The sequence below is a fragment of the Paenibacillus sp. 05T425 genome (assembly GCF_056396205.1).
Genome location: NZ_JBFTLA010000007.1, coordinates 57,672 through 115,043 on the forward strand (window position 1 = coordinate 57,672; position 57,372 = coordinate 115,043).

53 protein-coding genes and 4 riboswitches (1 of these 57 cut by a window edge) are annotated in these 57,372 nt (G+C 52.4%); of the genes, 12 read left to right on the top strand and 41 right to left on the bottom strand.

The window, feature by feature from the left end:
- From AC1DF0_RS17505 to AC1DF0_RS17590, 18 genes are all read right to left on the bottom strand, one after another.
- Positions 1 to 665: the 5' portion of a phage baseplate assembly protein V gene (locus tag AC1DF0_RS17505; RefSeq protein ID WP_442052146.1), read on the bottom strand. It extends 64 nt beyond the left edge of the window; 665 of the gene's 729 nt are visible here — the first part of the coding sequence; its start codon is at positions 663 to 665; its stop codon lies off the left edge, out of view.
- The gene (locus tag AC1DF0_RS17510; protein WP_442052147.1) at positions 662 to 1,747 is read right to left on the bottom strand and encodes a phage late control D family protein; all 1,086 of its coding nucleotides are present in this window, start codon (positions 1,745 to 1,747) and stop codon (positions 662 to 664) included. Before AC1DF0_RS17510 ends, AC1DF0_RS17505 begins: the two co-directional genes overlap by 4 nt.
- Positions 1,748 to 1,751: 4 nt before the next feature.
- Complete coding sequence (locus AC1DF0_RS17515; protein WP_477574797.1) at positions 1,752 to 2,378, bottom strand: CIS tube protein; 627 nt, start codon at positions 2,376 to 2,378, stop codon at positions 1,752 to 1,754.
- A gap of 33 nt (positions 2,379 to 2,411) precedes the next feature.
- Positions 2,412 to 5,660: a hypothetical protein gene (locus tag AC1DF0_RS17520; protein WP_477574798.1), complete on the bottom strand. Its 3,249-nt coding sequence runs from the start codon at positions 5,658 to 5,660 to the stop codon at positions 2,412 to 2,414.
- A 47-nt stretch (positions 5,661 to 5,707) separates the two neighbouring features.
- A complete protein-coding gene (locus AC1DF0_RS17525; RefSeq protein ID WP_442047909.1) occupies positions 5,708 to 6,166 on the bottom strand; it encodes a phage tail protein in 459 nt (152 codons plus the stop codon).
- Between the two features lie 10 nt (positions 6,167 to 6,176).
- Positions 6,177 to 6,437 (bottom strand): DUF6760 family protein, encoded by a 261-nt coding sequence (locus AC1DF0_RS17530; RefSeq protein ID WP_442047910.1) that lies wholly within the window; start codon positions 6,435 to 6,437, stop codon positions 6,177 to 6,179.
- A complete protein-coding gene (locus tag AC1DF0_RS17535) occupies positions 6,368 to 6,748 on the bottom strand; it encodes a phage tail assembly protein (protein ID WP_442047911.1) in 381 nt (126 codons plus the stop codon). Before AC1DF0_RS17535 ends, AC1DF0_RS17530 begins: the two co-directional genes overlap by 70 nt.
- 696 nt (positions 6,749 to 7,444) lie before the next feature.
- Positions 7,445 to 7,879 (bottom strand): phage tail protein, encoded by a 435-nt coding sequence (locus tag AC1DF0_RS17540; protein ID WP_337099680.1) that lies wholly within the window; start codon positions 7,877 to 7,879, stop codon positions 7,445 to 7,447.
- A 50-nt stretch (positions 7,880 to 7,929) separates the two neighbouring features.
- Positions 7,930 to 9,639 (bottom strand): phage tail sheath family protein, encoded by a 1,710-nt coding sequence (locus tag AC1DF0_RS17545; protein WP_477574799.1) that lies wholly within the window; start codon positions 9,637 to 9,639, stop codon positions 7,930 to 7,932.
- 98 nt (positions 9,640 to 9,737) lie between these two features.
- Positions 9,738 to 10,520, bottom strand: coding sequence for a hypothetical protein (locus tag AC1DF0_RS17550; RefSeq protein WP_442047913.1), 783 nt, complete (start codon positions 10,518 to 10,520; stop codon positions 9,738 to 9,740).
- Positions 10,521 to 10,524: 4 nt separating this feature from the next.
- Entirely contained in the window at positions 10,525 to 11,103 is a 579-nt protein-coding gene (locus AC1DF0_RS17555; RefSeq protein ID WP_442047914.1) for a Pvc16 family protein, read from the bottom strand.
- Positions 11,104 to 11,289: 186 nt separating this feature from the next.
- The gene (locus AC1DF0_RS17560; protein WP_477574800.1) at positions 11,290 to 13,437 is read right to left on the bottom strand and encodes an AAA family ATPase; all 2,148 of its coding nucleotides are present in this window, start codon (positions 13,435 to 13,437) and stop codon (positions 11,290 to 11,292) included.
- Between the two features lie 29 nt (positions 13,438 to 13,466).
- Positions 13,467 to 14,657: a PP2C family protein-serine/threonine phosphatase gene (locus AC1DF0_RS17565; RefSeq protein WP_442047916.1), complete on the bottom strand. Its 1,191-nt coding sequence runs from the start codon at positions 14,655 to 14,657 to the stop codon at positions 13,467 to 13,469.
- Between the two features lie 37 nt (positions 14,658 to 14,694).
- Positions 14,695 to 15,042, bottom strand: a complete 348-nt coding sequence (locus AC1DF0_RS17570; protein ID WP_442047917.1) for an STAS domain-containing protein — start codon at positions 15,040 to 15,042, stop codon at positions 14,695 to 14,697.
- A 19-nt stretch (positions 15,043 to 15,061) separates the two neighbouring features.
- The gene (locus AC1DF0_RS17575; RefSeq protein WP_442047918.1) at positions 15,062 to 15,523 is read right to left on the bottom strand and encodes an ATP-binding protein; all 462 of its coding nucleotides are present in this window, start codon (positions 15,521 to 15,523) and stop codon (positions 15,062 to 15,064) included.
- Between the two features lie 150 nt (positions 15,524 to 15,673).
- Complete coding sequence (locus tag AC1DF0_RS17580) at positions 15,674 to 16,393, bottom strand: response regulator (protein ID WP_442047919.1); 720 nt, start codon at positions 16,391 to 16,393, stop codon at positions 15,674 to 15,676.
- Positions 16,390 to 17,256, bottom strand: coding sequence for a sensor histidine kinase (locus tag AC1DF0_RS17585; RefSeq protein ID WP_477574801.1), 867 nt, complete (start codon positions 17,254 to 17,256; stop codon positions 16,390 to 16,392). The genes AC1DF0_RS17580 and AC1DF0_RS17585 overlap by 4 nt, the downstream gene beginning before the upstream one ends.
- Before the next feature lie 16 nt (positions 17,257 to 17,272).
- Entirely contained in the window at positions 17,273 to 18,640 is a 1,368-nt protein-coding gene (locus tag AC1DF0_RS17590; protein WP_477574802.1) for a copper resistance D family protein, read from the bottom strand.
- A gap of 251 nt (positions 18,641 to 18,891) precedes the next feature.
- Between AC1DF0_RS17590 and AC1DF0_RS17595 the strand changes: the two genes are divergently transcribed.
- Positions 18,892 to 19,059 (top strand): hypothetical protein, encoded by a 168-nt coding sequence (locus AC1DF0_RS17595; protein WP_442047922.1) that lies wholly within the window; start codon positions 18,892 to 18,894, stop codon positions 19,057 to 19,059.
- Between the two features lie 263 nt (positions 19,060 to 19,322).
- Here the strand turns inward: AC1DF0_RS17595 and AC1DF0_RS17600 are convergent, their stop codons facing one another.
- Positions 19,323 to 19,733 carry a gamma-glutamylcyclotransferase family protein gene (locus AC1DF0_RS17600; protein WP_442047923.1) on the bottom strand — a complete coding sequence of 137 codons (411 nt, stop codon included), beginning with the start codon at positions 19,731 to 19,733 and terminating at the stop codon, positions 19,323 to 19,325.
- 126 nt (positions 19,734 to 19,859) lie between these two features.
- On the opposite strand from AC1DF0_RS17600, the gene AC1DF0_RS17605 reads away from it, so the two are divergent.
- Both AC1DF0_RS17605 and AC1DF0_RS17610 read left to right on the top strand, forming a co-directional pair.
- Positions 19,860 to 20,744 (top strand): helix-turn-helix domain-containing protein, encoded by an 885-nt coding sequence (locus tag AC1DF0_RS17605; RefSeq protein WP_442047924.1) that lies wholly within the window; start codon positions 19,860 to 19,862, stop codon positions 20,742 to 20,744.
- 104 nt (positions 20,745 to 20,848) lie between these two features.
- A complete protein-coding gene (locus tag AC1DF0_RS17610; protein WP_442047925.1) occupies positions 20,849 to 22,141 on the top strand; it encodes a glycoside hydrolase family 27 protein in 1,293 nt (430 codons plus the stop codon).
- A gap of 321 nt (positions 22,142 to 22,462) precedes the next feature.
- Here AC1DF0_RS17610 and AC1DF0_RS17615 read toward each other — a convergent pair whose 3' ends face one another.
- Positions 22,463 to 23,260, bottom strand: coding sequence for a LamB/YcsF family protein (locus tag AC1DF0_RS17615; RefSeq protein WP_477574803.1), 798 nt, complete (start codon positions 23,258 to 23,260; stop codon positions 22,463 to 22,465).
- Positions 23,261 to 23,281: 21 nt separating this feature from the next.
- On the bottom strand, positions 23,282 to 25,156 hold the full coding sequence (pxpB, locus tag AC1DF0_RS17620; protein ID WP_477574804.1) for a 5-oxoprolinase subunit PxpB: 1,875 nt from the start codon (positions 25,154 to 25,156) through the stop codon (positions 23,282 to 23,284).
- A 217-nt stretch (positions 25,157 to 25,373) separates the two neighbouring features.
- On the opposite strand from pxpB, the gene AC1DF0_RS17625 reads away from it, so the two are divergent.
- Positions 25,374 to 26,753: a Glu/Leu/Phe/Val family dehydrogenase gene (locus AC1DF0_RS17625; protein ID WP_477574805.1), complete on the top strand. Its 1,380-nt coding sequence runs from the start codon at positions 25,374 to 25,376 to the stop codon at positions 26,751 to 26,753.
- Positions 26,754 to 26,827: 74 nt separating this feature from the next.
- Here the strand turns inward: AC1DF0_RS17625 and AC1DF0_RS17630 are convergent, their stop codons facing one another.
- On the bottom strand, positions 26,828 to 28,159 hold the full coding sequence (locus AC1DF0_RS17630) for a VWA domain-containing protein (protein ID WP_477574806.1): 1,332 nt from the start codon (positions 28,157 to 28,159) through the stop codon (positions 26,828 to 26,830).
- A gap of 151 nt (positions 28,160 to 28,310) precedes the next feature.
- Here AC1DF0_RS17630 and AC1DF0_RS17635 point away from each other — a divergent pair, with 151 nt between their 5' ends.
- A complete protein-coding gene (locus AC1DF0_RS17635; protein WP_477574807.1) occupies positions 28,311 to 28,613 on the top strand; it encodes a hypothetical protein in 303 nt (100 codons plus the stop codon).
- 360 nt (positions 28,614 to 28,973) lie between these two features.
- On the opposite strand, the gene AC1DF0_RS17640 is transcribed toward AC1DF0_RS17635, so the two are convergent.
- Positions 28,974 to 29,936, bottom strand: a complete 963-nt coding sequence (locus AC1DF0_RS17640; RefSeq protein ID WP_477574808.1) for an aldolase catalytic domain-containing protein — start codon at positions 29,934 to 29,936, stop codon at positions 28,974 to 28,976.
- Positions 29,937 to 30,188: 252 nt separating this feature from the next.
- Between AC1DF0_RS17640 and AC1DF0_RS17645 the strand changes: the two genes are divergently transcribed.
- Positions 30,189 to 30,998 (top strand): DUF4358 domain-containing protein, encoded by an 810-nt coding sequence (locus tag AC1DF0_RS17645; RefSeq protein ID WP_477574809.1) that lies wholly within the window; start codon positions 30,189 to 30,191, stop codon positions 30,996 to 30,998.
- 17 nt (positions 30,999 to 31,015) lie between these two features.
- Positions 31,016 to 31,795, top strand: coding sequence for a DUF4358 domain-containing protein (locus AC1DF0_RS17650; protein WP_477574810.1), 780 nt, complete (start codon positions 31,016 to 31,018; stop codon positions 31,793 to 31,795).
- Positions 31,796 to 32,181: 386 nt separating this feature from the next.
- Here AC1DF0_RS17650 and AC1DF0_RS17655 read toward each other — a convergent pair whose 3' ends face one another.
- Together AC1DF0_RS17655 and AC1DF0_RS17660 are read right to left on the bottom strand one after the other, a co-directional pair.
- Positions 32,182 to 32,946 carry a GTP cyclohydrolase II gene (locus tag AC1DF0_RS17655; protein WP_442047934.1) on the bottom strand — a complete coding sequence of 255 codons (765 nt, stop codon included), beginning with the start codon at positions 32,944 to 32,946 and terminating at the stop codon, positions 32,182 to 32,184.
- 43 nt (positions 32,947 to 32,989) lie between these two features.
- The gene (locus tag AC1DF0_RS17660) at positions 32,990 to 33,754 is read right to left on the bottom strand and encodes a dioxygenase family protein (protein ID WP_442047935.1); all 765 of its coding nucleotides are present in this window, start codon (positions 33,752 to 33,754) and stop codon (positions 32,990 to 32,992) included.
- A 164-nt stretch (positions 33,755 to 33,918) separates the two neighbouring features.
- Between AC1DF0_RS17660 and AC1DF0_RS17665 the strand changes: the two genes are divergently transcribed.
- Positions 33,919 to 34,230: a winged helix-turn-helix transcriptional regulator gene (locus AC1DF0_RS17665; protein WP_337099703.1), complete on the top strand. Its 312-nt coding sequence runs from the start codon at positions 33,919 to 33,921 to the stop codon at positions 34,228 to 34,230.
- Positions 34,231 to 34,285: 55 nt separating this feature from the next.
- On the opposite strand, the gene AC1DF0_RS17670 is transcribed toward AC1DF0_RS17665, so the two are convergent.
- From AC1DF0_RS17670 to AC1DF0_RS17695, 6 genes are all read right to left on the bottom strand, one after another.
- Positions 34,286 to 36,574, bottom strand: a complete 2,289-nt coding sequence (locus AC1DF0_RS17670) for a universal stress protein (RefSeq protein ID WP_477574811.1) — start codon at positions 36,572 to 36,574, stop codon at positions 34,286 to 34,288.
- A 26-nt stretch (positions 36,575 to 36,600) separates the two neighbouring features.
- Positions 36,601 to 37,209, bottom strand: a complete 609-nt coding sequence (kdpC, locus tag AC1DF0_RS17675) for a potassium-transporting ATPase subunit KdpC (protein ID WP_337099705.1) — start codon at positions 37,207 to 37,209, stop codon at positions 36,601 to 36,603.
- A 35-nt stretch (positions 37,210 to 37,244) separates the two neighbouring features.
- The gene (gene kdpB / locus AC1DF0_RS17680) at positions 37,245 to 39,278 is read right to left on the bottom strand and encodes a potassium-transporting ATPase subunit KdpB (RefSeq protein WP_475819667.1); all 2,034 of its coding nucleotides are present in this window, start codon (positions 39,276 to 39,278) and stop codon (positions 37,245 to 37,247) included.
- An 18-nt stretch (positions 39,279 to 39,296) separates the two neighbouring features.
- Positions 39,297 to 40,976, bottom strand: coding sequence for a potassium-transporting ATPase subunit KdpA (kdpA, locus tag AC1DF0_RS17685; RefSeq protein ID WP_477574812.1), 1,680 nt, complete (start codon positions 40,974 to 40,976; stop codon positions 39,297 to 39,299).
- Positions 40,977 to 40,991: 15 nt separating this feature from the next.
- A complete protein-coding gene (kdpF, locus tag AC1DF0_RS17690) occupies positions 40,992 to 41,069 on the bottom strand; it encodes a K(+)-transporting ATPase subunit F (protein WP_442048104.1) in 78 nt (25 codons plus the stop codon).
- Between the two features lie 142 nt (positions 41,070 to 41,211).
- Positions 41,212 to 41,607 (bottom strand): hypothetical protein, encoded by a 396-nt coding sequence (locus tag AC1DF0_RS17695; RefSeq protein WP_442047939.1) that lies wholly within the window; start codon positions 41,605 to 41,607, stop codon positions 41,212 to 41,214.
- A 128-nt stretch (positions 41,608 to 41,735) separates the two neighbouring features.
- Positions 41,736 to 41,918, bottom strand: a riboswitch (cyclic di-AMP (ydaO/yuaA leader).
- A gap of 26 nt (positions 41,919 to 41,944) precedes the next feature.
- A riboswitch (cyclic di-AMP (ydaO/yuaA leader) is annotated at positions 41,945 to 42,151 on the bottom strand.
- A gap of 397 nt (positions 42,152 to 42,548) precedes the next feature.
- Positions 42,549 to 42,708: riboswitch (cyclic di-AMP (ydaO/yuaA leader) on the top strand.
- A gap of 5 nt (positions 42,709 to 42,713) precedes the next feature.
- On the opposite strand from AC1DF0_RS17695, the gene AC1DF0_RS17700 reads away from it, so the two are divergent.
- Together AC1DF0_RS17700 and AC1DF0_RS17705 are read left to right on the top strand one after the other, a co-directional pair.
- On the top strand, positions 42,714 to 43,109 hold the full coding sequence (locus AC1DF0_RS17700) for a hypothetical protein (RefSeq protein WP_477574813.1): 396 nt from the start codon (positions 42,714 to 42,716) through the stop codon (positions 43,107 to 43,109).
- A 65-nt stretch (positions 43,110 to 43,174) separates the two neighbouring features.
- Positions 43,175 to 43,345, top strand: a riboswitch (cyclic di-AMP (ydaO/yuaA leader).
- A gap of 5 nt (positions 43,346 to 43,350) precedes the next feature.
- Positions 43,351 to 43,782: a hypothetical protein gene (locus tag AC1DF0_RS17705; protein ID WP_475819663.1), complete on the top strand. Its 432-nt coding sequence runs from the start codon at positions 43,351 to 43,353 to the stop codon at positions 43,780 to 43,782.
- 67 nt (positions 43,783 to 43,849) lie between these two features.
- Here AC1DF0_RS17705 and AC1DF0_RS17710 read toward each other — a convergent pair whose 3' ends face one another.
- From AC1DF0_RS17710 to AC1DF0_RS17720, 3 genes are read right to left on the bottom strand one after another with little or no spacing between them, the layout of a single operon-like run.
- Positions 43,850 to 44,632 carry an ABC transporter permease gene (locus tag AC1DF0_RS17710; protein WP_477574814.1) on the bottom strand — a complete coding sequence of 261 codons (783 nt, stop codon included), beginning with the start codon at positions 44,630 to 44,632 and terminating at the stop codon, positions 43,850 to 43,852.
- Positions 44,633 to 44,637: 5 nt separating this feature from the next.
- On the bottom strand, positions 44,638 to 45,441 hold the full coding sequence (locus AC1DF0_RS17715) for an ABC transporter permease (protein WP_477574815.1): 804 nt from the start codon (positions 45,439 to 45,441) through the stop codon (positions 44,638 to 44,640).
- Complete coding sequence (locus AC1DF0_RS17720) at positions 45,438 to 46,253, bottom strand: ABC transporter ATP-binding protein (RefSeq protein ID WP_477574816.1); 816 nt, start codon at positions 46,251 to 46,253, stop codon at positions 45,438 to 45,440. The genes AC1DF0_RS17715 and AC1DF0_RS17720 overlap by 4 nt, the downstream gene beginning before the upstream one ends.
- 443 nt (positions 46,254 to 46,696) lie before the next feature.
- On the opposite strand from AC1DF0_RS17720, the gene AC1DF0_RS17725 reads away from it, so the two are divergent.
- Positions 46,697 to 47,554: an AraC family transcriptional regulator gene (locus AC1DF0_RS17725; RefSeq protein ID WP_477574817.1), complete on the top strand. Its 858-nt coding sequence runs from the start codon at positions 46,697 to 46,699 to the stop codon at positions 47,552 to 47,554.
- Positions 47,555 to 47,633: 79 nt separating this feature from the next.
- Here AC1DF0_RS17725 and AC1DF0_RS17730 read toward each other — a convergent pair whose 3' ends face one another.
- From AC1DF0_RS17730 to AC1DF0_RS17740, 3 genes are read right to left on the bottom strand one after another with little or no spacing between them, the layout of a single operon-like run.
- On the bottom strand, positions 47,634 to 49,283 hold the full coding sequence (locus tag AC1DF0_RS17730) for an FAD-binding dehydrogenase (protein ID WP_477574818.1): 1,650 nt from the start codon (positions 49,281 to 49,283) through the stop codon (positions 47,634 to 47,636).
- A 57-nt stretch (positions 49,284 to 49,340) separates the two neighbouring features.
- Complete coding sequence (locus AC1DF0_RS17735; RefSeq protein ID WP_477574819.1) at positions 49,341 to 50,642, bottom strand: D-arabinono-1,4-lactone oxidase; 1,302 nt, start codon at positions 50,640 to 50,642, stop codon at positions 49,341 to 49,343.
- Entirely contained in the window at positions 50,639 to 51,826 is a 1,188-nt protein-coding gene (locus tag AC1DF0_RS17740; protein ID WP_477574820.1) for an amino acid deaminase/aldolase, read from the bottom strand. Before AC1DF0_RS17740 ends, AC1DF0_RS17735 begins: the two co-directional genes overlap by 4 nt.
- A 219-nt stretch (positions 51,827 to 52,045) precedes the next feature.
- Here AC1DF0_RS17740 and pepT point away from each other — a divergent pair, with 219 nt between their 5' ends.
- Positions 52,046 to 53,278 carry a peptidase T gene (gene pepT, locus AC1DF0_RS17745; protein ID WP_477574821.1) on the top strand — a complete coding sequence of 411 codons (1,233 nt, stop codon included), beginning with the start codon at positions 52,046 to 52,048 and terminating at the stop codon, positions 53,276 to 53,278.
- A gap of 78 nt (positions 53,279 to 53,356) precedes the next feature.
- On the opposite strand, the gene AC1DF0_RS17750 is transcribed toward pepT, so the two are convergent.
- The 4 genes from AC1DF0_RS17750 to kduI form a co-directional block, all read right to left on the bottom strand.
- The gene (locus tag AC1DF0_RS17750) at positions 53,357 to 54,418 is read right to left on the bottom strand and encodes an endonuclease/exonuclease/phosphatase family protein (RefSeq protein ID WP_477574822.1); all 1,062 of its coding nucleotides are present in this window, start codon (positions 54,416 to 54,418) and stop codon (positions 53,357 to 53,359) included.
- Positions 54,419 to 54,554: 136 nt separating this feature from the next.
- A complete protein-coding gene (kduD, locus tag AC1DF0_RS17755; protein ID WP_477574823.1) occupies positions 54,555 to 55,310 on the bottom strand; it encodes a 2-dehydro-3-deoxy-D-gluconate 5-dehydrogenase KduD in 756 nt (251 codons plus the stop codon).
- A gap of 4 nt (positions 55,311 to 55,314) precedes the next feature.
- Positions 55,315 to 56,109: a DeoR/GlpR family DNA-binding transcription regulator gene (locus tag AC1DF0_RS17760; RefSeq protein ID WP_442047952.1), complete on the bottom strand. Its 795-nt coding sequence runs from the start codon at positions 56,107 to 56,109 to the stop codon at positions 55,315 to 55,317.
- Between the two features lie 30 nt (positions 56,110 to 56,139).
- A complete protein-coding gene (kduI, locus tag AC1DF0_RS17765; protein WP_477574824.1) occupies positions 56,140 to 56,970 on the bottom strand; it encodes a 5-dehydro-4-deoxy-D-glucuronate isomerase in 831 nt (276 codons plus the stop codon).
- Positions 56,971 to 57,372: the final 402 nt, after the last annotated feature.

Genomic DNA, 57,372 nt, shown 5'->3' on the forward strand with positions numbered 1-57,372 from the left:
CCGTTCGACTGCAGAGTCAGCGAGGCATCGGCCTCTACCTTCACTTGCGCTCCCTTAAGCGTCAGCGACTTCGCGCCCGTCATCGTCACATCGCCTTGCGAAGTCATCTCGAGCTTCGCCGTATCGCCGCTCTTCACCGTGACTTTGTTCGCGGTGCTGTCCAGCACGATTGATTGTTGCGTGTTCTGCATCGTAATCGATACCTTCTTGCCCTTATCGTCCATTTCAATGCTATGGCCCTTGCTCGTCTTGATCGTAATGCTTCCGTCTGTACTGTTATCGTCAAAAGTAATTTCGTGCCCGCTTCGCGTCTTGATCTTGCGAACATCGTTTTTCTCTTTGCCAGCCGGAGGGGGAGCTTTCTTGCTCCACAGCGTTCCGATAACTACCGGCTGATCGAGTCTGCCCATTAGAAAGGCGACCAGCACCTCGTCGTTGACTTCAGGGACGAACAACGTACCCATATCGTTACCGCCCATCAAGGACGCAATCCGAATCCAATCGGTCTGCAGTTGCCCCTCCCGAAGCGGAAATCTAACCTTTACGCGGCCTAATTTCTCAGGGTCTTTGTTATCGCTGACGATCGCGTTCAAGACGCCGGATAATTGCTCGGAAGGCATAGAGCGCTGGTGCGAATCAAAAAAACCTGTAAAGTTCGAGCTCATATGGCATTCCCCTCCGTTTCGAAATGAACAATGTAGCCGTTGTCCGAATCCATCTTATGTGACACCTTCGTCAATCTCGCCGTATGATTTAGCTTCGTTCCGCCTAACCCGTCGAACTTGATAAGCTCGCCCGGCTTAAGCTCCGGGAAGCCTATGCAGCTGCCATGTCCGCTGACAAGCTCGCGCGACAGTCTCTCCAGCATCGCCTTGGCAAGAGCGGTAGCCTCATCCTGTGAAGTCGCTTGCGTGTAGACGATCTCGATTTTCTTCGCAGAGAGTTGCGCCGCGACGCTCGGACCCGCCTTCTCCATCGTGCCGATCTTCGTTATCGTCTTCGCAGAAGCTTCGATCGGCTCCATTTTGTCCACATCGTAACCTCTGACCTTCACCTCTGCTACTTGGCTGGATGCATCAACCTGAAGCGTGAACTCCAGCAAGCTTTTGCCATATTGCAGTGTAATGATTGGATCTCCCGACGTTTTTGGTTTTTTAAAATAAAGCTTGGACGCCGTCACATAAAAATGCCGGTCGTTATCCATCGCGAGCGAGCGAATAAAGTGGTAATCGCTCACGCCGATCTGTTCAATGGTATTCTTCTTAACGGTCGTCGCATCAATATCGGTCGATAGTCCGTATTCGCCGGCAATTTGTTGAACGATATCGCTGTCCTTCGATTGCGACCACACTTTGGAATGAGACGACTTCATCATCATGAAAGAGCGGTCCATCGCGACTACGATGATCTTAGGGTTCATGTTCGAGCCATACTCGACGTTATAGCCGGTAATCACACCGTCAAATACGAGCCCTTTTTTGTCCGCATAACCAAGCTTTACCTGAAGCAGCTTCCCTACGGCAATCGTCGTCCCGACCCATTGCATGACGTTGTCCTGCCATTTGAAGGCGTTCGCGATGCAGAATCTGGCAACATCCGCCTGCGCATCGGTCGTCTGCTCCACGTCGACCCATTCCAATGCCATATCTAAAAGTCTAATTAATTGCCCATCAATGAGGATGTCGGCTTCAGGCGCAGTAAAACCACCGTATTTGGTCTCTAGTGAATCAAAGGTGTTGGCCGGCATACGCTCACTCCAATCTTGGAATAGTTAAACTTTTACCAGCTGCAAGTAAGCGCGGATTATCGATGCCGTTAGCCTCGGCGATATGCCGCCATGCGCCTGGATCCTCATATTCGTCTGCTGCAATCGACCATAGCTGATCGCCCAGCTTAATCGTCTTCAGCTTCGTCCGGTCAGCTGATTGCCGCGGAATTTCCTGGTACTGCTCCTTCATCGTTTGGCTGCTCTTCATGCACAAGCCGAGCGTTGCTCTTACCGGTACGCCCGATTCCAGAAACATCGTGTATCTTTGCGATATGGAAGTGACGACACCTTTGAAGTCAAGCGAGCCCCATACGAATCGGCAAGTCGGGGGAGCATGAAGATCGGAATCAACGTCCATCATGCCTACAATGGCGGAAGTAATCTCCCTAACGTCCGTGCCGAGCTCGTAAGTATCGAAGAACAGACTAAGCGTCAAGGTAGAAGCATCGCCGCCGACAAATTGCGAGATAGGCCTTTGTAGACCGGGCACATCATTCTCCGAATATTGATTGCCTACCTCTAGTTCGTATTCCGTCGGGTTGAACATCACGTCTATCGTTTGCGTCCGTTCATGCCAATAGATCCAAAACTGCGCTTTGCTTAAGGCCATAATCAGCTTCCTCCTCTTCTACTCTTCTACTCTTCAAAAGCCGCGCCTGCGCTGCTCCAGCTTCATCTTGCGCTCCAGCGCTTTATATACTTGATCCGCTATCGCCTCGGGACGAAGCTGCGGAATTTTCATGATCATCTTCTGCAGCTTCTCGGGATCAAGCTCCTTCGGCGCTTCCACCTGAACATGACGCTCAGGCTCCTTCTGCGCCGCTTGCTTGCGTTGATGATGCGCAAGCTGCGGCATTGCGGTAGCCGAGGAGTACGTGCCCGGCGTGGCTGTTCCGCTCACTGCTCCGGCCGATGCCGCTTGGCGAGCAGCGAAGCGCAACCGCAGAGGGCTTGAACCCGCAGCTGGCGTTGTAGCTGATCTTTCAGCTGCTTGCTGCGTTTGGCTGCCCGATTGTGTAAAAGCCTGCTGTTCCGCAGCGTGCTTGCGCACCGATTGCAGCGATAACGGCACGAAACTGCTTCCGGCACGCTGCACAGTCATAGCAGCACTCTTCACAGATGATAAGCTATGGCTTATCTGCGGAGCGGTTCTTTGCTGTATGTTGCGAATAAGACGATGAGTCGTACTTGTTTTAAGAGCGGCCATCGCCCCAGCGGACGTTGGCTGCGAAGACAAAGCTGCAGACCTAGCTTGTCCGCTTCGGGCTTGCTCTGATTGCCCTTGTACGTCTTCGTCCGATTTCATAACTGCGCTGCGTCTTCCGATCAAGTCGACTATCGGCGTCTTCAGCGCGGACGAAATGAAGCTGCCCGAACCCGCGCTCGTTTGCTTGGCCACGGTTGCGGCGACATTATTAGCCTTTTGAACTTGCGGTTTCTTCTTCGCGCCAGCGCTCGTTCTCCGCTGGGCAGCAATGGAATGATCAGGCTGAGCGGGCTGTGCTCCCGCAAGCCGTTTATGAATCGTCGCCGCCAGTGACGGTGACGCTTTGGGCGATTGATGAATCAGCTTAACTGTAGAAGAATGACTCGTCTGCTTGCTTCCACGCGACAACTGCAGCGGTGTACTCCGTTGTGATGCTTCGCTTGTTGTTACTGGCACGGAAGCTATTGAAGACGTCACGTTATTCTGAAGTCGCTGGCTAAGTTCCTCAGGCTGTTCTGAAGGCTTAGTTGTACTTGTCGAGATAACTTGTTTCCCAAGCGATTGCCGCAGCACCAATCGCACGTTCCCTTGCACGGGGGCTCCGTTCTTTATAACCATCCCTTTCGCTCTGCTTGAAGGGGGGAGTTGCGGCGCATCGGCTGAATGCCGCCTACTAATACGAGAGTTAATAAGATGGGCTAACGAATTCGTATGCACAACTGATTGCGGTTGCTGTCTCGCACTCGCAAGCGAAACATTCCTTTCAGCCCCACCTTGGACAGCGGCGCCTGTCTTAATCGAAGCTGTCGGCCATCCCGACGATCGAGCAGCTTGCGGCTTGGCAGCTTTAGAAGCAGGGAGTGAGCGTTGCAAGTCCGTTACGGAACCTCTCGTCACGCCTGCTTGTTCATTGGCATCGCCCTTCGCTTCTTTCTCGCGATGTACGAGCCGCTTCGCAGTAATGGCAGGCAGCACCCGTTTACTTGGTTCTATCTGCGTTGCTGTTGATTGCGGCTTAGCCTCGAACCAAGTCGTATGCTGCCTAAGCAGTCGCAGATGCCCCGGAAGCTGATTAATCGTCACCGACATTTCTCCTCGGCTCGTCATCAGCTTAAGCTGGCCGACAGCTCGTTCGCTCCTAAGTTGCGGCACGTTTGACGTGCTTGCCGCAGCACCGTTCGTTCTCCCAGCATCGTTGACTGCAGCAGGCTTAGCACCCGTTGATTGCGTCTCCGCTTTACTGACCTGCTCCGCTTCTTCCGGGCTGTTCTTCTTTGCCAAATGCTCCAGCTTCGCCGCCGGAACGGGTTTTCCTTTTCCGGACAACCTGCCTTGAACAGCATTTGTTGCCGACTTAGCATCGTCCAATTCTGCCTGCTCCGCTTGCTTCGCTCGCTCCGACGTCTTCGCCTCACTCTGCTCCGCTTGCTTCTCCCGCTTAGACGCCTTCGCCTCACTCTGCTCCGTTTGCTTCACTCGCTCCGACGTCTTCGCCTCACTCTGCTCCGCTTGCTTCACACGCTTAGTCGTCTTCGCCTCACTTTGCTCCGCTTGCTTCACACGCTTAGTCGTCTTCGCCTCACTTTGCTCCGCTTGCTTCGCCCGCTTAGACGCCTTCGCCTCACTCTGCTCCGCTTGCTTCGCCCGCTCCGACGTCTTCGCCTCACTTTGCTCCGCTTGCTTCGCCCGCTTAGACGCCTTCGCTTCACTCTGCTCTGCTTGCTTCACTCGCTCCGACGTCTTCGCCTCACTTTGCTCCGCTTGCTTCACTCGCTCCGACGTCTTCGCCTCGGTCTGCTTCGTCTGAACGTCACGGGCTACGCGACTGACATCGGCAGCATGCACCTTACCGTCTGAGCTGCGAAGCCGACCGCTCCTTGCATTCGTCAGTTGAAGCGGAGCAGCCTCACGGCCGCTTCTATAATCCAATACGGAGCTCTTCAGCTTAACCCGCTCTTTCACAATCGGCTTCTGTAAGCTTTCCAACCGGCGAGCCGATTGAATCGTAATAGGTTCTTTGCTTCTCGCTTGAATCCATTTATGAAAATCCGTTCCCGCCTGCAGCTTACGTTCACTCGCTGTAATGCCCGGCGATTCGGCTTTCTTTCCAATTTGGGTAACTTGTATACTTTCCGTCTTTGTATGGACTGTGTTACTCAATCCGCCAGCACTGCTCGTACTACTCGTGCTACTCGTGCTGCCTTTACTACTCTTACTGCCTGCAATACTTTTACTGCCCGTAAGGCCAGCAGCCTTTTCAGCTTTGTTAAGATCAGCTTGATCTCGCCCTTGCAAGGTGACGGCAGGCTGAGTCACTGCAATTTCCCTAACGGTCCGATGTTCCTTAATGATGCGCTGTACGTCTCTATAAATGACGGTTTGCTTCTCTACCGTTACTTTCTCACGTTCAATAACGCGTTCAATTCGAGGCGCAGCGCTTGCCGCCGCATCCTTCTTCGGTTTCGGCTGCTTCGTCGTATCCTTCGGCGCAATGACCTGCACATGCACCCTCTGCTGTACGACCGAAGGTTCGCCCAAGCTGTTTTTTTTATGAGATAACGATAATCCGCCAAATTGGCTTTTTCCTTGCTTTTGCTTGTACTTGTTCAAGATGCCTCCGGCAAAAGACTGAACCGATGTCGGTTGCTGCTTCGTATCGCTGGCCCGGTTCGTCGTCCTTTTCACTTCTGGCATCCTCCTTCTTTCATTCTGCTTTCTCGATTCACTTGGTCCTAGTTAAATCCGCCATATAAGCCGGTATGAGCAATTTCGATAGACTCGAATGCTACGTCGCTCGTACTCGCATTAAGCTGAGGCCCCGTCCATTTGACCGGATATCCGTCAAAAAAGCTCCACCGGCCAAACTCTTTTCCGTCGGCGTTTTGAAGCACAATCGCCCCCGTCTTGCGTGTAATCGGACCGTCGATCGAACTCTCATACCAGTTCCACAGCACCGGAGACTTCGTAACGCCGCGGCGCAATACGAGATTGGGATACCGTACGCCTTTTGGCAGTTTATGAACGTACCCGTTCACGCCGCCCTCACGGTACTCCTCGATTTCTGTCTCGGCTTCCAGCCCGGACACCTCGGTAAACCCGGCTACGAATACGCCGTCCAGCTCCACCCAGAAGTTAAAGCTGCTAGCCACCGTGAACAGCCGATCGTTTTCCTTGCCTTCCATTGCTGCCATAAAGTAAGCGTCACCTCTTTCCGAAGACGTCGAACACGTTCGGCTTGTCCGTATCCTCGTTCATTTTCCGGTTAATTCTCGAAATTTCATCGCACCACCGGCGACGCTCTGCATGCTCCATATTCATAATCTCGTCATGCGACCAATGGAAATAATAGGCGACGAAGCCTACCTCCTCATATAACCGGTCAACCGGATAATTTAGGAGAGGGCCTCTGTTAAGGACAAAAAATCGACAGCCACCTCGAACTCGTGATCGCATTTCGGACATGCCGCCGCCACTTTTGGCGCTTCCAGATCGTTTATTTGGCGATACAGGTTCTGCAAATAAGCAAGATCGGCCGTGAACAGCTTCTCAACGAGCCTCGTATCGATATGTCTAAGGTCGCCCAGCTTCGTTACTACCCTTGCCATCAAAATAACGGTCAAGTAGCTTGGATTGGACTGCACGCGCGGATCCTTCATCGGCAATATTTCGTCGGCTGCGGTTGCCAGCCTCATGACGCCGCGGCGGTGAAGGTTGCCATGCTCGTCGACATAGCCGCGCGGAAGCTCAAATTCGTATTCGGTTTGAAACGCCATCCTTCTATCACTCCAATACCATCTATTGATGTATGCCTAAGGACTTGCTTTATAAATCCTGTTGCATAATCTGCAACGGATTCGTCATCCTGCTCAGCTTAAGACGAATGCCATTGCACATTTTGCAACGGATTGACCGCTCTCTGTTCCATATGTGTCGCTTTCTCATTCATCTACTGCACAATCGAGACTGTCGATTCATAATGGGTCACTCCAACGCTAAATCCAAAGCACAAGACCTCGCTTACTGAGGTTACGTTTGCCTGTATTTCATACAGTCTAAACGGTCCAAATCGCCTGTTAAGTGACTTTTGAGTGGAAAACATACAGTCAAAACCGGCATTTTAACCCCAAGTAACCTATCTCAGTCCATTTGATTGCACAAAATCCAAGCAAACTCTGAAATCTTCTCGTTCCTAGCCTTTTAATTGTATGAAATCCATTCAAAAAGCGAGCACATCTCTATTGAGCTGAATGAATCGATAGACTCTAAGCTGCAACCATGACATTCGAAAGCAAGCGTTACTCCTAATTCAATTGCAGCTTCTGCAACGAGAGGATTACTCCTCGCTTCTCCCCTGCATTCTTCCTGCTCCCTACAAAGTTTGACAGTTGCAAAAATAAAGCGGAAAACAAGAGAGGAGTAAGCCGATAACCGCCTACTGCCGCCTCTTGTTCCGTTGCATCACGCGTGTATTAAGCCGTGCGCGTCAAACCCTCATGCGCGAATTCCAGCAGCTCGATTGCTACTTCGTTGCCAAGACCGTTGAAGGTAGGCGCCGTATACTTAACCGGCCATGCCTCGATAACGTTCCAGCTAGCCGTTTCTTCGCCTTCCTCGTCAACCGCGGTGATCGTAATCGTCTTACGCTCAACCGTACCCTCGATGCACTCTTGAATCCATTCATACAGCTCCATCGATTCCGTAGCGCCCCATTTGAGCGTAATATTGCCGTACTTCACCAAGCCTGGAAGCTTGCGCGGGGTAATAACCTCGTTGCCCTCGCGGTATTCAATAACGTCGAAAGTCGCTTCAAATCCGGAAACCTCGCTGAATCCGGCCTCTTCCAGACCTTCGATTTCAACAATAAATCTATAATTGCGATATGGATCAATACGATCTCCTGCCATGGTTATCCCCTTCCGTTATTCGATATGGAAGCTAAATGCAAATGCTATTCCTATTCCGAGCCAGTGCGTTGAGTAATGCGGAATACGACGAACTCTGCCGGTTTGACAGGCGCTACGCCGATAACGCAAACCAATCTGCCGTTGTCAATGTCGTCTTGCGTCATTGTCGAGCGGCCGATATTGATATAGAAAGCTTCGGACGGGCTTGTACCCGACAGCGCGCCGTCACGCCATACGCGCATCAAGAAAGCTTCAATCGTCCGTTGTACGCGTGCCCATAGCTGCTCGGTATTCGGTTCAAATACGACCCAGTTGGAGCCGTTCTTAATCGAACTTTCGAGGAAGATGAACAAGCGACGAACGTTGATGTATTTCCAAAGCGTGTTCGACGAGCAAGTTCTCGCACCCCATACGCGAATGCCTTGTCCCGTGAACGAACGGATCAGGTTAACGCCCGCAGGGTTAAGAATATCCTGTTCGCCGTTGTTGTATTGCACGTCAATGCCGACTACGCCGCGAAGCGTTTCGTTGGCCGGAGCCTTCTGTACGCCGCGAGTGGAGTCGGAACGGGAGTATACCCCTGCAATCGTACCGGAAGGAGGGATGAAAATATTGCGTTTGTCGAGCGGGTCAAACACTTGAAGCCATGGATTGTACAATGCGCAGTAGCTCGAATCGAATAGATCGCGGTGAGCCAAAACGTCCTGTACCTTCGTCACTTCGCGCGGAAGATCGAGGATCGCGAACCGGCTGCCGAGCGACTCGCAATGCGCCACGAGCGACAATTGAACGTTCGGATCAGTAACACCTGGAATCGCCATAATGCTGACAACGTCGTTATCGATGAACGCTTGGATACCCGTTCTCTTGCCCGGGCCAAAATCTTCGCCGATAAAGTCGCCTGCGGACAAGCTTGCAGCCGTGCCGTCGCTGCCGCCGGAAAGCGTAATTTCATAAGAATCGGCATCCGCGCCAGCCAGTTGCTCGAACGGGGATACGCTGCCCTCGGAAACCGATTGAACGGCGATATGAACCAGCACGGAGCGGCCTGCCGCTTTCTCCACATAGTTAGGAGCTTCAGGGTTAAGCGATACCTTCTCATACGTCTCAACTTCAGAGCCATAGCTTACCGAAAGCGTGAATTCAGCTGTGCTCAGCCATTTGGACGGAACAAGCGCCGTATCCACCACTTCGCCCTTCAGCGAATCAGCGAGCTCAATCACTTGATCATGAACGGATACGATGCGGCTGTATTGCTTCTCCGAACCGTTCGTGAACACGACCACATCGCCTGCATAGAAGCCGGCTGCGTTTTTCACGCGGTAACGATTGCCTTCAGCCGCCTCGAAAATAGGCGTCTTAGCTTTGCTTGCCGGAACGGCTACAAGACGGAGCTGATTGCCCCATGCCCCCGGGTTTTTGGCGGAAACGGACAGTACAGCAGCTTGCTCGCTATTGGAAGCTGCAGCCGCATCCGAAGGTGCAACGCGTGCGATAAAGCAGCGGGAACCTCCGTTTGTGAAAAACTGATTAACCGCATAAGCCAGGTAACGATAAGAACCAAATGCATTCTCGGACAAATAAGAGCCGTAGACGCGCTGGAAATCTGCAGGGCTTGTAATAAGCTGCGGCAAGCCCTCGACGGGTCCGCGTGACGCAAGACCGATAAAGCCCGCCGTACTTGTGCTCACTCCCTCGAGCGGCTTGGAGCCACTTTCAAATTCCTCCACGTAAACGCCTGGCGATAAGTACTCAGCCATGAATGATCTCCTCTCTGAATCTATTTATGTATTAGGTGACGTTCGGCTTCTATGGCCATAGTCAGCCCCAAGACCAAATTCATTCGGGAAAGGTGCAACTACAGCACAATGGTGCTCAGCTTCGCAACTTCCCCGGCCGTTGCTTGCAGCTCGGCAATAACGGCCTTCCCTCCGGCTTTCACCGTTGCCTTAACGGCAAACTGTCCCGGCAGCGAGCCTCGAAACGGCAGCAGCGCCGTCCCGTCCAGCCCGCTTCGCGTAACGATAGCAGGCATTAGCTGCGCGCCTCTTCGGAAGCTATGAGCTAACGGACGTTCGAACCTAAGCACATCGCCGGGAAGCATCTCTGCGACACGAAGGAGTTGTTCGTTCTCCATATCGCGCAGAAGCAAGCATTCCCCTGCGAACGTCTTGCCCTTGAACGAACCCGCAGCTACCCGGCTGTCGCCAGCCTTCAGCCCGTCCTGGGCAACTCTTGCCCTGGCTGCAGCATCCTCTGTCGCATACGCTTCAATGTCAGCGTGCGGAATCGGCTTTCCAGCCTCATTCACAATTCTGACCCTTACAGCCGTTGCCGCCGCAGGATAAGCATAGCCAGACCCAGGCAGTAACGGTACGGTCACGACAGGAGCAAGCGGAGGCAGCGCCGACAGGTCAATCTGTTCGCTGTACGGCATGAACATCGGCGACTTGACAGTGAGCGCATAGACGCCCATTGGGACATCTAGAAACAAATAGGTGCCGTCCGATTTGCGAACGGGCTTGCGGGCAATGCCCTCAAGCGATACGGTAATGCCGCCGGGCACTCTCCTCGTCCATACATCGACCGGAGAGACAACGAGCGAGCATCGCGTAATGAGCGTATCTCTGAGCTGCGACATTCCGCTAGCCACCGCCCTTCTCTTCAAGCACAATATGGCGCTCGACGACACGCGATACCGACTTCACGCGAGTAGAATCCAGCATGACCGGACCGACGCGATACACAACCGACAGCTTATAAGGCAAATCTCCGAATTGCCACAATTTAAGCAGCTCTTCGCTCTCCATGCTCACAAGCGACAGCCGGATCGTCTCTGCGCTCTCGGCAAGCGATCCTTCGAGATAGGGGCTGCGGAGCACGGAGTTGTCGTAAAGCACCTGCATAGCTCGTCCTAATATGCGATGCTCGTCAAGCGATTTGGTCAAACGATCCGCATTCGAATGCGCTGTCATCAGAAAATAGAAATCTAGCGATTGCGGCGGATATTGCAGCGTGCTTCCACGATCCTGCATGCCCGTGCGACGCGCTTCGCCATTTTCCTTCACGTTGAACAGAAATAACGACAAATTAAGATCGCCCGCATCACGCGGAGATGCAATGCCAATCAGATCGGTGCGCGGCACGGGGTCCGGCGTTAGATTGTCGCGCAGCAAACGAAGCATGCTTGCGCCCAAATCCGCGATAACTGTATAACCGGCCACTGCCATTCCCCTCTCTATCCTTACACAGTGCTGACATAGGCTTTTGACCTATTTCGACTCCAAATCTATTATAGCTTTTCTGCCATTAATTGACTACGAAAAACTACTCATTTTATGTCAAAAAAACAAGCAATCTGATCTATTAGTCGCGGTTCATATCCTAATTTCGCTAGATTTGGCTAAATTTCATGCATACGGGTCGAATAAGCCCTTCACCACGATCTTGCCCATCTTGTGAAATTCCTGTCTGGAAGCTCTGATCATGTGGCGCATCGCGATAGCGCTTTGTTCAGTGGCCGCCATGTATGCAGCAGCAAGCACAATGTTCTTGATATGCCCGCCCGCAACATCCACTGCCGACGCAAGAAACGGAAAGTCGAGATCGGAATCAAGCGGCGCCTCCGCGGGCAGCATCGAGCGGAACAGCCGCTCACGCTCGGCGCTGTCCGGGAACGGGAACTTCACGATGACGCCCATTCGGCGCAGGAAAGCTTCATCCATATTTTGCAGCAGATTGGTCGCCAGAATGGTTACGCCATCAAAAGATTCGATCCGCTGAAGCAGGAAAGCGGCCTCCATATTCGCATATCGGTCATTAGAATCCTTGACCTCCGTACGTTTGCCGAACAATGAATCTCCTTCGTCAAAAAAGAGAATAGACCCGCTGTTCTCTGCTTCTTCGAATAACTCGCGTAAGTTCTTCTCTGTCTCGCCGATATATTTGCTCACAACGCGAGATAGATCGATGCGGTAGAGCTCAAGTCCCAGCTCGCGCGCGACAACCTCTGCAGCCATCGTTTTCCCCGTGCCTGGAGGCCCGGCAAACAACATGGCGAGTCCTCGTCCGTAAGGAAGCTTGCTCCCGAAGCCCCACCGATTAAGCACCGTTTCATTGAACTTATAGCGGTTGCACGCTTCTGTCAGCAGCGCCAACGGCTCTTCCGGGAGCACGAGATCGCTCCAGGAACGGCTAGGCGCACGCTTCTCCGCAAGCTCGCTTAAGCGATGCTGGACCTGCGATCTCGAAGCCGCCGCATAATCGTTCAGATCGGCACTGCTTCGTCCTTGCAAGGAGGCAAGCAAGGCAGCCTGCCGCCTGGTTCCTTCTATTTGCCCAGCCGTGAACGCATATTTGTCGGCCAGCTGCTCGTAGAGGGTAGGATCGTCCCAATCGGAGCTCCCAAGCTCCCATAACTTTAATCGTTGTTCGGCGTCTGGTACAGAAATAGTGAATGATAATAACGAGGCTTCCGCAGGCAGAGGAAGCTGTGCGCCGCGACGTTCGCGCCGCGCCAGCCAGATGACGACAGGGAACKGCGATGCTCCCGCATATTCGACAATGGCCGCATCCAGGCTGCTTTTATACGACTCTAGCAGCGTATCGCCGGCCATCCCTTCAGTAAGCCCGAGCATAGCGCCGGATATCAGCGCTTCGCGCACAATATGGCGAAGCTGCTCGCTTCGCTTATCTGCCTCACTGTCCAGCTTATCCAATGCAACAACGAGCAGCGGCTGACCGGAAGCTTCGGCTACATGTCGTGCATGCAGCTTTTTGCCTGCTCCTGAAGGTCCGACTATCTGCATGAAAGGAAGTCTGGCTCCGCCATTGGCACGCTCTTGATTCACGGCAAGCTGCAAACTGACCTGCAGCCGCTCATCATACAGAAGTCCCGGCGCGGCCTGCCGCTCGTCATACTTTACGGCGACAGCCGCAATCCGGCTGTCGAGCGTCTCCGTATGAAGCAGGAAGCTTACGACACGGGGATCAAGACGCAGCGGAAGCTTCAAGGAGCTGCGCTCGCCGACAGTCTCGTTTTTTAGCAGAAACCGTCTTAGCGGCGAGGAGCCTGCCAAATAAGCGCGCGCCGTGTCGCGCTCCTCCTCCGAATCGCATAGCAAACGCAGCGCAAGCATGGCTGTCGGAACACGAAGCGTCACGTCATCGTTCAAATAGCCGAACCAGCTCTCGTATCTGATGTCGAGCTCCGGCGCTAAGCACAATAGGACACAGCGCCGCTCCCACACAGACAAGCCAAGCTGATGCGACATGCGCGCGAGCGGGGAGTCTTCCGTTTCTCCAGCGGCATCGCGCTCCGCCTCCCATTGCAATCGATATTCCCTGAACGCAGCAAGAGCATCGTCCTCCAGACGATGCTCCGTCTCCTCTAGCGTACGCTCGATATCGGATGGCGTTATCATTAACCCGCGCATCGAATAAGGAGCTTGACCGTCAACCTCCTTGCTCTCGAAATCGGCCAGCAATAACCGCAGTCCTTGTTCGAGCAAGCCAAGCTCTTCATATATATCCTTCGAAACGGCTGCAAAATTTGTCATATCCATCTCCGAATTCCAAAATGATCGCGCTATCTGCGCATTAGGCACAATACGGCAATATCGTCAGACTGCGGAGCACCGTCCGCGAACATGAATACGTCCATCAGCAGCGCGTCGATAATCTCCGCGCTTGAATAACCGGAGGTTTGCGACAAAAACTGCTGCAGGCGATGAACCGTATATTGCTCTTGCAGCGCATTTTCCGCTTCCGTAATGCCGTCCGTATATACAATAAGGCGATCTCCCTTGTCGAGGCTGATCGTCTGATCGTGATAGACGAACTCCGGGAACGACCCTAGCGGAATGCCTTTGCGCAGCTTGATCGGTTGAACGGTACCATCCGCTTTCACGACATAAGGCGTACAATGTCCGCCATCGCTCAGCACGACATCACCGGTCGATATTTGCAGCACGCCGCATACGATCGTTGCGAATAGCTGCGCATTATCCGTACATAATTCGTCGTTCACCTTCTCCAGAAGCTCGCCGGGCGACAGCTTCGGATTCATCTTTCCTTTCAGCAAGGAAAGCGTCATCGCCATGAACAACGCGGCCGGAATCCCCTTATCGGATACATCCCCCAGCGTGAAGAAAAGATGATCATCATCGATCTTGAAGAAATTATAGAAGTCGCCTCCTACCTCCTTCGCCGACTTAAGCAGCGCGCACACGTCGAACGGCTCGTTGGCCGAAGGCATCGTCGTAGGCAGGAAGCTAAGCTGAATGCTGCCGGCGATTTGCAGCTCGCTCTCGAGCCTCTCCGTAAGCGCGGTCGCCTGCTGCAGCTCGCTTACCGACTCCTCCAGCGCCTCGTACAGCCTCGCGTTATCCAGCGCGAGCGCGAGCGGGCCTGCCAGCTTCGCAAGCGCCTCGCGATCGTCATGGCTGAACGCTGCGCCGCCGCTCTTGCCGGCAGCCTGCAGAACGCCAAGCTTGCGTCCCCGCGCCGTCATCGGAATGGTAACGACATCCGTGCCTTGCAAAGTGCCGCCGTTCTCCTCGAAGAAGGCGGCCGCTTCTTCGGCGAATACGAGACGTCTAGCCGCCTCGTTCACCGCGCTTAGCAGTTCTGGCTTGTTCAGCGACGCATGCAGCTCGGCACTAAGATCGAACAGGGTTTCCGCCCGCTTCAGCTTCGCGGCGAGACGGCGGTTGCGAACCAGCGTATAAGCCGCTGCGCCAATACCCGCCGCGCCGATTATCCATTCGAGTTGAGACAATTTTGTTACCGCCTTTCAAGCTCGCGCCAGCTTGCCATTACGCGCCTGCCCCGATTTTTTCTAGCGCTTCCTCGCGCGTAGCCGCTATTTCCAAGATTGTCGTAAATCCCGACATTTCGAACACATCGTATACCTGCTCGCCCAAGCACGCGCATACCATCTTCCCTTTTGATGCCCGAAGCTTCTTCGCCGCTACGAGAACGACGCGCAAGCCTGCGCTGCTTATGTATTGAAGATTGCTGAAATCGAATATAAAGCTTTGCTTTCCTTCAGACAATAATTGCAAAAAAGCTTGTTCCGCCGCCGTCGCATTGTTCCCGTCCAATCTTCCTTCAAAAGGAAGAATCGTAACGCCATTCCATTCCGTTGCTGATAGATTCATCATTCGTTACCCCCGATTGCTCTTATTCGTTATGACTTTCCATAGGCTGAAATTGCTTGCGCATCCGAAATCGGTTTATTCCCCCGGTATATTCATAGTGAATATCGTCCATTAACCGTTTTACGAAAAAAATGCCAAGGCCGCCGATCGGCCGGTCGTCGAGTTCCAGATCGAGCAAAGCGCTCGCATCCGAATTATCAAGCGGATTGAACGGTATGCCCCCGTCCTCAATCTTCACTTCGACGCTGCTGGGCGAGGCCTGGATGATGACAGCAATACTATGCTCCCCGCCTGACGGGAAGCCGTAGTTGACAATATTGACTACAAGTTCCTCGCATGCCAGAGACAAGTCAAGCACTGCGCGAGCCGTCCACCCTACATCGGCGCCGATCTCTTCCAAGCGCTCATTCAAACGCTCAAGCTCGTCCATTCGGTTCAAGAGCTTGATCTCGCGATCGATAGGATATTGCCGATCGTTCAACATCCATTCCCCCCACACTTCTATGAAGTCATATGCCAAAAGCACTATGCCGGAATTCGCCGATATTTTTGTCTGTTATATCATTCTACGAAACTATCGCGAATCCTGCCGAAAGGGTCGAATATTGGCGCAGAGGACTGTCGACCCATCTTGTCATTTTTCGACTATGCCTTGCTGGAGCGCATAAATTGTCAATTGAACCCGATTGGCGAGATGAAGCTTTTGCAAAATATTTTTGAGGTGGTTTTTGACCGTATGTTCGGAGAGGGAAAGCGCCCCGGCGATCTCGCGGTTGGAAGCGCCCGTTGCGACATGCTCAAGCACGACCTTTTCCCGATCGGTGAGCGGGGTTGTCATATCAGGCAGCGGCTTAGCCGCTCCAGCAGCCGGCTTGCGCGATGAAATGGCCTGGTCAACTGAGGGAGAAGGCTTGTCCATTCCCGTAAACTCCTGCAGAAGCCGGAAAGCAAGCGCCTTGGACATCGGCGCTTCATCGACGGAAACGGCATGCAAATATTCGAGCCAAGAGGAAGGAGCGATGTTCTTGAGCAGATAGCCTTGCGCGCCGCGCTTAATCGCTTCGAAGAGGTTAGTAATATCGTCGGAAACCGTAACCATTATAATTTTAAGCGAGGGATGAAGCTGCTTAAGACGGAAAGTGGCCTCAAGTCCGCCGATACCCGGCATATTGATGTCCATAAGCACAAGATCAGGACAGATGGCGGCTGCAAGCGCGAGCGCCTCCTCGCCGCTTGACGCCTCGCCGACAACGGTAAATGCGGGATCGCTTGCCACAATCTCCCGCATTCCTTCGAGACCATGAGGATGGTCGTCAACAAGCATCACCCGGACCGGTGCTGCGATATCTGTCATTTCGTTTCCCCCTTACCCCGTATCGTAACAATCATTCCATGCGAATAAGCAGGCGACACATCGAGCGACCAACGCATCGCATCCGCTCTCGCCCGCATCATCTTCAAGCCGTACGTCCCCTGCTTGTCCAACCCGTTGCTTGACGCTCCGATTCCATCATCCTCGATTTGACAATAAAATGCGGCCTCATCGCCCGCCGAGCCGGCACTTAGCGGAAGTTGACCGCCTCGGACGACTACACGCTCTGCTCTCGCGTGCTTCTGCACATTCATTAGCGCTTCGCGCATAATGGCAAGCAGTTCGACCTTTTGTTTCGGAGATAATACATCCTCATTCAACTTCCAATCGACAGACGACTGGATACCGCTCGCTTGTTCCATCTCGGCAGTCAGATGATGTATGCTTTGCAGCCATGGCTGCATGGCAGGCAGTGGCGTATGATGCAGGCTCTCGACCTGCTGCCTGACGTCGTCATACACGCGCCGGACTGTCGTTTTTATTTCCTCGGCTGTGGCGAGTGCCTTCGGGTCGGCAGTCTCGCGCTCTAGCCGGTCGAGCTTAACGGAAAGCATGAACAGCGATTGCGAGATGCCGTCATGCAGCTCGCGCGCAAGCTGCTCTCGCTCCTCGAAGGCGGCCTTCGCGACTCGCTCCCGATGAAGAGAATCTTGTGTTTGCTCCAGCTTCGCGAACAGACCGCGCAGCAATGTCAGCGTAACAACGAATACGAGCGCCGGAGCAAGAATATTACCCAGCTCCATCGAAACATAGGGCAGCAAAACCGCATGGCGAATATACTCCCACAAGCCGATCGTAACCGTCGGTATCCACAATATCAGCCACTTCAGCCATTTATAAGACAACTTGCTCCCCCCTGTCTTAATCGTTACGGAATGGAATCGTCTCCGCGGTTGTTTGGCCATCTATATCGGTAATGATCAGTTCCGCTTGCCATGCACCTGGATATGGCAGCTCAACTTTGCTAGCTTTATATTCCGTCAGCTTGAAGCCAGGGAAGGAACTATCGTTATTCGTTTCCTTCGGCAGCAGATTCACGATAATCGGAGTTTTATCCGGACGCTTCTGCGATGTAATCGACAAGCTGACAGCTTCCGGCTCTCCCAGCTCCTCTGGCAGCCACACCTTGAGCGACACCTCATTAGGACCAGGTCCGTTCGGTGTAATGTCCAATGTGTAATGAAGCTCTTCTCCCATTTTGTGATAATTAAGCGGCTCTGTATCAGGTGCCGGACTGATATAAGTAAGTACGCCGACAATCAATAGAACGGCGATCATCAATATGCCGTCCAGCTTAAGCAGCATGCCGCGCGGCATTTCCTTGCGCTTTGCGCGCACTCGCAGGAATGCTCCGACGACGACAACCGCAAGGACGAGTAGCGCTTTGCCCATAAGCAGCCATCCCCAGTTGCTGTATAGCAAATAGCGCCACGAAGGCAATAGGAACACCGTCATGATGATGCCTGTGACGGCTAGAAGCACGATCGTTATCCAAGCAACGGTAGTGAACCTGGCGGCGAACCGCCCAGCCTCCTTACGGTCCGAGAACCAATAGAGCAGGAGCAGCATAACGCCCCCTGCCCATATGGCCGAGCAGCTCAGATGAAGGAAGTTCATAATAAGAGCAAGTGCCGAATCGTCGAGAGCCAACGTGTGTCCGCCGAAGCTCTCTACGCCGAGCAGCAGCAGCGCCCATATCGCTTTAACAATTTCATTTTGCTTCAATATAACGAAACCGAGAACAGCCAGCACTAGAAGCGCGATCCACGAGCGGCCGGCATTCGTTTCTGTAAAGACGCCGATGGCATCCACGCTTGTGCCGAGACTATTCATAAGTGCATTGAAGTGAATAAAGATGTACACAATGGCGGTAAGAAGCAGTGTTCTAACGGCAAGCAAACTCCACTTGGCATGCATGCGCTGCGGATCGCTGCCAAATGCAAAAGGAAGCGCAACGGACCATAACATCGTCCCCGTTGCCGCCATCAAAGCGATATAATAGACTGCTCTAATGATATAAAGCAGCGATTGTCCTCCTGTCGCCCCGCCGGAATATCCTAACTCGGAATGCTGATGCGATGCATCAACGGATGCCGCGGCAGCTTGACCAGCCGGAAGCCATAGTAATAGTGTGAAAAACAACAGGGCAACAATTGCAAACAGGTAAAAAGCAGTCCTCGAGCTTCTCCCTGGGTTCAAATCATGTATGTTGTCGTGAGTGTGAATCATAATGTCGCTCTTGAACCTTCCTTCCGTTACGCTAGTTATCACGTACAGTGTACTAAACGCAAAAGAAAAGAACAATGAAACCGCCGCAGTGACACACAATGCTCACCTTTTGCTGCCCGATAACAAGAGGACGTATAAATTTCACTGAAATCGCCGATGCTCATAAATGATACCAATGGCGGTTGCCGTCCATTAACGGCGTAAGCTGACGCGGCTATGCTGCTAAACTTCGAATAGGGATGTGTGATTTGATGTCAGAAAAGCCTTATCAGCTCGCCCGCTTTGGCGAGCAGGCGGATGCGCTTGACTCGATTCGCAAGCTGGAACAAAAGCTTAGTGAGGATTATGGCTCAACGGTTGCGTTGGTTGCTTACGCCGAAGCCGACCATTCAGACGGCAAGCGGCAAGCAGGGGAATAAGGGAATAACCGGCTAATGAGAGATCTGCTCTCGTGTACGCCGGTTTTTTTGTTTCGGACTGGCCGTCTGTCTGAGCCTTAGTCTAAGTTGGATAATTGCACTACCTTTCCTTCAATAAGCTTCAATTCAGCCACTTCAGCAAAGAGTTGCTGCAAAAATCCAGTATAGCCGATAATTGCTTCTTTTAAGTGGGCTCTATCATGCAGGAATCCAACATAGCAACAGCCAGCAAACCACTGCCTCTTCCAATACCAATAATGCAGTTAATTCCTATCCCCACATGAAACACTTGAACGATAATCCGGCCAATACGGCTCCTCTATCCTTGGACAGCCTCTGTCGTCGCTCCAAACGTAGATCCACCCCGCCAGCTCTGGGCGATAAGCATCCCGCACCCATACCCGCTCGTAATCGTTACATTCCTCTATGCCGTAAAATTCCTCGAGCTCATCCATCGACGCAAGTCCCGCTCTATCGACGACGATCCACTGACCGCGTATAATACTATTGCGCTGCTTGGCATCGGCATCCCGAACGGCTGCCGGATATGAGCCGCAATCAACCAATCGGCCGAACACTTGTCCCGTTCTTGAAGCTTGTATGAAGCTAGCAACGACGTGATGATTGCTTTCGCCGGGAAGAAGCGTTCCATAAATAAATACTTGAATGCTCATAAATGCTGTTCACACCTGTCCATACGAGTGTATTGCGTATTTGATGCTATCATCATAAGGGTCAGTGATTGATACGACAAGCTGTAATAATAAGCTCCCCCATGCAGGCAAGGAGGTTCATCAATAGTGGCTCATTCGCAACCTTACGGCGTATACGGCTACCGATTCCAAGATTCGCCGCAGCTCCCGATCTACCAGTTGTTCGCAGTTGGACATCAGCAAATTAGTGATCCCGAGTATTCTTGGGACGGCATGAAGCGGATTGATGGACCGCTCTATTTACTCCAATATACGGTGTCGGGCTTCGGCCGATACCGTCTTGGCGATACAACCTATGAGGTGGGCCCAGGAACGGCTTTCCTGGCCGAAATTCCGGGGGATCATCATTATTACTTGCCTCCCGAAAGCGACAACTGGACATTCTATTTCGTACTCATTCGCCAAGCTAATCTGCAGCCGTTATGGCGAGAGCTTATCGATTCGATTGGTGTAACGCCTCAGCTTGAGGCCGGCAGTTCTGCGGTTCGAGCGCTGCAGAGGCTATATTCAGAAGCGCGTATGAACGGTATAAAGAACAGTTATCAGGCATCGTCGTTCGTATATACGCTTATGATGGAGCTGCTGCAAACCAAACATAAGTTACAGAACGAGAGAGAGTCTTGGCCGAGCAGTATTCGTGATGCCGCCTTCCACATGGAATCTTCATTCGCACAGCCTGAGAGCTTGGACGAAATCGCCGCCGTTGTCGGCTTATCCAAATATTACTTTGCTCGGTTGTTTCTTCGGACGACCGGCATGTCGCCGATGGATTACGTCACGAAGCTGCGTATTGAGAAAGCTGTCGAATTGCTGCGCAGCTCGAAGCTGACGGTCGATGAAATTGCCCGAGAGGTCGGCTATGCGAACGGCAGCTACTTTAGCAAAGTGTTCCGTGGCAGAGTTGGTTTTCCGCCAGGTGACTTCAGACTGGCGAAGGAGCTGCCATCCATCGATAGACTGCGATTTGATTGAGCAATATTTTACATACGAACGCAATAAAATAGGCTAGCCACAGGGTAATGATTCGTTCTACGATATTGGCATAGAGCAATATTACGATAGAGAGGGCGATCATTGTGGTAACAAGCGCGAAGAAACATCATCAGTATGCGGCAACGCCGCCGCTCGGCTGGAATAGCTGGGACTGCTACGGGGCTGCGGTTAGAGAAGAAGAAATTAGAGGCAATGCGGAATATATGGCCGAGCATCTGAAGCCATTCGGCTGGGAATATGTCGTCGTCGACATTCAATGGTACGAGCCCGGCGCGGTGTCTTCGCATTACCGCCAGTTCGTTCCGCTGGAAATGGACGCATATTCGCGGCTTATGCCTTCGGTTGAACGTTTCCCGTCTGCCGCTGGCGGACAAGGCTTCAAGCCGTTGGCTGATTATGTGCATAGCTTAGGCCTGAAGTTCGGCATCCATATCATGCGGGGCATTCCGCGCCAAGCGGCACATGCCGATACACCGGTGCTGGGAACGACGGCAACGGCCCGCCAGATCGCGCACCCGAACTCGATCTGCCCGTGGAACACCGATATGTACGGCGTTGATGCATCGAGAGACGGCGCTGCGGCGTACTACAATTCATTGTTCGACCTGTACGCTTCTTGGGGCGTTGATTTCGTCAAAGTCGATGACATCGCCGCATCGCGGCTATACGGCATTCATTTGCCAGAGATCGAGCTGATCCGCTCGGCGATCGAGCAGTGCGGACGGCCGATGGTGCTTAGCCTCTCGCCAGGACCCGCGCCGCTTGCGCATGCGGAGGAGCTTGCCGCAAATGCTAATATGTGGCGGATGACCGACGATTACTGGGACATCTGGCATTTGCTCTACAATATGTTCGAGCGCTGCGAGAAGTGGGCTCCGCATGTAGCGGAAGGACGATGGCCGGACTGCGACATGCTTCCGCTCGGGCATCTCGGCATCCGCTCGGTTGACGGCGGCGGCAGCGACCGCTGGACGAGATTCACGCGAGACGAGCAGCTTACGATGATGTCGCTTTGGTCGATCTTCCGTTCGCCGCTTATGTTCGGCGGCGAGCTTCGCGATAATGACGACTGGACACTGTCGCTCATTACGAACGAAGAAGTGCTGGAGCTGCATCGCAACAGCCGCGGAGCGCGGCAAGTATTGCGCGACGGTGATCGTATCGTATGGGCCTCGCAAGGCGAGAACGATACAACCTATGTCGCTTTGTTCAACGCAGGCGAAGCGTCGGACAATGTATCGGTCAGCTTGGAGCAGCTTGGTCTTTCTGCCCCCGTGCAGGGACGTGATCTGTGGAAGCGCGAGAGCCTTGGAACGCTGGATCAGCTATCCTTTCAGTTGCCGCCTCACAGCTCGCTACTGCTTAAGCTGAATTAATCGTAGCATGTGCTTGCTGGCGTTACGGACTCCAGCGACACTTAGCCGTCGACAAGCGATCCTATTGCGGAGTTGCGGACTGAGGAGTCATTAAATAGTCGTTTTTCTACAAAACTTGACTCTTTAGTCGCAGATAGCGTTTATACGGTCCGTTACACTCCCAATTGCGGCTTATAGATTGCAGTTAGCGTCACTACAGTCCGTACGAACACATTGAGTATAGAAACAGAAAGCAGCCCGCCTTGAACTGCACCCCATTTGTTAGACACGACTAACAATGGAAGTGCGGATCATTGGAGGGCTGCTTTTTTGCTTTGTATCCTATTGCGGTGCGCGAAGAGCGATGCCGGCTGCAAGCAAAGCGCTGCTAATGCTTTGCGCGAACGCGGCTGCATGCGGGCCGTCGCCGTGCAGGCAGATCGTGCCGGCCTCGATGGCGATTTCATCGCCGCTCGCCGTATAAGCTTTGCCTTCCGCGGCCATCGAGACGGCCTGTCTGACGGCCGCTTCCGTGCTGGCCAGCAGCGCGCCCGGCTGGCTGCGCGGCGTTAATGTACCGTCCGCCAAGTACGTGCGGTCGGCGAATACTTCGGAGACAGCGCCAAGTCCTTGGCGCCTAGCCTCGTCAAGAAGCAGGCTGCCGGAGCCGCCGAAGACGAGCAGCCGCTTGTCGATATCGGCTGCGGCTTTCACGACGGCTGCAGCAATCTCTTGATCGCGTCCGGCCATATGGTAGAGCGCGCCGTGCGGTTTTACATGGCTTAGCCTTCCTCCAGCCGCTTGCACAAAAGCGGATAATGCCCCAACCTGATAAACAACGTAATCATAAGCCTCGCTAGCGGTTATGCTCATCTCGCGACGTCCGAAGCCGATCCGATCCGGCAAGCCCGGATGCGCGCCAAGCGCAACACCTGCCGCCAGCGATTTCTCGGCAGCAAGGCGCATCGTATGCGGATCGCCTGCATGGAAGCCGCAGGCGATGTTGACGCTTGTGACATACCGGAGCAGCTCGTCGTCCTGCCCGAACGAATACGCGCCGAACCCTTCTCCGAAATCGCAGTTGAGATCGACTGCTTTGGCGGCTGCCGACCCTGTCGTACTATCTAATCGATCTTTCATCGATGCATTCCTCTCCTGTTCCTATGGCAAGCGGCAGCGTATCGCAATTGCGAGCTGACGCAGCTCCAGCTCGCGGGATATTGCCAGCCGCTGCGTCTCTTCAAGCGATACATGCCGGAAGCGAATCGTATCGCCGGGTTTCGCTTGCCCGAGCAGCGGCAGATCGACGCTGGCGACATGCGCAATCTTGGGGTAGCCGCCGGTCGTCTGGCAATCGGCGGCTAGCACGATCGGGGCGCCGCCGGAAGGCACCTGGACGGCGCCGGGCGTTACCCCATGCGAGCGGAGCTCCGCATGGGCAGAGCGTTCGAGAGGGCTGCCGTCCAAGCGGCAGCCCATACGGTCCGAGTCGTGAGCGACGCGGTAGCGCTCCCGATAAAGAGCTGTTCGGGCAGCTTCGCTGAACTGCCCGAATTCGCTGCCCGGCATCGCGCGAAGCTCGATGCCGTCCTCGTCGCTGCCGCCGCCATAGGCAAGCGGCTGCGCGAACCACGGCGCGGCCGCCCAGCACCCTGGGCGGGCGGCCAGCGCCGCGATCCATGCGGCTGCCCACCGCGAAGCGGCAGCCGCACCAGCTGCGCCGCACGGCACGACGTCGCCGGCGGCAAGCCGCCGCCCGCCGAGGCCGCCGAGCGTGGCGCGCGCATACGTGCTGCGGCTGCCCAGCACCTCGGGCACGCCGATGCCTCCGGCAACCGCGATATACGCGCGGCAGCCGCTCAGCGCACTGCCGAAGCGGAGCACGGCGCCGCTTCGCACGAACACCGGCCGCCACATCGGCAGCTCTTCGCCGTCGATTGTCGGCGCCATATACGCGCCGCATACGGCGATCAGCATATCGTCCTGCGCCACCAGCTCCGGCCCGATAAGCGTCAGCTCGAGCGCCGCCGCATTCGCCTCATTGCCAACGAGCATATTGGCAAGCCGCAGCGAATAGCTGTCAATCGCGCCGCCTGCCGGCAAGCCGATTGATCGATATCCTGCCCTGCCTAAATCTTGTATCGTCGTATGTAAGCCTGCTTTACTGATACGAAAACCTGCACCATCATCGGATGCACCAGTCTCAATATTGTGCATTCGTCCATCTCTGGCATCATCGCTCCGTGAATCAGCACCAGTCTGTTCATCCCTCCACGCCGCGTCCCTTACCGGCACGAATCGAACCGTATCTCCCGCCCGCAGCAAGGAAGGCTCGCTGCGCTGCGCATCGAATAGCTTCACAGGCGTGCGTCCGATCAACTGCCAGCCTCCCGGCGACGCAAGCGGATAAACGCCCGTCTGCCCGCCTCCTATGCCAACCGAACCCGCCTCTACACGTAAGCGCGGGACAGCTTTGCGCGGCTGAGCGAGCGACTCTGGCAATCCGATCAAATACGGAAAACCCGGCATGAAGCCAATCATCGCCACTTTATATTCAGCCTCGGCATGCCTCCTGCACACCTCATCCTCCGTCATTCCCGCATGTGCAGCCGCCTCGGCCAGATCCGGACCAAATTCGCCGCCGTAGCAGACCGGGATCTCAACTATCCTTGTTTTCACTGTTGAAACGCGCCATTCCCGGCTTATAATCTCCCGTAACCTCTGCTCGGCAAGCTGATACGGCAAAAGGTCCGTCAACCTGTCGTTCCATCCGGCGGCATCCGTCGCATTTTCTTCCCGCCAGAGCAAATCCGGATCGTATACCACCGTTACGCTCGTATAAGCAGGAACGATATCCAGCATCCATCGTTCTTGGCTCGCACCTAATTGATCGGCAAGCGCCGCGAACTCTGTCCAATCCGCTTCGACTCCAAACTCACTAGCTTCCAGGACAATCGCGCTGTCCCCCAGCGGATAGAAGCGCATCCGTTCATCGTCCGACTTGACTTGCAGTCCAGCGAACTCCTTTTCAACCATGCCGCTCATCCTCCCGCCTGCCGCTCTTATACGGATACATCGATTTTGACATACCTTTTCGCCGTATAGCAACTGTTATTCCTCGTATTCGCAAGCGGCTCCGCTTAGCCGTTTTTGGTTAAACGCTTCCAAGTATGGTACACTCAAATGGAGTATTTTTCCTCATACTATAACGTTAAGTGTTAGCTGCACTAACACTGAAGGAGGTCGTCTGCCCATGGCAAGCCAAACAGGAGCCATCGTACAGCAATCTTTGAATGTTTTAACGGGAGATCAGTCATTTCTGCCAAATTTGCAGGAGAAGGAACGTGAGCAAGCTTTCAAGTCGCTGGCTGCAATCCTATCCACTCCGAATAAAGTTCATAAGGCTTTTCTGAGAATTACGGTCGAAGACGGCAGCGTCGTCCGCATTCCGGCTTACCGCATTCAGCATAACGACACACTCGGCCCTTACAAAGGCGGCATCCGCTTCCATGAATCGGTGAACGAGGACGAGGTAACGAATCTCGCTGCACTGATGACGCTTAAGAACGCGCTTCACGAAGTTCCGTTCGGAGGCGGTAAAGGCGGCGTGGTCATTAACCCGCGCAAGTATTCCGTCAAAGAGCTGTATCTTATTTGCAAAAAATATGTCCAATACTTCAGCGATGTGCTCGGTCCGGACAAAGACATTCCGGCACCCGATATGGGAACGGGCGAGCGCGAAATGGACTGGATGATGGCCGAATACAAGAGCATCCATCCCGGTCAGCCATACCTCGGCAGCTTTACAGGCAAAAGCATCGTAAGCGGAGGTTCGCTTGGCCGCAGGGAAGCGACAGGCAAAGGCGTGTACTTCACATTCCGCTACCTGCTGCACGACTTCCTGAATGAGCAGAGCGATTGGCTCGCGGGAAGCTCGAACCCGTACGCTCAGACGGCGCTTGCACATACGAACAGACCGTTGTCGATAGCGGTGCAGGGCTTCGGCAATGTCGGCTCGGTCGCCGCGCTTGAAGCTTACAAATGTCCGTATCTCCACAACAAGGTCGTGGCCGTCAGCGACCGCAACGTCACCTTGTTCAATGCGGAGGGCTTATCCATTCCGGTACTGATCGAATATGCCGCCAATAACCAAGGCGATCTGCCTTCTACGCCAGAGAGCTTGAAGGAGCTTGGCATCCGTGCCGACATTCTCGAGCGCGAGGCTGTCCTTTACCTCGACGTTGACGTCCTAATGCTCGCTGCGTTGGAAGAACAGATCCGCGCCGACAATGTGTCCAAAGTGAAAGCCCGTATCGTCGTGGAAGGCGCCAATGCTCCTGTTACCGGCGAGGCCGACGACGTATTGAATGCGAACGGCACGATCGTCATTCCCGACATACTTGCCAACGCAGGCGGCGTTATCGTGTCTTATTTCGAATGGCTCCAAGGCCGCGAGACGCAATTCTACACAGAAGAAGAAGTCTATAAGCTTCTCTATGCCAAAATGCAAAAAACATTAACCGGCATACTGCCCGCTTATTTCGGAGAGCCCACGCCGCTTCGTCAAAGCTGTTACAATCATGCCGTAACGAAGCTGTCCACCTCTCTGTATCGCCAAGGCAAGCTATACTAATTAAAGATAATAAGAAGGGCTATTCCACTGCAGCCAAGTTGCCGCTTAGGAATAGCCCTCTTCTATATCAGATTTTACTCCTGCACGTAGCGATTAATGACCTCTACAAGCAAATCGTTCAGCAGCTTCACCTCATATTCGCCGACTGCAGGCTCCAAGTGATCACCGCCAATTCCGCTATCATCCGTCAGGAACAAGTATGTCCCTCCTGACGCGACAGCCATGAATCGGAGCAAATATTCCGTATCGACGTCTATTCCGCTTGAGGCGACGGGAATAACGCGGATGCCCTGCTTCGCCGCGTCTTGTATCAACTGCTGCACTTCATCTATGATTTGCGGATCGCTGTGCGGGGGAGCATCCAGCACGAGGAACAGCAGCCTCGCCCTTGCCTCTTTACTCCATTCATGGTCATGAATCGCATCCCGCAGCGCCTGATCGACCGCCTCAGGGAAGTCCCCGCCTCCGCGTGCATTTTCCTTCGTAATCCATCCGGTCACCGTATCCACGTTCGTGACGAACGGATGCGGCTTCACGATATAATCATCATGCTTATCCCGGTAAAAGTTGGCGCTCAGACGGATATCCAGCTGGTTCGCATGCTCCTCGGACACTCTTCGAATGACGTCCTTCAGCTCAGCGCCCAAGTAGTTAAGCTCATCCTCCATCGAACCCGTCGTATCGACGACGAACATCACATCGACCTGATCGGACAAAGAAGCACCGCTTTCGATGCCAAGATCAACCTTGACGACGCCTTGCTTCGTAATATCTATATTTTCTAACCGCTTGTTCTGTTGCCCGGCTCTCGCCTCGATGACGTATTCGCTCTGGCGTCTGTTCTCTTGCCCGTCGAACAAGCCGGCGAATACATAAGCTCTTCCTTCTGTGTTCGTCCGGGCTTCCCAAAGCGGTTGCCCGCCTTGCATCACCTTTACCTCCGCGTCGGCAACTGCCTTCCCGTTCGCAGTCACCACAACCTCAACACGGTGGAACGCAGCGAAGGACCACGCGCGCAAACTGCTGTCGCCCTCTTGGCTATTAAGCAGATTGCCGAACCGCTCCCATGCGGCGAGATCATCCCATTCTCCCGCGGTCAACTGACCAGCCTGAACTTCTTTGTCTTGCGAGCCATAACCGCGCTTGTCTTTGTTCTCTTTGCGATTACTAGTATCGGACTTCGACGACGTCGACTCTTCAGAACTCGGGGCTGACGTATCGTGATCGCCTCCGTTCGCGGACTCCCCTGCTTCAGTCGCGCTTTCGCTGCTGCTTCGATTACCTGTGCCTTCGTCATTTGAGCTGCTCGATGAGCAGCCGCCGAGCAGCCAGACGAGCATCGCTATGCCAACCATCATCGCAGCCGTTTTACCAATAGACCTTCTGAACGAATGAGCATTATTCATTCCTTCAACCCCTTTTTATCTATTTGGTTATCAAACGGCCTTCGGCTTACAAATGTTGCATATTTCCGCTGATCGTTTTACAATCGGTAACAGACATGAGGCGAGTCCGCGATCGACTGCATCAGCTTCATATTCAAGGAGGACTTCCCTAATGGAAACATTCGAGCTCATCGCAATAGAAATCGCATATCAGCAGCAAACCAGACATTTATCATTCACTTCAGCAGGTCTCGTTCTCGTCAGTGATTACGGCGACCGGCTATGGTATATCGATGTCGTAGGCATCGGCGAAGTAGATTTGCTTGCCTGGTTCGGACAATCGGAGGACATCGGCGTTGAAGTAACGGCTGTCGCTGTTAACGGCACGACCTTCCGCGGCAAAGGTTATTTGCATCCGAATGAGCCGCATCAAGCAGCGGCAATCCGCGGTGACGGCGAACTATTCTCGCAATAATCAATCGCAGTCAGACTACGGCCTCTAGCACCAGAAACCTTAAACAGGGAGATGATCGAAATAACTGGAATTTCTCCCGTTATTGCGTCTCTCCCTGTCGGTTTATATGAGTTAGATGGAATATCTCCCTTTAATTTCTCCGGTTATCGGTCAAATCTGTGTAATATTCAAAATTAACAGGAGGAACTCCCGTTATTCGATACTTTTAGGGAGATTCTCCTTTATTAACTGGAGATATTCCCTTTATTTCAAACAGAGATGACTTGTTTGTTCGTTCATCTAGATCGAACCATCAACAAAGAAAAACCGTCCAACCAGCGTCAATTCACTGGTCGAACGGTTTTTTCTCATTCTTAAAGCTTATTTGCCGTGAGCGATTTCCGGAGTCGTCAGACGGTCGTAGAAATCGACGCCTTTGTCTCTGTCATCCGAATCACGAAGCGCCATTGCCGAGCGTGGGTGCTCGTCAAGAATGCCTGTGATCATGTAAGGGATAATGTAGCCCCACTCTTCCTTCTCGCGGAGAGAAATCATGTATTTCTCGATCATATCGAGAACTGGGCGAATGTTGTATTTCGTGTTTTGCAATTCAGCAACAAGCAATTCCGTATTGCAGTTGCCCGCTGCGCGGCCCATGCCGTATACGGAGGAGTCAAGCAGCTCAACGCCCTTCTCGGCAGCAAGCAATGTGTTCGCGTAAGCAAGCTGAAGGTTGTTGTGCGCATGAACGCCCAGACGTTTGTTCGGCAAGTGCTGTTGGAACTTCTGTACGAGGTAAGTCATATCGTTAGGCTTCAGGCTGCCGTACGAGTCCACGATGTACACAACATCTACAACGCTCTCGTCGATCAGCTTGAACGCTTCAATAAGCTGGTTCTCCATTACGTTGGAGAGTGCCATAATGTTAAGCGTCGTTTCGTATCCGCGGTCGTGGAATACTTTCACAAGCTCAAGCGCTTTGTCTACGTCTTGGATGTAGCAAGCGACGCGGATAAGATCAAGCAGGCTCTCGCTGCGCGGAAGGATATCATTTTCGTCTACACGACCGATATCAACTAATGCGGACAGCTTCGTATTTCCTTTGTTCGGAATGACTTTTTTCAAKAAATCGTCGTCCAGGAAACGCCAAGGTCCAGCGCTTTCAGCGCCTTTAAGCAGCTTTGGCGAGTTTTTGTAGCCGATTTCCATATAGTCGACGCCAGCTTCATTCAAGCTTTGGTACAAATATTGAACGAATTCTACGCTGAAATCCCAGTTATTCACGAGTCCGCCGTCGCGGATCGTGCAATCGACAATTTTGCAGTGGCTTGTTTTCGAATGCATGCGTTGTTGCTCCTTTGATTGTGAACAAGAGTTCTTTTTTTCTTATCATCATACTTGAAATAAAGAGCGAACGCAAAATAAATTTGTCGATTTATGGTTGATTTAATCAGCTTTCCGCCTCTACCTTCAAGCCTACATGGATTTGCATCACAGCCGGCGTTTTCATTTTCTTCCTGCAATCTTTCTGTACACGCAACCTATTGTCGAATATTGTCGTCTTTAGGTGGAATACATCATTAAGGAGAGAATACCATGTCACAGCACAGCAAGAAATTCACCCGAATAGCAGCATTTTTGATCGCCTTTTCAATCTTAGCAACGGGCTGCGGCAACGCGAGCAACAACGAAGCAGCTGACAATGCATCCTCGGGCAACTCGCAGACGGAGACCCCTAGCGCTACTAACGATCCAGCAGCTACGACTACTCCCGAATTTGAAGCATCCGTCACCGAGGCCCCTGCACCCGACAAGCCTGCTGTGGAGAAAGAGACGGAAACAGCTGCAACCGCCAAACCGACAGCGAAACCAACGGCAAAGCCAACCGCCAAACCGACAGCCAAACCGACAGCGAAACCGACGGCTAAACCGACGGCAAAGCCGACGAATAAACCGGCCGCAACAGCGAAGCCGACAGTGAAGCCCGCTGCAACGCCGAAGCCGTCAGAAAAGCCTGCAGCCGTTAAGGTCGCTGATATTGTCGCTAAGATTAAAGAAGATGTTGAGCTTCCTATGCTATTTGCAATGGAAGGCGATTATCTCAAAGATATATACGGATTCGATCCGAGCACCCTGTTATCGGATGGCATCTTCATGGGAGGCATGCGAAATAGTTCGGCTGAGCTTACCGTCGTCCAGCTTATGTCCGACAAAGATTACGATGAAGTCGAGAAAGTACTGACAAAGCGCGCGGAAAGCATTAAAAAAACGTTCGAATCCTACTTGCAGGATCAATATGAGCTCGCCGAAAACTATCAAATTATTCGAAACGGCCACTACGTTCTTTTATCGATTTCCGATGATCAGACGGGTGTAGCCAAAGCTTTCAACAGTTTCTTCAAATAGATAAGGAGTAGAACAAAATGAACAAACGTTCTAAAGCAGTAGCAATCATGATTGTGCTTTCATTAATAGTCGTTGGATGCAGCGCGAACGGGAACAATGCCGACGCTCCCTCAACAAATGAAGGCTCCGTAACAGAAGCTCCGGCAACGAACGCTCCTTCTGCTACGGTCGAACCGGCCGCAACGCCAGAGCCAAGCGATAATGCCGGCAGCCCCGAGCCGAGCTTAGCTCCAAGCAATGAGCCGCCAGATGTGCCAAGCGAAAAGCCAACGGCAAAACCGACCGCCAAACCGACAGCTAAGCCTACGGCGAAACCAACGACGAAGCCTACGGCAAAACCGACCGCCAAGCCGGCGGCTAAGCCTACGGCAAAGCCAACAGCTAAACCGACGGAAAAGCCTGCCGCTCAGGTGAAGGTATCCGATATTTCGGATAAAATCATGAACGAAATCGATTTGGGCTCGCTAGCCGAAGCGGAAGGAGATCTCATTAAGGATGTTTACGGCATCGACGCTGATACAATGATTAGCGAGGGCTCGTTCAGATACGCCATGATCAACATTAACGTCAGCGAGGTCGCTGTCGTCAAGTTGAAGTCGGACAAGCAATACGAGGCGGTCAAAAAAGGGCTCGAGCAGCGCGCGGAAACAGTCAAAAAATCGTTTGAAAACTATCTTCCGAATCAATACGAGCTGGCCAGCAACTATCAAATCGTTCGAAATGGCGATTATGTCCTATTCTCGATAACGTCGGATCAGAAAAAGGCCGCTGAAATTTTCAACGACTTTTTCAAGTAAAGTCCAGAAGCGATCATTTGTTTTTACAGAAAATCAATTAAGGCGGAGCAAGGTAGCTCCGCCTTTTCTTCATTTTCCGCAATGTTGGACATAAGAGACTGTCGATTCTTTAATGGCTGAGATTACGTTAGCCTGTATTTCATACAGTCTAATTGACCCAAAACACCACAAAATTACTTTTGAGTGGAAATTATACAGCCAAAACCTGCGATTTTAACCTCAGTAACCTTTTTCCGCCCATTTGACTGTACAAAATCCAAACAAACTCTGAAACTTTCTCATTCCCAACCTTTTGATTGGATAATATCCACCCAAAAGGCTAGTGCACCTCTAAGAGAGCCGAATGAATCGACAGTCACCATATTCCAATTAAGGGTTTGCAGCTGCTATCGCGCAATCGTCTCGGACTCCGAGCCCGACACCGACTCTTTGCTGAAGTGGCCCGAACGATTGACCTTCGTATGGAGGTATTTCTCGTTATAAACGGATGGATTGCCCCATAGCGGTACTCGGCGGGCAATGTTCATGCCAGCTTTGCGCAGCGCCTCTACCTTGCGCGGGTTGTTCGTAATGATCGCAACGCTCGCTGGGCGAAGCAGCTTCAGAACGGCAATCGCCTCGCTGTAATCGCGCGAATCGTCGGCGAAGCCAAGCTCAGTATTCGCATCGACGGTATCTAGGCCGTCCTCCTGGAGCAAATAGGCGATCGCCTTGCTGAACAATCCGATTCCGCGGCCCTCGTGGTTAGCCAAATAAAATAACGCGCCTGTGCCATGCTCCGTAATCATCCGCATCGATTGCTTCAATTGGAAGCCGCAGTCGCAGCGCTCGCTGCCGAATATATCGCCCGTGTGGCAAATGCTGTGCATACGTATAATTGCGTCACTCTCATGCTCGAAGTCGCCGTACACAAGAACGCTGGATTGCTGCATCTCTGCATATGAGAATCTATTCAAATCCTCGACAAGCTGCGTTGCAGTCTTTGGTTCGCCTGCTTCCTTGCGAAGCCACGAGTACCACTGGAACATCTTCGTCTCCCCATCCAAATTGACAGGCAGATTAATCGGGCCGACGACGTAAATATCGTTAGCGCCGTTCTCGATCCTTCTTATTTTGTCCTTAATACGGTCTGCAATATGGGATTGAATCATTAGGCGTTTCACCTTCTCTGTAAGATTATAGGATTAGTATGAATTAAAATTGCATCGAAAGATAGCTCAAAGTTCCAAATTCATAATTTCGATATACAATTGTTGGCGCAGTTTCGGGATCGCCGCCTCCAAGCGCAATATATAACGGTACGAAATGCTCGGCGCGCGGGACGGCCATTCGTGCGTGCGGAGCAAGACTGTCGTACTTAAACAACGAATCCGTATCATGCTCGTTCATTTTCTCGATCAGCCAATCGTCAAACTCGACTGCCCAGCTCTCAGGCTCCTTCTGTCCCCATTTGACCGCTCTTAGATTATGAACGGTTACACCGCTTCCAATCAACAAAATATTTTGTGAACTCAAGCTCCGGAGTGCTTCGCCGATCCGGTATTGCTCCTCTGCGGAGCGATATGGATTGACCGACACCTGTACGACAGGTATATCGGCTAGCGGGAACATATGCTTTAGCATCGTCCATGAGCCATGGTCAAGTCCGCGTGTTTCATCGTATGCGACCGGGATGCCTTTATCGCTAAGCAACTTGCCCACTAATGCCGCAACTTTGGTTGATCCCTTGGCCGGGTACTTCACTTGATACAGCTCATCGGGAAAACCGTAGAAGTCATAGATCGTTTCGTATTCGTCATCCTTGGAAGAGATCGTTACAGCTTCGGTCTCCCAATGTGCGGTAAAAATGACGATGGCGTCAGGCTTCATATTGGCGCCTATATGTTGTAGAAAACGGCTATATTCATTTTGCTCGACGGCCAGCATAGGTGAGCCGTGCGCTAAAAATAATGGCTTCATAACGAAGCGCCTCCTTAATTTTCATCCTGCTTATTCACTTACTATTCGTAACTAATTATAGTTTCACAACTAATGATAGTCAAGTAATTAACAGTCAAGAAGTGTGCTTGTATAAAAACTATATAAGGGTTATACTGTGGATGTAGACAAAAGAGGTGATACGAATGGAACAACAGACTCTTTGTCCCCGCTTCGAGAAGGGGATGGATATGTTCAGCAGGCGTTGGACCGGCCTGATCATTTATCAACTATTAGAGGGAACACAACGTTTCTGCACGATACAAAGCGCCTTGCCGATCAGCGGCAGACTATTGTCTGAACGCTTGAAGGAGCTAGAGGCAGAAGGCATTGTCGTTCGTCACGTTTATCCAGACATCCCCGTACGCATAGAATATTCATTAACCGATAAAGGCAAGGCACTCGAGCCGGTCATTCGCGAAATTCAGAAATGGTCGTCGGATTGGCTGCAGCCATAACGTTCTCTACAAAAAAAGACATCCCCCGGTGAGCCATAGCCCGCCAGAAGGATGTCTATTTTGTTTGCCTTGCTACGATCAGCACATCCATATGACGACCAAGCCGCAGCAGTTTGCGAACCGTATTTCCCTTCAGCCAGTTTCCTACCATTGAACGAGCCGGCTGACCGATAACGAGCTGTGTTGCTTTCGCTTGGCTAGCCGCGGTAAGCAGCGTCTCGGCTATATGCTTCTTGCTGGCCGTCAATGACGTCTCAAACTTACCTCCGAGTCGCTCGACCAGCTTCATCACCGAATCTCGTTTGGCGGCGTCGCCGGGCGACCATTCGCTCCTGTCATGAACGTAATGAACACGCCATTCCGCCTTAAGCCGATACGCCGTACGGAATCCTCGTCTGACTAGCTGCTCCGCTCCCGACCGAATATCGACAGCGACGAAAATAATCTCCCGCCTGCGGAGCTCGCCGCGCAGCGTCTGGCGGCGATCCCACGATTCCAGTCTCTCGTCGACATCGTCGGCGACTTCACGCAGCGCTAGCTCCCGAAGGGCGATCAGATTGCCAGTCGAGAAAAAAGCGCCAAGCGCTTGCTCTACCTTTGCCATAGCGTAAATTTTCCCTTCCCGCATACGGCTCTGCAGCATTTGCGGCGTCACGTCGATCAGTTCTACCTGATCCGCCAGCCTGAGGATGGCATCAGGCACTGTCTCCCTGACCCTTACGCCGGTAAGCTGCTCAACGGCGTCGTTTAAGCTTTCAATATGCTGGATGTTCATCGTCGAGATGACGGAGATGCCATGCTCGAGCAGCTGTACGACGTCCTCATAACGCTTCTTGCGCGCGCTTCCCGGCACATTCGTATGCGCCAGCTCATCTACAAGCACGACCTCCGGATTTCTTCGTATGATGGCGTCAACATCCATCTCCTCTAAACTCGTGCCTTTATAAGGGATAACCTGTCGTTCGATAATCGGCAACAAACCGATCTTCCCCAGCGTATCGGCGCGGCCGTGCGTCTCCACGAGACCGATCACGACGTCGACTCCCTTAGCGCGCAGCAAGTTTGCTTCGGCTAGCATCGTATACGTCTTGCCTACGCCTGGCGCCGCTCCGATATATACTTTCAGTTCCCCCCTGCGATACGATGCGATCTGCCGCTCCTTCTCTTCCATGCTGAATCTGCGGAACAGCTCCCGCTTCGAATCCCCCCGTTGCCGAACGGGCATAATTCTCTCCCCTTCATGCTCGGAAAGATCCGCCATGAGCAGCAAGTCGACCTTCTCCAATCGACGCAGAACGCTGTCCGCAAGCGAGCCCTGCAACAGCTGCTGCCAGCGGCTTTTCTTGGAGTGACCCATCACGATACGCGTCGCTTGACGATCTGCCGCATACTGCGCTAAGGCAGCAGGCAGCTTGCGCCTGCGAGGCTGCGGCAGCTCCTCGAAGCTTCCGTCCGCCTTCTCTGTCATCTTCATGATTGAACGTTTAATGGCCTGCTCCACTTTGGACAACGTCTTCCCGGGAGGAACGTAGGCAGCAACAATAAGCTCGCCGTTCAATCTTCTCGCTATTTGCCGCCCCCGCCGCACATACAACGAGCCGTTCACGACGTATTGGGCCGTAACGAGGATCGTCTCCGAAGCCCCGGAGGGACCGCTGAGTCCCTTTTCACCGCGATGTTTCTCCAGCATATCGTTAACACCTTCAGCCACGAGGCGCAGTGACAGCTCCCGCAGTATCGCCAGATTGCCTCGCTGCGCCATAGCCGGATGAGCGGCATCGCCGAGCAGCCCCGCTTCAAACCGTCCGAGCATCGTTTCAGGCGAAACGTCGATGAGTCTAACCTCGTCTGCCAGTTCGAGCGTATCTGCGGGTACGGTATGGGTTGCTTGGATGTCCATCCATTTCAGCACCGTTTCGTCGATTCCGTCGAGCTCGTACACATTGATGGTCGTAATGACGCTTATGCCTCTATCCAATAAAAACTTAACCTCTCCGAGCCGATCGTAGAATCGCGAGCCTGGCCGGTTTATATGAGCAAGCCCGTCTACGAGGACAACCTCGGGATTGCGCTCTACCAGCGCATCAAGATCAACGTCCCCCTGCAACAGGCTAGGCACGCACTCGAGCCCATCCGCAAGCTCTGCCGTTTCCGGTCGAAGCGGTGTCGATAACAAGCCAATGACGACGTCAATACCGTCCTTTTTCAACTGCAAGCCTTCCTGCAGCAAATGATACGTCTTTCCTGATCCGCTTACAGCTCCAATCAATATTTTAAGCCGGCCGCGATGCAGCTTGGAGATGGTCAGCAACAGCTCCTCGGGCGTTTTTCTTTGATACGGCATATATGCCACTCACCTCCAGGGTGATCCTACTTGCCCACAAGTTCAGAGAGCGCCAAATTCAGCTTAAGCACGTTGACGCGTTCTTCGCCAAATACGCCCAAATCCCTGCCTTCCGTATGATCGGCTACAAGCTTCTCAAGCTCGGAGACCGATACTCCCGACAGCTTGCTAATTCTCGGAATTTGAACCGTCGCCGATTGCGGCGTAATATGCGGGTCGAGCCCCGAGCCCGAATTCGTGATCAGCGCAATTGGAAGCTGATCGATCGGTACATCTGGATTATTCGCTATCCAGGCGTCAATCGAAGCTTGCGTCCGTTCAATCAATGCAGGATTGGAAGGCGCATAGTTGTTCGAACCAGAGCCGGCTGCGTTATAATCGATACTCGATACTCGTCCTTGGAAGTAGCTTGGATCAGCGAAGCTCTGTCCGATCAGCTCCGATCCCACCACTTCGCCACTGCTATTTTTAATTAAACTTCCATCCGCTTGTGCGGGGAAGAGCAGCTGCGCTGCTCCCGTGCTTGCGAGCGGATATAAAATGCCGCATAGGATCATAAACACGACGCTGCTGCGCAATGCTACTGTTATGATTGTCAAACCGCTTTTCGAGTTTTGTTTCTCCTCAGTCGCCATTAGGCAAGCCTTCTTTCATCTATATTCGTTAAATGTTAAACCCACAAATGCACGATCAGGTCGATCAGCTTAATCCCTACGAACGGAACGATAACGCCTCCGAGTCCATAGACCAACACGTTGCGGCTCAGCAATCGCGAGGCGCTCATTGCTTTATAGGCAACGCCTTTCATGGCGAGCGGTATAAGCAGCGGTATAATAATCGCATTGAAAATCAACGCCGACAATATAGCAGACATCGGGGAGCCGAGATTCATAATATTAAGCACGCTCATCTGAGGGATAGCGAGCATGAACATAGCGGGAATGATTGCGAAATACTTAGCAATGTCATTCGCGATACTGAATGTCGTAAGCGCCCCTCTCGTCATTAGAAGCTGCTTGCCAATTGCGACTACTTCAATGATTTTGGATGGATCGGAATCCAGATCGACCATATTGGCCGCTTCCTTGGCTGCAGTCGTACCGCTGTTCATAGCTAGGCCGACGTCGGCTTGCGCCAGAGCTGGCGCGTCATTCGTTCCGTCGCCCGTCATCGCGACCATCTTGCCCTCCGCCTGCTCTCGGCGTATGACCGCAATCTTGTCTTCCGGCTTGCTCTCGGCAATGAAGTCGTCAACGCCGGCTTCTCTAGCGATCGTTGCTGCCGTAAGCGGATTGTCGCCCGTACACATGATGGTTTTGATCCCCATCTCGCGCAGTTGATCGAACCGCTCCTTCATGCCCGGCTTGACCGTATCCTTCAAATAGATGACGCCGAACAATTGCTTGTCGACTGCTACCGCAAGCGGTGTACCGCCAAGCGTCGCGATCGTATTCGCGATTTGGTCTGTGTCGGACGGTATCTGTCCGCCCTGCTCGATTACCCATTTCTTGACCGAATCGACGGCCCCTTTGCGAACTCGCCTACCGTCCGGCAAGTCCATTCCGCTCATGCGCGTTTCCGCTTTGAAAGGCACGAATTCTCCGCCCTCAGCAATGGAAGCATCGTAGCTAAGTCCTTGCTTCTTCATCCATTCCAGCACGGATCTGCCTTCCGGCGTCTCGTCCTTGATGGAGCTGATCGCAGCCCACTCCGCTAAAGCCTGCTGATTGACGCCGCCTGCCGCTATAAGCTCGCTTGCCATCCGATTGCCGAACGTAATCGTTCCCGTCTTATCCAAAATCATTGTATTGATGTCTCCTGCGGCCTCGACCGCTTTACCCGACATGGCAAGCACGTTATATTGCGTAACGCGGTCCATGCCGGCAATGCCGATCGCTGACAACAAACCGCCGATCGTCGTTGGAATCAAACATACCAGCAAAGCAATCAGCACCGGAATTTCCAAGTCGACGCCTACGTATTCCGCAATTGGCTTCAACGTGACAACGACGATTAAAAATATGATCGTCAAGCTCGTCAGCAGCGTATTCAGCGCGATCTCATTCGGCGTTTTTTGCCGCTTGGCGCCCTCCACGAGCGCGATCATCCGATCGATGAACGATTGTCCCGGATCGCTTGTAATTCGGACCTTAATCGAGTCGCTGACGACCTTCGTGCCGCCGGTTACAGAGCTGAAGTCTCCGCCCGCCTCTTTAATAACGGGCGCCGATTCACCTGTGATAGCTGATTCGTCTACCGATGCCAGACCTTCGATGACTTCGCCGTCACCGGGAATCATCTCGCCTTGAGAGACGACGACGATATCGCCTTTGCGCAGCTCAGGCGAAGATACAACCGTAATCGTACTGCCAACCAGCTTATTGGCGGTCATGTCTTGCTTAGACCTTTTGAGCGAATCGGCTTGCGCTTTACCTCGGCCCTCTGCAATTGCCTCCGCAAAGTTCGCGAACAGCAGCGTAACGAACAGAATGACGAACACGGTCAGATTAAAGCCAACGTTTTGCTTGGCATCGAAATATCCGGGGAATAGGGCCATCAATAGGACGATAACCGTACCGACCTCTACAACGAACATGACCGGATTTTTCATCATAACAATGGGATTCAATTTTATGAAGCTATCCATTACCGCACGTTTGACCGCGCCTGAGGATAGCAATTTATTGGTTTCGTTTCTACTCATCTTCGTTCACCTCATCCGTTAGCGGAGTGTCAAATGTTCGGCTATCGGTCCGAGAACGATAACCGGCAAAAATGTTAAAGCGCCAATCAGCAACACCGTACCTATCAACAGACCAAGGAACAGCTTATTATCCGTGCGGAACGTGCCGATGGTCTCCGGAACCGGCTGCTTGCGTGCAAGCGATCCCGCTACGGCGAGCATCGCGATCATCGAAATGTAACGTCCGAAGAGCATGACAAGTCCGGTGCTAATATTCCAGAAAGGCGTATTATCGCCAAGTCCTTCGAAGCCGGAGCCATTATTGGCAGCCGAGGACGTATACTCGTAGAGCACCTGGCTTATGCCATGGAAGCCCGGGTTGGTAACGGCTGCGTAACCAAGATCCGTCATGAACGCGAGTGCGGTCGGTACAAGGATAATGAACGGATGCGCGAGAATCGCGATGGCGATCAGCTTCATTTCGCGAGGCTCGATCTTCCGTCCGAGAAACTCCGGCGTCCGTCCAACCATAAGCCCGCATATAAACACGGCCAAGATAGCGTACATAAGCATATTAATTAGCCCTACGCCCTTGCCCCCGAATACGACGTTAAGCATCATTTCGGCCAGCGGCACCAGTCCGCCAAGCGGCGTAAGCGTATCGTGCATATTGTTGACCGTTCCTGTCGTCGCAGCCGCCGTCACCGTCGTGAAGAGAGCGGATTGCGCGATGCCGAATCGAACCTCTTTGCCCTCCATGCTTCCCTGCGAGGCGTCGATGCCAAGCGCGGTCATTGCCGGGTTGCCCATCTTCTCGGCGCCATAAGCAACGCCAAGGAATACGAGGAACAAAGTCATCATGGCCGAAAAAATGATCCAGCCCTGCTTTTTATTTTTGGCGAATAAACCGAATGTGTAAGGCAGTGCTGCTGGAAGAACCCACATGCACAAAATTTCGATGACATTCGTTAACGGATTCGGATTCTCGAACGGGTGAGCCGAGTTGACGCCGAAGAAGCCGCCGCCGTTCGTACCGAGATGCTTGATCGATTCCAGCGAAGCGACCGGTCCGATCGCAATTTGCTGCACCGCGCCCTCGAATGTCTTGATCGCGATCGTCGGATCGAGTGTCTGCGGTACTTGCAGCGCAACGAGAACGAGCGTAACGATAAAGGCCAACGGAAGGAAAATTCTCGTATGGGCTTTAACAAAGTCTTCGAAAAAGTTGCCGATCGTTTTTCCTTTGCTCGTAATGCCCCTTACGAACGCGATTGCGACTGAAAACCCGGTTGCAGCGGATGTGAACATCATCATCATGATGACCGCCATTTGCGAAAAATAAGACAAAGCGCTCTCGCCGCTGTAATGCTGCAGGTTCGTATTGGTCATGAAACTGATAATCGTATTAAACGTTAGCGTAGGCTCCATGCTCGCCATGCCGTTCGGATTAAGCGGCAGCGCATGCTGCAGCCGTAGAATCAGATAGCTGAAAGCTACCAAAATAATGTTCGTGGCGATGAAACTGAGCGCATACGTTTTCCAGCTCATGCCCGCTCGATTCTTAAGTCCAATCAACCTGTAAATGAACCGTTCCGATCCTCCATATACTTTATCGAGCCGGTTGGACTCGTTCGAGAATACGTGATACACATACGTTCCGAGCGGCTTCACAAGCAGCAGAAGAACGGCAATGACAATTAATAGCTGCAAAATATCCATCGTTGTTCCTCCTGGTTAAAATTTTTCCGGGTGAATTAAAGCATATAATAGGTAACCGAATACGAGCACCGCAAGCGCTGCTACGATAATCATTCGCCATCGCCCCCCGTTTGCTTAACAGCTCTGTCGCACCAAGCAAGAAAACCATAAAACAATCCGAAGCAAACGATTAAAGTACCAATCATGTACAGATCCATCAAGGCAGTTCCCTCCTGCTATAGACATTTACAAAAAGTTATTTTTTCAATAGAAACCCAATTTCGCCGGTTTGCGAATGTACGATGTGATCTGCGCCAAGACCTTTATATATGACTCTTGGATTCCAATGCGTAGTAATGACGTAGATCGATCTAGACGTCCAATCCCTGCAGCATTGTATGAACCTGCAGCTAAGAGCTAAGCTGCTCTCAAAGATGAATACATCTCCAATGACCTTTTCCGGTATCATCCAACTATTCCTGTCATTAGTATTCACGTATAAAACGTTATTAAGTCCATGCTTACGAAGTTGTCTTTCCTCTAGCTTGCTGTTCGTCAGGACGATGAACGGCAGTCCGCGAAATACCAATGTTTTTATGAATGCTTTGCCAGCTTCATTAAGCCCGGCAACGATAATATGCTCCTCGCCCAACGGCAATCTCCTCCGAATTTCTGTAAAAAGGCAACAAAAAAGAAGCCTGCGGGAAAAGAGGACCTTTCCCCGCGGGCTTCTTCGGAGGCATGGCTAAGGAAGCCATGCCGAATCGGCACTGCGATGGTTGCCTCTCTCGATTACGCTTACGAGGTTAGCTGTCGGATTCGGGCGTGAGAGTCGCCCTACGCAAGGCAGTTAAGCCTTGCGATTCACCCCATGAGCACCTATGCGGCCGACTCCATCGCGGCGCATCGCTCTTTGGTTCCCCCGTTCCCGCAGACTGCTGCGGAACTCAGCGATAAAATAGCAATTAAAAACGAATCGTTGTATCATTCCTCTCTCCAAACCACGCTTACGAGGTTAGCTGTCGGATTCGGGCGGTGAGAGTCGCCCTACTTCGAAGCGGCATCCATGGTGCTGCCTCTTCGAAGATTCACCCCTGCCGTGCTGTCGTCCGACTCTCACATCGTACAAACGCACCGCTTCACATTTGGTTCCCCCGCTTTCCGCTTGCCTCGCKGAAACTCAGCGATCAGTCCATCGCAACTTCAATTGCGAATCCTGTATCGAATCTTACTCCCAGCCAAATTTTATGTAAAGCAGGTCCAGCGTCCATATTGGATAATATAGGAGCTTATAGAGTGATCGTTAACGTTTTCAAAAAGTTATAGCTCGATATTACTCACTTTTTCGCCAATTATCTCTCGTTTTCTGAAATTACATATATGCCTGAATTTCTTATCCAACACGCGCAAGCATGCTTTTTTTCAAATCATAAATAACAGAAGTAAAAACGAGTATTCCATCGAAAAAGCCTCTTTTCATGGATAAAATGATCGTCGCTCCTCTAATTTGCTCTTAGAGCGTCTTGTGCAACAAAATGAACCTTTTACAAATGCTTCGAATCGGTTTAGGATAGACGTCGAGCCGAAAAAGGCATATCATTATCGCTGAATTTGTCCATAGGATAAAGCGGGGGAACCAACAAGAGCAATCGTTCGATTGTTCGAATGGGGTGAATCCGAGGCACTGCCTCGGTAGGGCAGCTCTCTAGTCCGAATCCGTCAGCTAACCTCGTAAGCGAATAGAGGAGAGAATTTCATATGTTTATACAAGCACAAATCGACGAGCCATTACCTTCTTGCACCAACGACTGCCTGGCGCTAATCATTCGAAGAATCGAGATGTTCGTCATTCCTGATTACGATGGTTATTGCGCCGGCTATCGCGTCTGTCTCCATTTAGCAACGACTAACGGATTAGGCTGGGGTGAGTTGTTCGTGAATGAAGCAGATAAACCGGCAGACTGGATCAGATGGGGCAGCATGCTGCATCGTTATATAGGTGAGATACATGCTAAGGAAATCCCCGCTGACAATCGCATTCACGGTTTGTTCAACGACGCGCTTCTTCACGTTCGGAACGACAAGAGTACGAGAAATCCCGCCATGAGTGGAGATTTACTGCAGTGCTCCGTTTCCTATATCTCACTATTTTAAGGGTAAGTTGTCAGAATATTTAGCGAAAAGCATTTACAAACGGCGCGGATAGATTTATAATATACGGCATACTAACGCTGAATTTTTCGTTTGAAAAAGCGGGGGAACCAACGCGAGCCACTACTTGGATCAATCGATCCGCTCGCAAGGGGTGAATCCAAGGATTTGTAACCTTGGTAGGGCGTCTCTCTGTCCGAATCCGACAGCTAACCTCGTAAGCGAAATAAGGAGAGGTTTATTTATGTTGACGAAATCCGATTGTCATCTTTCTTTTCTGTCCGATCAAGATCTTAGTGACAGTCTCACCATCACACGCATCGAGTTGTTCGTTATTCCTGCCCTCGCCGTCGACTCTTCCGGTTATCGCGTATGTCTTCGAATGCTAAGCAACAAAGGGGTCGGCTGGGGTGAATTTTTTGCGCCTGAGTCCGACAGCCAAATCGATCTGAAGCAATGGAGCGAGCCGCTGCGTCAATTCGTCGGAGCTTTCACGGATTCTGCCTCGTTGTATGACTCTCTACTGCCGGCACATGTGGATGGAAGACTCAATGAATTGTTCTGCACCGCGATCGACGATCTTCTCGCTCATACCGACAACCCTACCTTCATCGAAGGCAATACCGAAGAGACAGTACTTAAGAACCGTTCCGTTGCCTATGTGTCCATCCATTAGCGTATTAGAATGAAGCAAGCCCGCTCCTACAGCGCGAAGGAGCGGGCTTGCTTACGTTATGGCGAGCTTATGATCCGGTCGAACGATAATGGCGGACACCGATATGCCATACCGCTAGACAAGGTACCAAGAACAATACGCCAGCAAGCGGCAGCAGCATATAGAACCAGTCATTGCCGTTCTGCTTTCCAAGAATATAGAGCAACGGCAAATAATTTACGCATCCGAACGGGATAATATACGTAAACAGAACTTTAACCCATCTTTCGTAAATATTCAGCGGGTATTGTGCCATCTCCCGCCCTCCGTCCGTCAAAATGTTTGCAATCTCAAGTCCCTGAATCGTCCAAAAGCACATCGTTGCCATCAAGATATAGATGCCTGCGAAGATACACACGCCGCAAACGATCATCAAGATAAATGTCGTCACCTTGGACGCATTCCATTCAACCGGCAGCTTATACAGTGCCCAGCCAAGCACAATCGCGCTTTGCAGCATCCGCCCGACTCTCGTGAACTCGAATTGCGACCCAAGCACCTGAAGTACTGTGCTGCGCGGGCGAACAAGCAGACGGTCGAACTCGCCTCTTCTCACGAGACCTGAGAATGCATCGAAGCCCCGCGCGAAACATTCACTTAGCGAGAACGCCATATGAATAATGCCGAAGCACAACGCAACCTCGAAGAAGGTCCAACCTTGCAGATCCCCAAAGCGCTCGAACATAAAATACAAACCTGCGAACACCGTTACCGGTACAAAAAACTGTCCGAAGCTTAGCAGCCAGAAGGAAGCGCGATATTGCAGCTGCGACTTGAACAAAATCGATATGTATTTGAAATAGAGTTGCATAGCGATTAGCCCCCCTGAATGACTATTTGCCGTAGTGCCTTCCTCATTGTGGACCAACCAATTCCTATGAGCACCCCAAGCCAGCCTACCTGGATGATGATCCCCCATAACGCTTCCGTCTGTGAAATATGGCCTGAATATACACGGAAAGGGAAGTCAACCGTCCAGCGGAACGGCAATACGTAAGTAAACCGTTGCAGCCAATCCGGCATAAGCGGCACGGGAATAATCATCCCGGCTAGGAATTCGCCGGCAATCGAGATCATTAGAATCGAACCTGTCGGCGATAGTGTCCAAAATACGGAAATGTAAATCATCATTGATATCGCAACAATGACGAATAAGCCCAGCAGCAATGAAGCAACAAAGAAGAAAAGCGTTGGCCAGTCCGGGGGTGTTGTCATACGATACGGTTCCGGCAAAAAAAACACGACAAGAACAATCGGCAAGCAGCGCAGCACTGCGTTTGCAACGCGCTGCGCGAGCAGCTTGGCGAACCAAAGCGGATATATGCCGATTGGCCTGCACAATTCATAGGCAATATTGCCGGTTGTAATGAGATCGAACATTTCATTGTCACGAGCCCAAAGCATGATAAACGAAAGAAAAATTTGCTGCAGCCAGACGTAAGTAATGATTTCCTTCAACGATATTGGCGGCTGCGCCGTACTATGACTATAGAAAGCGATGTAGATCATAATGAATACGAATCCAAAAAACAACTGCGTTATTGCACCGGCAATTGCAGATGCGCGATATTGCAGCCCATTAATGAATCTCAGCTTCCATACCGAGACATAGGCCCTCATATTTGATGCTCCTTATAGAGCTGAACGATCATCTCATCCAAGGATTCTTTTTCCTGCACGCCGAACCGGCTGCGCAGCTGCTCCAAGCTCCCGTCGTATAACAAAGTACCCTTGCCAATCATAAGAATCCGGTCGGCCAGCGCTTCTATATCGGCCATGTCATGCGTGGTCAGAATGACCGTAACGCCTTGCTCCTTGTTGATTGTCTTAATAAACTGCCTAACAGCCAGCTTGCTCACGGCATCAAGTCCGATCGTCGGTTCGTCGAGGAACAATACGCTTGGGCTATGCAGCAGCGAAGCCGCTATCTCGCAGCGCATTCTTTGGCCCAGGCTGAGCTGCCTCACAGGCGTACGAATGAATTCTGCAAGGTCCAGCGTTTCCGTCAGCATTCGTAGATTGTCTTCATACCGCTTAGGCGGTATCTTGTAAATATCCTTGAGCAGCTCATAAGAATCAATCACCGGCACATCCCACCACAGCTGGGAACGCTGGCCGAAGACGACACCGATATTTTTCACATAAGCAGTACGATCCGTCCATGGTGTATAGCCCATAATGGAGCAGCTTCCTTCATCCGGCACGAGTATGCCGCTCATTACTTTAATCGTTGTCGACTTCCCCGCTCCGTTCGGGCCGATGTATCCGACAATCTCCCCCTTGCCAATCGAGAAAGAAATATCTTTAAGCGCTTCGACAATCGTATGCTCCCGTACGAACAACGCTTTCGCCGCTTGCCTCAATCCAGCCGAACGTTTTGCTACCTTGAACGACTTCCCAATTCCTTTCAATTGAATCATAGGGTCATGCATGTCAATTAATCCTCCTCGCTCTTTTTATGTTTACATCCTCTTCCTGATAAGTCCGAAACACTTTGCAAACGCCGCTCAAGCGTAAACGGCTAGCGCCGTCCTCTGGCGGTGTAAGCAATCGTTTCGCGGAGAAATATAAGCCTGATTTTAATCGTGAAACTTATAACTCTTATATTTCAAGAAATATATCCAAATTAGTCAAAAAAGTATAGACTTATAATTTCGGCCCAGCTATACTATTATTATAGAGATCGAGGACGGACCCCCTAGCTTAAAATTTGTCTAAAATAGGTTTACGGCATATAAAAGGCCGAGCGAGTAGCTAATTACTACCGCTCGGCCTTTTCTTATTTCATTGGTGACACCTGTTATAAGAGAGCACGCAATGACAGGTTTCCCGTCCTGCGTGGTGATAATATAGGTAACGAAAGGAATTGATGCGAATGGAATGGCTGCTCCGCATGAAGGACGCCTTGGATTTGATGGAGGAACGCATGGATGATCGGCTGGATATCGAGGAAATCGCGAAGGAGGCATTCGTCTCTCCCTTCCACTTCCAGCGCATGTTCCATATCCTTACCGGGATGACGGTAGCCGAATATACGCGTAAGCGCCGGCTGACGTTAGCTGCTCAGGAGCTCGCGATGTCTTCTGCCAAGGTCATCGACGTAGCGCTCAAGTATGGCTACGATTCTCCCGAATCGTTCGCCAAAGCGTTCCGCAAGATCCACGGTTTAACGCCGTCGGAAGCCAGGAAACCAGGCGTCAGCTTGAAAGCTTTTCCACGCATCTCTTTCCATCTATCCTTGAAGGGAGACAAAGACATGGACTATCGCATTGAAGAGAAAGAAGCGTTTAATGTCATCGGCAAGTCGATCGAGGTAACGTGCGAGGACGGTCAAAATTTGCGCGACATCCCGAAGTTTTGGGCGGAATGCAACAGCAACGGCACTATTCAGCAATTTGAGACTGCGGGTATCAAGGGGGACTTGCTTGGCATTTGCCTGGATATGAAGCCGGGACAGGGCGAATTCACCTACATGATTGCCGGTCACACGAGCGGTGGCGCTGTCGAAGGATTGTCGCTGCGCACCGTTCCGGCATCTACATGGGCCATCTTCACTTCCATCGGACCCCTCCCCGGTGCGATACAAGCCGTATTCGGCAGAATCTATCAGGAATGGTTCCCCGCTACAGGATACGAGCATGCGGAAGGACCGGAGATCGAAGTCTATCCGCTCGGCGACACGACCGCGGATGATTATCGCTGCGAAGTTTGGATTCCGATCGTGAAAAAGTAAGGTATAACAGCAGCCTAAAAGTAAAAAGCCGAGAATCCTTTATTCGCAAGGCTTCTCGGCTTTTAAATTTACGTATAATTCACAGCTTGGCGATAGCACGACCGGCCACTCTTCCCGAGAAGAGGCAGCCCCCGAGGTAAGTGCCTTCGAGCGCGCGGTAGCCGTGTACGCCGCCGCCGCCGAAGCCGGACGCTTCTCCGGCTGCATATAGGCCGGATACCGGATCACCGTTCCCGTCAAGCACTCTGCCGGACAAGTCCGTCTGCAATCCGCCGAGCGTCTTGCGGCTTACGATTCTAAGTCTCACGGCAATGAGCGGACCGCTCTTCGGATCGAGCAGCTTATGCGGAACCGCGACACGAATCAGCTTATCGCCAATATAGTTGCGTGCTCCCCGAATGGCTGTAATTTGCATATCCTTCGTAAAGCTGTTCTCAATCTCGCGGTCTCTCGCCTGTATCTGGCGTTCAATGTCAGCTAAGTTCAGCAACGATTCACCCGTCAGCTTGTTCATGCCGTCTACAAGCTCGGTTAGATTCGTCGCTATAACGAAATCTTCCCCCTTCTCCATGAACGCCTTGACCGGTGCAGTCGGTCCCGGCAGCACGCGGCCGAGCACCTGTTTGATGCTTTTGCCGGTCAGATCGGGATTTTGCTCCGAGCCGGACAGCGCGAATTCGCGTTCAATAATCTTTTGCGTCAGAATGAACCACGAATAGCTGTAGCCGGTCTTCTGTATCGTCTCTAGCGTGCCAAGCGTATCGAACCCTGGGAAGTTTGGCGCAGGGAAACGCTGCCCCTTCGCATCCAGCCATAACGATGACGGACCTGGAAGAATCCGAATGCCGTGCTTATGCCAGACCGGATCCCAGTTCTTAATGCCCTCGGTATAATGCCACATCCGGTCGCGGTTAACGATTCGGCCTCCTGCTTCCTCCGTTATGGCGAGCATGCGCCCGTCAACGTAAGCCGGAACGCCTGACAGCATATCATCGGGCGGCGTCCCCAGCCTGCTCGGCCAGTTCTGCCGAACGAGCTCGTGATTCGCGCCGATTCCTCCGCTGCTGACAAGGACAGCCTGCGCCCGATATTCGAAGCGTCCAACCTCCTCGCGGGAGCTTGCTTCGCCGCGCGCCGCCGTGCTTGGCGCAAGCACCGCGCCTTCCGCGCCTATGACGGCGCCGTTGCTGCGCAGCAGGTTATCGACCCTATGGCGCGGCAAATACGTAATCGTCCCGCTCGCCATATGCGCACGAACCCGCCGCTCGAACGGCTCGACGATTCCAGGCCCAGTCCCCCACACGATATGAAAGCGGGGAACGGAATTTCCGTGACCTTCCGCCAAATAACCTCCGCGCTCCGCCCAGCCGACAATCGGGAAGAAACGAACACCCATCGCATGAAGCCAAGCCCTCTTCTCGCCCGAGGCGAAGTCGACATAAGCTTCTGCCCACTTTCGTCCCCAATAATCCTCGTCCTCATCCCGATCGAAGCCTGCCGCTCCCAGCCAATCCTGCCACGCCAGCGCCTTCGAATCTTTAATCCTAAGCCGTCTCTGCTCCGGCGAATCAACAAGAAACAGTCCGCCGAACGACCACCATGCTTGCCCGCCAAGGGAGCTCTCCGGTTCTTGGTCGAGAAGCAGCACCTTTTTCCCTGCGTCTGCGATCTCTGCCGCCGCGACAAGACCAGCGAGACCGGCGCCTACTACGATTGCGACAACTTCCATTCGCACAGCCCTCCTTTTGAAGATAGATTACAGCCGATGACGGCTGGAAACGACTGCTTAAACAAGCAGCTTCCGCATGTAGTCGTTCAGCAAAATACGATCTGGATMCAGCTCCTCGCGCACCGCTTGGAATGAATGCCACTTCGGATACAGCGTCTGCAATTGCGCCGCTTGAAGCTTATGCATCTTGCCCCAATGCGGCCTGCCGCCGTAATTCAGAAAGATTTGCTCCATCGCCTCGAAATAAGCTTCATGCGGCATCCCTTTGTACATGTGAACGGCGATGTACGCCGAGTCCCTACCGTGCGCCGGGCTAAGCCAAATATCGTCGCCCTTCGCATAACGGCACTCGATCGGGAAGTGAACGCGGTACTTGCCGCGCGACATGGCCTCTCGCATCTCTTCAATAGCCGGTGCCATTGCTTCCGCCGGCAAATTGTATTCCATTTCGTTAAAACGAACATATCGCTGTGTAGCAAACAATCGGTGGCTGTGGTCGATCTTACGTCCTACAGGAACTTGCGAAGCGGAGATTCGGCTAATATGCTTGCTCGTGCCCGGCAGCCTGCGGGATACCTCCGACAGAAGCCCGAATAAGCGATTCTCGATCCACACTTCGCTGATGTGATCCCATGCCCTTCTTCCGGTCACTTCCTTGTCCGTCTTGTTCGTAAGCTTAATCTGGCATGGCTGCGCATAAGGAAACCAATAAAATTCAAAGTGGCGATTGTCTCCCGCCAGCTTCGGCAATTGCTGCAAACATTCAGACAAAGGGATTCGTCTGCTCTCGTATTCGAGCTTGTAGGCTGGCTCAAGCTTCAGCGTCACCTGCACGATAATGCCGAGAGTGCCAAGCGATATTTGGAACGCTTTGAACCATTCAGGATGAGATTGCTCCGTACATTGCACGACTTCACCCGTGCCCGTAACGACTGTGAGCTCGGCGATCTGCGTTGCGATATTGCCGAGTGTTCGCCCCGTCCCGTGCGTACCCGTGCTAATCGCCCCGGCAATCGACTGTACATCGATATCGCCTAGATTTTCCTGAGCCAATCCGTTCTCGAACAGCAGCTCGCCGAGCAGCTTCAGCTTCGTTCCTGCCCATACGGTTGCCGTTCTCGCTTCCGGATCGACGGATACGATGCCTTGCATGCGGTCTAGCGAGATCAGTATATCGTCGGATGCCGCTATCGGCGTGAAGGAATGACCTGAGCCAACCGTTCGCAGCCTCCTTCCTTCACGGCGGCATAGGAGCACCGTATTTACAACCTCTTCGATGCTGCTCGGCATGATGACCTGTCTTGGCGTCGCTTGTACCGAGCCCGACCAATTCGACCAGCCTGACGAGTCTTGTTTCATAGGAAGCACTCTCCCATTCCGCGATAAGTCTTATATTCGCCAACAATTTTCCCTTGCGAAACCGCATACAAAATTTCGAATCGCTCGCAGAGCTCTCCGGCCTTCGCATGGCGGAAGAACACGGGGTCGCCGAGCTCAAGCTTCAAACCGGACGGCACGCGCAGCGGCGTCTGCACCTCGCCCGCCCCCTCAAGCTTGAACAGCTCCAGCCCTTCCGGCAAATAAGGCTTCGCCTCTTTCTCCGGTCCAGGCGAACCCGACGCGGTATAGCCGCCGCCCATACAAGTGACAATGTCCGTCTTCGGCCGGCGAACGACCTCGACGGCAAAACCTGCCGCCGGCTTAAAACGGAACGAGCTATAGAGATCGAATAAACCCGGCGCGTAGAAGCCTGAGCCTGCCGTGATCTCGGTGACGCATGCTTCCTCGCGGGAGCTGTCCATGCTTCCCGTTCCGCCCGCATTCACGAAGCGCAAGGAAATGCCCATAGCGCTAATGCCCTGGGCCGCTTCCTTCGTGCGTCTTGCGCTTTCTGCGATCGATCTTTTTTTGAGCCATTTGATTGACGCATTTTTGAATCGCTTGCCCGGTACGTTGTCACCAACTCCCGCTACCTGGGCTTCATAGCCCATCATTCCGTCCAGCTTCAGCCACGATGATTCGCTAATGCGCTGCACTAGCGGCTTCATCTGTTCCCATGATCGAATCGGCGAGCGCCATACCCCAAAGTGCAAACCGGGATAATCGGCAGACATATCCATATCAATGCATAGAGGAACAACGACTTGCCTATCCTCCGCCAGTCTCTCAAGCTGAATCACATGCTCCTCGCAGTCAACCATAAAGACGATCGAGCGCCCCTCGCGAATGAACTCCAGCAATTCGAGCAATGCGGCAGAATACCACTGCGGATAACCAAGCAGCAGGTCGTCGAATCCTTGGCGTGCAAGGAATGCCGCCTCGCCTGCCGTAAAACACATGATGCCTTGGAATACGTCGCTCGTTTGCAGAAGCCGCCGCATGGCATCGACGCACCGAATCGACTTGCTCGCTATACGCACCTTTTTGCTTCCCGCTGCCACAGCGATTGCAGCCGCATTCGCATCCAGCATGTCAAGATCGACATAAGCAAGGGGCTTCGGCAGATCTGCAAATATTTGTTTGTAATACTCATAAGCGTCCACTACCCGATCAGCCCTTTCGTGAACAAATGGACAAGCTTCTTCATCTATAAGAAGTCATTCTTTAGCGGGCGCAATTATCCTGCATGCAGCGCCGAGTGAATCGCTTATTTTGTGTTTTTTTCGGTGAAAATTGGAGATGTTGTCGACCGTTTCTCGTTGAAGGCGGGTTTGTATTATAATGATAAATATGTCTATTACAATTGGAGATGACCGTTAACTATGAAATCCGAAATTATGAATCGTTTCGTCACCTATGCCAAGGTGGATACGCAATCGAACGAAACCTATACAAGCTGCCCTTCCACACCAGGACAGCTGACGCTGGCGCGTATGCTTGTAGAGGAGCTTAAGGCGATTGGCATGCAGGAGATAACGCTTGACGACAATGGCTATGTTATGGCAACCCTTCCAGCCAACAGCGATAAGCCGATCCCTACGATCGGCTTCCTCGCCCATGTCGACACCGCTACCGAGCTGTCTGGCGCGAATGTGAAGCCGCAAGTCGTTGAAGCGTATGACGGAGGCGATATTACGCTGAACGAAGAGCTCCGAATTGTCTTGTCGCCGCGTGACTTCCCTGAGCTGGCAGGCTATAAGGGTCAAACACTCATTACGACTGACGGCACGACGCTGCTTGGCGCGGACGACAAAGCCGGTATTGCCGAGATTATGACGGCGATGAATTATCTCATCCAACATCCCGAGGTGAAGCATGGCAGAATACGTGTCGCGTTCACACCCGATGAGGAGATCGGCAGAGGACCGCATAAGTTCGACGTGGCGGCGTTCGATGCTTCGTATGCCTATACGCTCGATGGAGGACCGCTTGGGGAACTGCAATTCGAGAGCTTCAATGCAGCAGCAGCAGCAATCACGATCAAGGGCAAGAACGTTCATCCCGGCACTGCCAAAGGCAAGATGATCAATGCGGTAAAAATCGCCGCCCTGCTTCAGAGCAAGCTTCCTGCCGAAGAAGCTCCTGAGCATACCGAAGGTTACGAGGGGTTCTTCCATCTATCCTCGATTCAAGGCGATGTGGAGGAGGCTCAGCTTCGTTACTTGATTCGCGACCATGACCGCGAGCGATTCAATGGCCGCAAAGCCGAGCTGACCGACATCGTCGAGACGTTGAAGGCGAAGTACGGCGCCGATCGTATTGAGCTCGAGCTGCGCGATCAATATTTCAACATGGGCGAGAAAATCGAGCCTGTCAAAGAAATCGTCGATATTGCGAGGCAGGCGATGGAGCGTCTCGGCATTACGCCGATCATCCAGCCGATCCGCGGGGGAACGGATGGATCTCAGCTGTCCTACATGGGGCTTCCGACGCCGAACATTTTTACTGGCGGAGAGAACTACCATGGCCGTTACGAGTATGTATCGGTCGACAGCATGCTTCATGCCGTGAATACGATTATCGAGATCGTGAAGCTGTACGAAGAGCGGGCATAGTTTGATAGAAAGTGAGGAGAACTTCATCTCTCATGAACTTAGGTTCATTGCGAGTGAGATTCTCCTCACTATTTTTTATTACTTCAATACAAAGCTGGCCGTCACTGGGTTATGATCGCTGTTCGCAAAGCCGAGGTCATGCCCCTTCACACTCGTTATCCCAATATTCGAAGATACTAGGAAACCGTCAATGACAGCTAGAAAATTAACGCCTTTCTCATAAGGAATGTCGAGCGTTCTAACGGATGGGACAGCGGGATCATTCGCCCACTGAAGCCCTTCTAACCCGAAACCTTCAGGAAACGGCTGCAGCCATTCCGGCCAATCCTGCTCCGCTTCGAAAGCAGCGGCATCGGTTGAAGGGAGTGAGTGGTTCCAGTCGCCGCCAACGATGAGATAGTTGCCTTTGTCTGATTCCTCGCGAATAAAACCGTCCAAGAAATCCAATTGCTGCTTGCGAATGGTCCCGCCCTTGTCAAACGCGGACAGATGCAGATTGATCAGCACCAGCTCCTTGCCATTGTCGACTGGATAACGGCTTGCGATTAATGCGCGATCCAGCTCCAATTGCTGAACGGGCCAGCTTTCCTTGCCGGGCAGATCATAACGTACATGTGATGTAGTTTGGAACGTAGATAACGTCATCAGACCGCTTCTGACCGTCCCCATCGGAGCAAACACAGGAACAGGCACCCACGGCACTTTATAATTAATCGCATAGGTGCTGTCGTAGTCGGATAGAGCGCTGCTTAGAGCAGCCGCTTCGTCAATCTTGTAGCTTCGAGATGATTTCGTATCTACCTCTTGCAGCAAATAGAAATCCGATTGCGTGCCCTGCAAAAAATCAGCAATAGCATCAAGATTAGCTTCGGTCTGCTCCTTGCTGCTCGAACGCGACATTTTGCCGCCGTCCATGAAAAAATCTTGCCGTTGATCAAGCCCTGCATATCCGATGTTAAAGGTTGTCACCGTTACAGAATCGCCTTGCTTCAACGCTTGCTGGCTGTTATGGCTAGCTTCAAGCTCTATCTCCGAAGCAGGCTTGTAATCGACCAATGTCACATAAATAAGGAACAGAGCAGCAATAGCGACCGGTATGGCAATAATCCATCCTACCCATGTTAACGTTCTCCGCAGCAACGTCCTTCCTCCTTTTACCCTTTTGTTCTATTAGTTTCGATTATGAAACACAATCCATATCTAGGCAATCAAAGCTTTGCTCCAAAAAAAAATCCCCCAAGCTATGATAGCTTGGAGGCTTGCAACACAACGCTGCTTATCGAACGAGCCAGCCGCCGTCTACAGCGAGAATATGGCCGTTCATATAATCGGATGCGGCGGATGAAAGGAATACCGCAGGACCGATCATATCCTCGGACGTACCCCAGCGGCCAGCCGGTATGCGGCCAAGAATTTGGGCGCTGCGAACCGGATCTTCGCGAAGCGCTTCCGTATTGTCCGTGCTCATATAACCTGGAGCGATGGCATTCACTTGCACGCCCTTCGAAGCCCATTCGCTCGCAAGAGCTTTGGTAAGACCAGCTACCGCATGCTTGCTCGACGTGTAGCCTGGGACGTTGATGCCGCCTTGGAAGGAAAGCATCGAAGCAATATTGATGATTTTGCCCGAGCCTTGCTCGATCATGCGGTTGCCCGCAAGCTGGCAAAGCGCGAATACGGAATTCAAATTGACGTCCAGCACGTCCTGCCAATCGGCGTAGCTGTGATCGGCTGCAGGCGTACGCCGGATAATGCCCGCGTTATTGACCAATATGTCGATCTTGCCTAACTCGTCGACGGTCCGTTCAATGATGCCAGGCAGCTTGCCGCGATCGGCAACATCGACCTGAATGGTAATCGCTTTGCGTCCAAGTGCGCGAACCGCTTCTGCAGCCTTGTCCGCAGGCGTTCGGTTCGTTACGAGTGCAATATCGGCGCCTGCTTGCGCCAGCCCAAGCGCGATCGCTTCTCCAAGCCCGCGGCCTGCTCCTGTCACAACAGCCGTTTTGCCGCTTAAATCAAACAATCCCATCGTTCTACACCTTCCCTTTATTGCGTTTGCCGCCGCCTGCCGCCGATGCTTTCATCATTTGAAGGCCGTATGCTTCATACTTCGCTTCTATTTCTGGAGTTATGCCATCATCGGTAATGATGATATCGACATCTTCCAAAGCCGCATACGTAATGAGCGCCCCTCGGTCGAATTTGCTATGGTCGGCCAGGCAATAGACGGTTTTCGCATTCTCCATATACATCTTCTTCAGCTTCGTTAGTTCCTCGGTGAAGATCGTTAAGCCGTATTCCATATGAATGCCGGTCGTCGACAGAAACAGCTTATGGACATTAAGCCGCTTAATCCATTCCTGCGATTCCGCGCCGATAAGCAGATTGTTATGTCGATATCCGCCGGGAACAACAAGTCTAACCTGATCCTTCATGATCAGTTCCCGGATAATGAGCAGATCGTTCGTCAGTACCGTTACAGGCATGTTCGGGAGCAGTCTGGCCACCTCAAGCGTCGTGCTTCCGGCATCCAGAGCAATAATGTCTTCCGGCTCGATGCAAGTTACCGCAAGCGCCGCGATCGCCGTCTTCTCGGACTGGTGTTTGCTGTTCGGGTATTGGATCGGAAGCAGGCTGTCCTCGCCGTTCTGCTCCATGACCGCCCCGCCGTGCGTGCGCTTCAGCAGCCCCTTCTCTTCCAGCTTCTCCAGATCCTCGCGGACTGTCTTCTCCGTTACCTGGAATTGCTCGCTTAGCTCGGATACTTTGACCGCGCCGTTACGCTCTAATTTTTCTATAATTTTGCGATGCCTTTCCGCTGCTAGCATGACGCGTACCTCCCAAATCTTTCAGTACGACTATTTTAACTGGCTTGCAGGTACCGCGTCCATATCCGTGAACGTGTAGTTCTCGCCGGCCATCGACCAACAGAATGTGTAGTTGCTTGTGCCCACGCCGGAATGAATCGACCATGGCGGCGAAATAATCGCTTGCTCGTTCGCCACGACAAGATGTCTCGTCTGCGAAGGTTCGCCCATCATATGGAACACGCGCGCGTCGTCGTTCATGTCAAAGTACAAGTAAGCTTCCATGCGGCGGTCATGTACGTGCGAAGGCATCGTATTCCACACGCTGCCCGTCTTCAAGCTCGTAACGCCAAGCATCAGTTGGCAGCTTTGGATACCGTCTGCATGAATATATTTATAAAGGACGCGTTCATTGGAAGTTTCTTGCGAGCCAAGGTGCGAAGGGTTCGCTTCCTCTACCGTCATTTTGCGCGTCTCGATTTCTTTGTGCGCAAGGGCGGAGCAGAAATACAGCTTAGCCGGATTGGCAGCATCAACGCTTGCAAGCAACACTTGGCGTTTGCCTTTGCCGACATACAGCACCTCAAGCTTGCTAAGCTCATACGATTCGCCGTCAACGGAAATCGATGCCGGTCCGCCAATGTTCAGGAAGCCAATCTCGCGGCGCTCAAGGAAGTATTCCGTCTTAAGCGTAGCAGCCGCTTCCAGTTCCAGCGCTTTCGTAACCGGCACTGCGCCGCCAACGACCATACGGTCATAGTGTGTATAAGTCATTTTGATTTGATCCTGCTCGAACAAGCTTTCGATCAAAAACTCCTGGCGAAGACGTTCCGTATCATATAGCTTCACATCGGTTGGGTTCGTAGTATGGCGCACTTCCATTGTATAAAAGCCTCCTAATAGGTGTGTTATTGTTCGTTTTCTATAATAACACACAATTACGAACATAAAAAGTACCTTATCGAAATATTGCCTCTCGTTCCGCAATCTCAGTTACGGACACCAGCGACGCTAATACGCCGAATAATGTGCCTCCCGCGAATTAACGGACCGAGGAGACCCTATTCCCTCATAACTAGAGCGTTCTAGCCTCGTTTGACAGGTATAGCGTCAGCTGTGTCCGGAACGAGGGCGATCAGAGGGTAAACGAACGAATAAGAGCTTCTGCTGTCCGTTAGATCCAGTTCAAACTAACTAGAAAAAGAGCCGTACAAGCCAACTTAGGCTTATACGACCCTACCCTCATCCTATATATTCGGTCTCGCGTTCAACCAGCACCTTAGA

What these genes read in the sequence shown, in the direction of transcription:
- AC1DF0_RS17510 (WP_442052147.1), bottom strand. Translation starts at nt 1,747, where the DNA reads ATGCCGGCCAACACCTTTGATTCACTAGAGACCAAATACGGTGGTTTT.
- AC1DF0_RS17515 (WP_477574797.1), bottom strand. Translation starts at nt 2,378, where the DNA reads ATGGCCTTAAGCAAAGCGCAGTTTTGGATCTATTGGCATGAACGGACG.
- AC1DF0_RS17525 (WP_442047909.1), bottom strand. Translation starts at nt 6,166, where the DNA reads ATGGCAGCAATGGAAGGCAAGGAAAACGATCGGCTGTTCACGGTGGCT.
- AC1DF0_RS17530 (WP_442047910.1), bottom strand. Translation starts at nt 6,437, where the DNA reads ATGTCCGAAATGCGATCACGAGTTCGAGGTGGCTGTCGATTTTTTGTC.
- AC1DF0_RS17535 (WP_442047911.1), bottom strand. Translation starts at nt 6,748, where the DNA reads ATGGCGTTTCAAACCGAATACGAATTTGAGCTTCCGCGCGGCTATGTC.
- AC1DF0_RS17540 (WP_337099680.1), bottom strand. Translation starts at nt 7,879, where the DNA reads ATGGCAGGAGATCGTATTGATCCATATCGCAATTATAGATTTATTGTT.
- AC1DF0_RS17545 (WP_477574799.1), bottom strand. Translation starts at nt 9,639, where the DNA reads ATGGCTGAGTACTTATCGCCAGGCGTTTACGTGGAGGAATTTGAAAGT.
- AC1DF0_RS17550 (WP_442047913.1), bottom strand. Translation starts at nt 10,520, where the DNA reads ATGTCGCAGCTCAGAGATACGCTCATTACGCGATGCTCGCTCGTTGTC.
- AC1DF0_RS17570 (WP_442047917.1), bottom strand. Translation starts at nt 15,042, where the DNA reads ATGATGAATCTATCAGCAACGGAATGGAATGGCGTTACGATTCTTCCT.
- AC1DF0_RS17575 (WP_442047918.1), bottom strand. Translation starts at nt 15,523, where the DNA reads ATGTTGAACGATCGGCAATATCCTATCGATCGCGAGATCAAGCTCTTG.
- AC1DF0_RS17580 (WP_442047919.1), bottom strand. Translation starts at nt 16,393, where the DNA reads ATGACAGATATCGCAGCACCGGTCCGGGTGATGCTTGTTGACGACCAT.
- AC1DF0_RS17590 (WP_477574802.1), bottom strand. Translation starts at nt 18,640, where the DNA reads ATGATTCACACTCACGACAACATACATGATTTGAACCCAGGGAGAAGC.
- AC1DF0_RS17595 (WP_442047922.1), top strand. Translation starts at nt 18,892, where the DNA reads ATGTCAGAAAAGCCTTATCAGCTCGCCCGCTTTGGCGAGCAGGCGGAT.
- AC1DF0_RS17600 (WP_442047923.1), bottom strand. Translation starts at nt 19,733, where the DNA reads ATGAGCATTCAAGTATTTATTTATGGAACGCTTCTTCCCGGCGAAAGC.
- AC1DF0_RS17615 (WP_477574803.1), bottom strand. Translation starts at nt 23,260, where the DNA reads ATGAAAGATCGATTAGATAGTACGACAGGGTCGGCAGCCGCCAAAGCA.
- pxpB (WP_477574804.1), bottom strand. Translation starts at nt 25,156, where the DNA reads ATGGTTGAAAAGGAGTTCGCTGGACTGCAAGTCAAGTCGGACGATGAA.
- AC1DF0_RS17625 (WP_477574805.1), top strand. Translation starts at nt 25,374, where the DNA reads ATGGCAAGCCAAACAGGAGCCATCGTACAGCAATCTTTGAATGTTTTA.
- AC1DF0_RS17630 (WP_477574806.1), bottom strand. Translation starts at nt 28,159, where the DNA reads ATGAATAATGCTCATTCGTTCAGAAGGTCTATTGGTAAAACGGCTGCG.
- AC1DF0_RS17635 (WP_477574807.1), top strand. Translation starts at nt 28,311, where the DNA reads ATGGAAACATTCGAGCTCATCGCAATAGAAATCGCATATCAGCAGCAA.
- AC1DF0_RS17645 (WP_477574809.1), top strand. Translation starts at nt 30,189, where the DNA reads ATGTCACAGCACAGCAAGAAATTCACCCGAATAGCAGCATTTTTGATC.
- AC1DF0_RS17650 (WP_477574810.1), top strand. Translation starts at nt 31,016, where the DNA reads ATGAACAAACGTTCTAAAGCAGTAGCAATCATGATTGTGCTTTCATTA.
- AC1DF0_RS17655 (WP_442047934.1), bottom strand. Translation starts at nt 32,946, where the DNA reads ATGATTCAATCCCATATTGCAGACCGTATTAAGGACAAAATAAGAAGG.
- AC1DF0_RS17660 (WP_442047935.1), bottom strand. Translation starts at nt 33,754, where the DNA reads ATGAAGCCATTATTTTTAGCGCACGGCTCACCTATGCTGGCCGTCGAG.
- AC1DF0_RS17665 (WP_337099703.1), top strand. Translation starts at nt 33,919, where the DNA reads ATGGAACAACAGACTCTTTGTCCCCGCTTCGAGAAGGGGATGGATATG.
- AC1DF0_RS17670 (WP_477574811.1), bottom strand. Translation starts at nt 36,574, where the DNA reads ATGCCGTATCAAAGAAAAACGCCCGAGGAGCTGTTGCTGACCATCTCC.
- kdpC (WP_337099705.1), bottom strand. Translation starts at nt 37,209, where the DNA reads ATGGCGACTGAGGAGAAACAAAACTCGAAAAGCGGTTTGACAATCATA.
- kdpB (WP_475819667.1), bottom strand. Translation starts at nt 39,278, where the DNA reads ATGAGTAGAAACGAAACCAATAAATTGCTATCCTCAGGCGCGGTCAAA.
- kdpA (WP_477574812.1), bottom strand. Translation starts at nt 40,976, where the DNA reads ATGGATATTTTGCAGCTATTAATTGTCATTGCCGTTCTTCTGCTGCTT.
- kdpF (WP_442048104.1), bottom strand. Translation starts at nt 41,069, where the DNA reads ATGATTATCGTAGCAGCGCTTGCGGTGCTCGTATTCGGTTACCTATTA.
- AC1DF0_RS17700 (WP_477574813.1), top strand. Translation starts at nt 42,714, where the DNA reads ATGTTTATACAAGCACAAATCGACGAGCCATTACCTTCTTGCACCAAC.
- AC1DF0_RS17705 (WP_475819663.1), top strand. Translation starts at nt 43,351, where the DNA reads ATGTTGACGAAATCCGATTGTCATCTTTCTTTTCTGTCCGATCAAGAT.
- AC1DF0_RS17710 (WP_477574814.1), bottom strand. Translation starts at nt 44,632, where the DNA reads ATGCAACTCTATTTCAAATACATATCGATTTTGTTCAAGTCGCAGCTG.
- AC1DF0_RS17715 (WP_477574815.1), bottom strand. Translation starts at nt 45,441, where the DNA reads ATGAGGGCCTATGTCTCGGTATGGAAGCTGAGATTCATTAATGGGCTG.
- AC1DF0_RS17720 (WP_477574816.1), bottom strand. Translation starts at nt 46,253, where the DNA reads ATGCATGACCCTATGATTCAATTGAAAGGAATTGGGAAGTCGTTCAAG.
- AC1DF0_RS17725 (WP_477574817.1), top strand. Translation starts at nt 46,697, where the DNA reads ATGGAATGGCTGCTCCGCATGAAGGACGCCTTGGATTTGATGGAGGAA.
- AC1DF0_RS17730 (WP_477574818.1), bottom strand. Translation starts at nt 49,283, where the DNA reads ATGGAAGTTGTCGCAATCGTAGTAGGCGCCGGTCTCGCTGGTCTTGTC.
- pepT (WP_477574821.1), top strand. Translation starts at nt 52,046, where the DNA reads ATGAAATCCGAAATTATGAATCGTTTCGTCACCTATGCCAAGGTGGAT.
- kduD (WP_477574823.1), bottom strand. Translation starts at nt 55,310, where the DNA reads ATGGGATTGTTTGATTTAAGCGGCAAAACGGCTGTTGTGACAGGAGCA.
- AC1DF0_RS17760 (WP_442047952.1), bottom strand. Translation starts at nt 56,109, where the DNA reads ATGCTAGCAGCGGAAAGGCATCGCAAAATTATAGAAAAATTAGAGCGT.
- kduI (WP_477574824.1), bottom strand. Translation starts at nt 56,970, where the DNA reads ATGGAAGTGCGCCATACTACGAACCCAACCGATGTGAAGCTATATGAT.